At 40.4% G+C, this 57,671-nt stretch carries 59 protein-coding genes (2 of these 59 cut by a window edge); 54 read left to right on the plus strand and 5 right to left on the minus strand.

Going from position 1 to position 57,671, the window contains the following annotated elements:
- The 7 genes from AACZ88_RS18570 to AACZ88_RS18600 all read left to right on the plus strand — a co-directional run.
- Positions 1 to 117 carry the 3' portion of a DUF1800 domain-containing protein gene (locus tag AACZ88_RS18570; protein WP_339713547.1) on the plus strand. Its footprint begins 1,377 nt before the window's first position, so 117 of the gene's 1,494 nt are visible here — the last part of the coding sequence; its start codon lies off the left edge, out of view; its stop codon occupies positions 115 to 117.
- Between the two features lie 12 nt (positions 118 to 129).
- Positions 130 to 1,848 carry a DUF1501 domain-containing protein gene (locus AACZ88_RS18575; protein ID WP_339713550.1) on the plus strand — a complete coding sequence of 573 codons (1,719 nt, stop codon included), beginning with the start codon at positions 130 to 132 and terminating at the stop codon, positions 1,846 to 1,848.
- 129 nt (positions 1,849 to 1,977) lie between these two features.
- Positions 1,978 to 4,071 (plus strand): methionine--tRNA ligase, encoded by a 2,094-nt coding sequence (gene metG / locus AACZ88_RS18580; RefSeq protein WP_339713553.1) that lies wholly within the window; start codon positions 1,978 to 1,980, stop codon positions 4,069 to 4,071.
- A 124-nt stretch (positions 4,072 to 4,195) separates the two neighbouring features.
- Positions 4,196 to 6,319 (plus strand): Tex family protein, encoded by a 2,124-nt coding sequence (locus AACZ88_RS18585; RefSeq protein ID WP_339713557.1) that lies wholly within the window; start codon positions 4,196 to 4,198, stop codon positions 6,317 to 6,319.
- Positions 6,320 to 6,331: 12 nt separating this feature from the next.
- Positions 6,332 to 7,165 (plus strand): phosphatase PAP2 family protein, encoded by an 834-nt coding sequence (locus tag AACZ88_RS18590; protein WP_339713560.1) that lies wholly within the window; start codon positions 6,332 to 6,334, stop codon positions 7,163 to 7,165.
- A 333-nt stretch (positions 7,166 to 7,498) separates the two neighbouring features.
- A complete protein-coding gene (locus AACZ88_RS18595) occupies positions 7,499 to 8,890 on the plus strand; it encodes a serine hydrolase domain-containing protein (protein WP_339713562.1) in 1,392 nt (463 codons plus the stop codon).
- A gap of 130 nt (positions 8,891 to 9,020) precedes the next feature.
- A complete protein-coding gene (locus AACZ88_RS18600; protein WP_339713565.1) occupies positions 9,021 to 9,626 on the plus strand; it encodes a hypothetical protein in 606 nt (201 codons plus the stop codon).
- A gap of 114 nt (positions 9,627 to 9,740) precedes the next feature.
- On the opposite strand, the gene AACZ88_RS18605 is transcribed toward AACZ88_RS18600, so the two are convergent.
- Positions 9,741 to 10,982, minus strand: a complete 1,242-nt coding sequence (locus AACZ88_RS18605; RefSeq protein WP_339713567.1) for an NAD(P)/FAD-dependent oxidoreductase — start codon at positions 10,980 to 10,982, stop codon at positions 9,741 to 9,743.
- A 103-nt stretch (positions 10,983 to 11,085) separates the two neighbouring features.
- On the opposite strand from AACZ88_RS18605, the gene AACZ88_RS18610 reads away from it, so the two are divergent.
- The 32 genes from AACZ88_RS18610 (at position 11,086) to AACZ88_RS18765 (ending at position 42,109) form a co-directional block, all read left to right on the plus strand.
- Entirely contained in the window at positions 11,086 to 12,615 is a 1,530-nt protein-coding gene (locus AACZ88_RS18610) for an aromatic amino acid ammonia-lyase (protein ID WP_339713570.1), read from the plus strand.
- Positions 12,616 to 12,619: 4 nt separating this feature from the next.
- Entirely contained in the window at positions 12,620 to 13,750 is a 1,131-nt protein-coding gene (locus tag AACZ88_RS18615; RefSeq protein ID WP_339713573.1) for a WG repeat-containing protein, read from the plus strand.
- A 30-nt stretch (positions 13,751 to 13,780) separates the two neighbouring features.
- Entirely contained in the window at positions 13,781 to 14,512 is a 732-nt protein-coding gene (gene fabG, locus AACZ88_RS18620; protein WP_339713876.1) for a 3-oxoacyl-ACP reductase FabG, read from the plus strand.
- Between the two features lie 14 nt (positions 14,513 to 14,526).
- Entirely contained in the window at positions 14,527 to 15,759 is a 1,233-nt protein-coding gene (locus AACZ88_RS18625; protein ID WP_339713576.1) for a beta-ketoacyl-[acyl-carrier-protein] synthase family protein, read from the plus strand.
- Positions 15,752 to 15,994: an acyl carrier protein gene (locus tag AACZ88_RS18630; protein WP_089891499.1), complete on the plus strand. Its 243-nt coding sequence runs from the start codon at positions 15,752 to 15,754 to the stop codon at positions 15,992 to 15,994. Before AACZ88_RS18625 ends, AACZ88_RS18630 begins: the two co-directional genes overlap by 8 nt.
- A gap of 18 nt (positions 15,995 to 16,012) precedes the next feature.
- Complete coding sequence (locus AACZ88_RS18635; RefSeq protein ID WP_339713587.1) at positions 16,013 to 16,900, plus strand: lipid A biosynthesis acyltransferase; 888 nt, start codon at positions 16,013 to 16,015, stop codon at positions 16,898 to 16,900.
- The gene (locus AACZ88_RS18640) at positions 16,897 to 17,823 is read left to right on the plus strand and encodes a dialkylrecorsinol condensing enzyme DarA (protein WP_339713590.1); all 927 of its coding nucleotides are present in this window, start codon (positions 16,897 to 16,899) and stop codon (positions 17,821 to 17,823) included. The genes AACZ88_RS18635 and AACZ88_RS18640 overlap by 4 nt, the downstream gene beginning before the upstream one ends.
- The gene (locus AACZ88_RS18645; protein ID WP_339713593.1) at positions 17,823 to 18,956 is read left to right on the plus strand and encodes a beta-ketoacyl-ACP synthase III; all 1,134 of its coding nucleotides are present in this window, start codon (positions 17,823 to 17,825) and stop codon (positions 18,954 to 18,956) included. The genes AACZ88_RS18640 and AACZ88_RS18645 overlap by 1 nt, the downstream gene beginning before the upstream one ends.
- On the plus strand, positions 18,957 to 19,391 hold the full coding sequence (locus AACZ88_RS18650; RefSeq protein ID WP_339713596.1) for a hypothetical protein: 435 nt from the start codon (positions 18,957 to 18,959) through the stop codon (positions 19,389 to 19,391).
- 3 nt (positions 19,392 to 19,394) lie between these two features.
- Complete coding sequence (locus AACZ88_RS18655; protein ID WP_339713599.1) at positions 19,395 to 19,850, plus strand: ABC transporter permease; 456 nt, start codon at positions 19,395 to 19,397, stop codon at positions 19,848 to 19,850.
- A complete protein-coding gene (locus AACZ88_RS18660) occupies positions 19,850 to 20,251 on the plus strand; it encodes a helix-turn-helix domain-containing protein (RefSeq protein ID WP_339713602.1) in 402 nt (133 codons plus the stop codon). The genes AACZ88_RS18655 and AACZ88_RS18660 overlap by 1 nt, the downstream gene beginning before the upstream one ends.
- 3 nt (positions 20,252 to 20,254) lie before the next feature.
- The gene (locus AACZ88_RS18665; RefSeq protein ID WP_339713604.1) at positions 20,255 to 21,250 is read left to right on the plus strand and encodes a BtrH N-terminal domain-containing protein; all 996 of its coding nucleotides are present in this window, start codon (positions 20,255 to 20,257) and stop codon (positions 21,248 to 21,250) included.
- 74 nt (positions 21,251 to 21,324) lie between these two features.
- Positions 21,325 to 22,068 (plus strand): ABC transporter ATP-binding protein, encoded by a 744-nt coding sequence (locus AACZ88_RS18670; protein WP_339713607.1) that lies wholly within the window; start codon positions 21,325 to 21,327, stop codon positions 22,066 to 22,068.
- A complete protein-coding gene (locus tag AACZ88_RS18675; RefSeq protein WP_339713609.1) occupies positions 22,061 to 23,335 on the plus strand; it encodes an ABC-2 transporter permease in 1,275 nt (424 codons plus the stop codon). Before AACZ88_RS18670 ends, AACZ88_RS18675 begins: the two co-directional genes overlap by 8 nt.
- On the plus strand, positions 23,325 to 23,762 hold the full coding sequence (locus tag AACZ88_RS18680; RefSeq protein WP_339713612.1) for a thioesterase family protein: 438 nt from the start codon (positions 23,325 to 23,327) through the stop codon (positions 23,760 to 23,762). Before AACZ88_RS18675 ends, AACZ88_RS18680 begins: the two co-directional genes overlap by 11 nt.
- Positions 23,755 to 24,903, plus strand: a complete 1,149-nt coding sequence (locus tag AACZ88_RS18685) for a beta-ketoacyl synthase N-terminal-like domain-containing protein (RefSeq protein WP_339713614.1) — start codon at positions 23,755 to 23,757, stop codon at positions 24,901 to 24,903. The genes AACZ88_RS18680 and AACZ88_RS18685 overlap by 8 nt, the downstream gene beginning before the upstream one ends.
- Positions 24,900 to 25,511, plus strand: a complete 612-nt coding sequence (locus AACZ88_RS18690) for a 3-oxoacyl-ACP synthase (RefSeq protein WP_339713617.1) — start codon at positions 24,900 to 24,902, stop codon at positions 25,509 to 25,511. Before AACZ88_RS18685 ends, AACZ88_RS18690 begins: the two co-directional genes overlap by 4 nt.
- Before the next feature lie 5 nt (positions 25,512 to 25,516).
- Positions 25,517 to 25,774, plus strand: a complete 258-nt coding sequence (locus tag AACZ88_RS18695) for a phosphopantetheine-binding protein (RefSeq protein ID WP_339713619.1) — start codon at positions 25,517 to 25,519, stop codon at positions 25,772 to 25,774.
- A gap of 183 nt (positions 25,775 to 25,957) precedes the next feature.
- Positions 25,958 to 27,160: a beta-ketoacyl-[acyl-carrier-protein] synthase family protein gene (locus AACZ88_RS18700; protein ID WP_339713622.1), complete on the plus strand. Its 1,203-nt coding sequence runs from the start codon at positions 25,958 to 25,960 to the stop codon at positions 27,158 to 27,160.
- Entirely contained in the window at positions 27,157 to 28,221 is a 1,065-nt protein-coding gene (locus tag AACZ88_RS18705; RefSeq protein WP_339713625.1) for a beta-ketoacyl synthase N-terminal-like domain-containing protein, read from the plus strand. Before AACZ88_RS18700 ends, AACZ88_RS18705 begins: the two co-directional genes overlap by 4 nt.
- Positions 28,215 to 28,991, plus strand: coding sequence for a polysaccharide deacetylase family protein (locus AACZ88_RS18710; protein WP_339713628.1), 777 nt, complete (start codon positions 28,215 to 28,217; stop codon positions 28,989 to 28,991). Before AACZ88_RS18705 ends, AACZ88_RS18710 begins: the two co-directional genes overlap by 7 nt.
- Positions 28,984 to 29,649, plus strand: a complete 666-nt coding sequence (locus AACZ88_RS18715; RefSeq protein ID WP_339713631.1) for an outer membrane lipoprotein carrier protein LolA — start codon at positions 28,984 to 28,986, stop codon at positions 29,647 to 29,649. The genes AACZ88_RS18710 and AACZ88_RS18715 overlap by 8 nt, the downstream gene beginning before the upstream one ends.
- Positions 29,630 to 30,235: a hypothetical protein gene (locus AACZ88_RS18720; protein ID WP_339713633.1), complete on the plus strand. Its 606-nt coding sequence runs from the start codon at positions 29,630 to 29,632 to the stop codon at positions 30,233 to 30,235. Before AACZ88_RS18715 ends, AACZ88_RS18720 begins: the two co-directional genes overlap by 20 nt.
- 1 nt (position 30,236) lies before the next feature.
- The gene (locus AACZ88_RS18725; RefSeq protein WP_339713635.1) at positions 30,237 to 30,824 is read left to right on the plus strand and encodes a porin family protein; all 588 of its coding nucleotides are present in this window, start codon (positions 30,237 to 30,239) and stop codon (positions 30,822 to 30,824) included.
- A gap of 78 nt (positions 30,825 to 30,902) precedes the next feature.
- Entirely contained in the window at positions 30,903 to 31,271 is a 369-nt protein-coding gene (locus AACZ88_RS18730; RefSeq protein WP_339713638.1) for a 3-hydroxyacyl-ACP dehydratase, read from the plus strand.
- Entirely contained in the window at positions 31,272 to 31,760 is a 489-nt protein-coding gene (locus tag AACZ88_RS18735; protein WP_339713640.1) for a hypothetical protein, read from the plus strand.
- 104 nt (positions 31,761 to 31,864) lie between these two features.
- Complete coding sequence (locus AACZ88_RS18740) at positions 31,865 to 33,034, plus strand: DUF2062 domain-containing protein (protein ID WP_339713643.1); 1,170 nt, start codon at positions 31,865 to 31,867, stop codon at positions 33,032 to 33,034.
- Between the two features lie 25 nt (positions 33,035 to 33,059).
- Positions 33,060 to 36,722 carry a 1-acyl-sn-glycerol-3-phosphate acyltransferase gene (locus tag AACZ88_RS18745; protein ID WP_339713645.1) on the plus strand — a complete coding sequence of 1,221 codons (3,663 nt, stop codon included), beginning with the start codon at positions 33,060 to 33,062 and terminating at the stop codon, positions 36,720 to 36,722.
- Complete coding sequence (locus AACZ88_RS18750) at positions 36,719 to 38,266, plus strand: NAD(P)/FAD-dependent oxidoreductase (RefSeq protein ID WP_339713647.1); 1,548 nt, start codon at positions 36,719 to 36,721, stop codon at positions 38,264 to 38,266. The genes AACZ88_RS18745 and AACZ88_RS18750 overlap by 4 nt, the downstream gene beginning before the upstream one ends.
- On the plus strand, positions 38,266 to 39,144 hold the full coding sequence (locus tag AACZ88_RS18755) for a cupin-like domain-containing protein (protein ID WP_339713649.1): 879 nt from the start codon (positions 38,266 to 38,268) through the stop codon (positions 39,142 to 39,144). Before AACZ88_RS18750 ends, AACZ88_RS18755 begins: the two co-directional genes overlap by 1 nt.
- Before the next feature lie 38 nt (positions 39,145 to 39,182).
- Positions 39,183 to 40,826, plus strand: a complete 1,644-nt coding sequence (locus AACZ88_RS18760; RefSeq protein WP_339713652.1) for a C45 family peptidase — start codon at positions 39,183 to 39,185, stop codon at positions 40,824 to 40,826.
- A complete protein-coding gene (locus AACZ88_RS18765; protein WP_339713654.1) occupies positions 40,823 to 42,109 on the plus strand; it encodes an AMP-binding protein in 1,287 nt (428 codons plus the stop codon). The genes AACZ88_RS18760 and AACZ88_RS18765 overlap by 4 nt, the downstream gene beginning before the upstream one ends.
- 195 nt (positions 42,110 to 42,304) lie before the next feature.
- Here the strand turns inward: AACZ88_RS18765 and AACZ88_RS18770 are convergent, their stop codons facing one another.
- Together AACZ88_RS18770 and ssb are read right to left on the minus strand one after the other, a co-directional pair.
- Complete coding sequence (locus AACZ88_RS18770) at positions 42,305 to 42,601, minus strand: GIY-YIG nuclease family protein (RefSeq protein ID WP_339713656.1); 297 nt, start codon at positions 42,599 to 42,601, stop codon at positions 42,305 to 42,307.
- Positions 42,602 to 42,956: 355 nt separating this feature from the next.
- Positions 42,957 to 43,289, minus strand: a complete 333-nt coding sequence (gene ssb / locus AACZ88_RS18775; protein ID WP_339713659.1) for a single-stranded DNA-binding protein — start codon at positions 43,287 to 43,289, stop codon at positions 42,957 to 42,959.
- A gap of 444 nt (positions 43,290 to 43,733) precedes the next feature.
- On the opposite strand from ssb, the gene AACZ88_RS18780 reads away from it, so the two are divergent.
- The 12 genes from AACZ88_RS18780 (at position 43,734) to AACZ88_RS18835 (ending at position 54,647) form a co-directional block, all read left to right on the plus strand.
- Positions 43,734 to 44,231 (plus strand): hypothetical protein, encoded by a 498-nt coding sequence (locus tag AACZ88_RS18780; protein ID WP_339713662.1) that lies wholly within the window; start codon positions 43,734 to 43,736, stop codon positions 44,229 to 44,231.
- Between the two features lie 159 nt (positions 44,232 to 44,390).
- A complete protein-coding gene (locus AACZ88_RS18785; RefSeq protein ID WP_339713665.1) occupies positions 44,391 to 44,858 on the plus strand; it encodes a DinB family protein in 468 nt (155 codons plus the stop codon).
- A 324-nt stretch (positions 44,859 to 45,182) separates the two neighbouring features.
- Complete coding sequence (locus AACZ88_RS18790; protein WP_339713668.1) at positions 45,183 to 48,488, plus strand: amidohydrolase family protein; 3,306 nt, start codon at positions 45,183 to 45,185, stop codon at positions 48,486 to 48,488.
- Positions 48,489 to 48,657: 169 nt separating this feature from the next.
- The gene (locus AACZ88_RS18795) at positions 48,658 to 49,068 is read left to right on the plus strand and encodes an SRPBCC family protein (protein WP_339713671.1); all 411 of its coding nucleotides are present in this window, start codon (positions 48,658 to 48,660) and stop codon (positions 49,066 to 49,068) included.
- 316 nt (positions 49,069 to 49,384) lie between these two features.
- Positions 49,385 to 49,771 carry a DUF1801 domain-containing protein gene (locus AACZ88_RS18800; RefSeq protein ID WP_339713674.1) on the plus strand — a complete coding sequence of 129 codons (387 nt, stop codon included), beginning with the start codon at positions 49,385 to 49,387 and terminating at the stop codon, positions 49,769 to 49,771.
- A 5-nt stretch (positions 49,772 to 49,776) separates the two neighbouring features.
- Positions 49,777 to 50,664 (plus strand): cation diffusion facilitator family transporter, encoded by an 888-nt coding sequence (locus AACZ88_RS18805; protein WP_339713677.1) that lies wholly within the window; start codon positions 49,777 to 49,779, stop codon positions 50,662 to 50,664.
- Positions 50,665 to 50,834: 170 nt separating this feature from the next.
- Positions 50,835 to 51,410, plus strand: a complete 576-nt coding sequence (locus AACZ88_RS18810) for a pentapeptide repeat-containing protein (protein ID WP_339713680.1) — start codon at positions 50,835 to 50,837, stop codon at positions 51,408 to 51,410.
- A gap of 12 nt (positions 51,411 to 51,422) precedes the next feature.
- Positions 51,423 to 52,526: a hypothetical protein gene (locus AACZ88_RS18815; RefSeq protein ID WP_339713683.1), complete on the plus strand. Its 1,104-nt coding sequence runs from the start codon at positions 51,423 to 51,425 to the stop codon at positions 52,524 to 52,526.
- A gap of 70 nt (positions 52,527 to 52,596) precedes the next feature.
- Complete coding sequence (locus AACZ88_RS18820) at positions 52,597 to 53,091, plus strand: DUF6265 family protein (RefSeq protein ID WP_339713685.1); 495 nt, start codon at positions 52,597 to 52,599, stop codon at positions 53,089 to 53,091.
- A gap of 1 nt (position 53,092) precedes the next feature.
- Entirely contained in the window at positions 53,093 to 53,443 is a 351-nt protein-coding gene (locus AACZ88_RS18825) for a hypothetical protein (protein ID WP_339713688.1), read from the plus strand.
- A gap of 51 nt (positions 53,444 to 53,494) precedes the next feature.
- Entirely contained in the window at positions 53,495 to 54,031 is a 537-nt protein-coding gene (locus tag AACZ88_RS18830; protein WP_339713691.1) for a cyclic nucleotide-binding domain-containing protein, read from the plus strand.
- A gap of 52 nt (positions 54,032 to 54,083) precedes the next feature.
- Positions 54,084 to 54,647, plus strand: coding sequence for a DinB family protein (locus AACZ88_RS18835; protein ID WP_339713694.1), 564 nt, complete (start codon positions 54,084 to 54,086; stop codon positions 54,645 to 54,647).
- 120 nt (positions 54,648 to 54,767) lie between these two features.
- On the opposite strand, the gene AACZ88_RS18840 is transcribed toward AACZ88_RS18835, so the two are convergent.
- Positions 54,768 to 55,232: a CBS domain-containing protein gene (locus AACZ88_RS18840; protein WP_339713697.1), complete on the minus strand. Its 465-nt coding sequence runs from the start codon at positions 55,230 to 55,232 to the stop codon at positions 54,768 to 54,770.
- Positions 55,233 to 55,365: 133 nt separating this feature from the next.
- On the opposite strand from AACZ88_RS18840, the gene AACZ88_RS18845 reads away from it, so the two are divergent.
- The 3 genes from AACZ88_RS18845 (at position 55,366) to AACZ88_RS18855 (ending at position 57,512) form a co-directional block, all read left to right on the plus strand.
- On the plus strand, positions 55,366 to 56,175 hold the full coding sequence (locus AACZ88_RS18845) for an SDR family oxidoreductase (RefSeq protein ID WP_339713700.1): 810 nt from the start codon (positions 55,366 to 55,368) through the stop codon (positions 56,173 to 56,175).
- A gap of 111 nt (positions 56,176 to 56,286) precedes the next feature.
- Positions 56,287 to 56,667, plus strand: a complete 381-nt coding sequence (locus AACZ88_RS18850; RefSeq protein ID WP_339713703.1) for a hypothetical protein — start codon at positions 56,287 to 56,289, stop codon at positions 56,665 to 56,667.
- Between the two features lie 134 nt (positions 56,668 to 56,801).
- Complete coding sequence (locus tag AACZ88_RS18855) at positions 56,802 to 57,512, plus strand: hypothetical protein (protein WP_339713705.1); 711 nt, start codon at positions 56,802 to 56,804, stop codon at positions 57,510 to 57,512.
- Between the two features lie 71 nt (positions 57,513 to 57,583).
- Here the strand turns inward: AACZ88_RS18855 and AACZ88_RS18860 are convergent, their stop codons facing one another.
- Positions 57,584 to 57,671: the final stretch of a hypothetical protein gene (locus tag AACZ88_RS18860; protein WP_339713708.1), read on the minus strand. Its footprint extends 407 nt past the window's final position; only the last 88 of its 495 coding nucleotides appear in the window; the start codon falls outside the window, past its right edge; the stop codon is at positions 57,584 to 57,586.

Genomic DNA, 57,671 nt, shown 5'->3' on the forward strand with positions numbered 1-57,671 from the left:
TATTATGAAGGCGGCACTGATGAAACATGGACCTTGGCCATGTGGCAGCAAGCTCCTTTTCAAGTGTATCTCTTATTACAATATTTGGCGAGACAACCCGAGTTTCAACTTAAATAAACCCTACATACTATGTGCGATACCAATCATACTACCCCCCATAAAGGCATAAACCATGATGGTCACGACCTCGAACACAAAATTTGGAGCAGACGTTCGTTTCTTCAAGCCTTGGGAATTGCCGGTTCAGGATCAATGATGATGGGAAGCAATTTTTTGACTGCTTCGGCACCTTCCGCATTGACTTCGGCCATTGCAGCCGCAGAAACAGACAACATTTTGATTTTGATACGCCTATCGGGAGGCAACGATGGTCTAAGTACCGTTATTCCTATCGACCAATATGATTCATATGCTAATGCTCGACCGAATATTTATATTCCGGAAAGCAAGGTATTGCGGCTAACCGATGAATACGGAGTGCCTTCTTATATGAAATCATTACAGCCCATGTGGGAAGACGGCCAGTTTAAAGCTGTGCATGGGGTAGGATACGAAAATCAAAGTCTCTCACATTTCACAGGCTCCGATATTTTTGCCAATACCGATTTGAACACCACCGGGTTTAGCGGCCTGAATACAGGATGGATGGGTCGGCATTTCGAAAATCTGTTTCCTGATTATTTAATGACTCCGCCACCAGCTCCTGCGGCAATTCAAATAGGTCAGTATGGTAGTTTGGTTTTTCAAGGAGAAGAAACAAACTATGCCTTTGTCACCTCGAATGTAGATCAATTGGAAGAAATAGCCGAATCAGGCGTCGTTTATGGAATGGAAGATGCATTGTTCGACAACTGTATGTATGGTGATCAATTACAATTTTTAAGAGGGGTTGCCAATACCACTTATGAGTATTCGGGCATAATAAATGAGGCCTACGAACGTGGACAAAACCAAGTAGAATATCAAGATAACGGTTTCGCCAGACAATTGGCCCTTTTGGCCCGATTGATAAAAGGAAATTTGGGAACAAAAGTGTACATGATATCGATGGGAGGTTTTGACACCCATGGGAATCAAACACAGACCCATGAACGTCTGATGACAAACCTTTCGGTGGCCATTGATAATTTTTACGACGACCTTGCCTTTACACAACAAGATGACAAAGTACTGAGCATGACCTTTTCTGAATTCGGGAGACGTATATTTGAGAACGGCTCTAACGGCACTGATCATGGAAAGGCGGCCCCCACTCTATTTTTTGGTTCAGGCCTAAATGGAAGTGCTTTTGTAGGCGAACATCCTTCTTTAGACAATCCCAATGGACGTGGCAATCTAGAATACACCACTGATTTTAGAGATCTTTACGCTACAGTGATGGCGGAATGGCTTTGCGTAGATATTCCCTTGGTGGAACAACATTTATTAGACCACCCCTATACACCGATAAACCTAGGGTTCAATTGTAGTGGTACCGATTTCCCCGACATTGTTTACAGTGACGGGCAACCGACATTGCCAACGCAGCCAGATCCTGATTCTGAAAATCCCCAAGAACCGACCGAGCAGACACCAGACGCCCTGAACGGCATTGTTCATCGGCCTTTCTACCCCGCAGAGAGCAACCCACACATTTATTTGGAAATGCCTTTTAGTGCCCATGTAGATATTCAATTGTATAATATTCTGGGGCAAAATATGGGCACGGTCTATAATGAAATTATGATGGAAGGCTCTACAGAAATAAACATTCGTGAAAAAATGCCCATGCATTTAGCTGCGGGAAAATACATCTATCGAATTCAAGTACAAGACCATAAAATGAGTAAATCTGTTATGATGGCCTAAATTCGCCCCCGATCTTTTTAAAACCTTAGATATTATCGCAATCGGTATTGTCGAAGGTTTTACTTTTTAGTTTTAGTAAGGTTTGTTCCCTTGCAAAAAAAGCTATTTTTGTGGCTTAATCCATTTTTGATGCCTGAAATCATAAAAAACGCCCTTTCAAAGGCCAGTAGATACACCGTCACCGCTGCATTGCCATACACCAACGGCCCCATTCATATCGGTCATTTGGCCGGAGTTTACGTTCCTGCCGATATTTATGTTCGCTACTTGCGCTTAAAGGGGCAAGACGTTGTTTTCGTAGGCGGAAGCGATGAGCATGGGGTAGCCATTTCGATGAAAGCCAAAAAAGAGGGCGTAACCCCAAAAGATATTATCGACAAATACCACGGTATTATTAAAAAATCATTTGAGGAATTTGGCATCACCTTCGACAACTATTCCCGAACCTCTGCCCCAATACATCACCAAACGGCATCTGATTTCTTTAAAAAATTGTACGACCAAGGCGATTTCATTGAAGAAACGACAGCGCAATTGTACGATGAGGAAGCCAAACAGTTCTTGGCCGATCGTTTTGTTATAGGCACGTGTCCGAAATGTGGTCATGAAGAAGCCTATGGTGATCAGTGCGAAAATTGCGGGTCATCGTTAAATGCCACAGATTTGATAAATCCAAAATCGACCATTACGGGCGGAATTCCTACTTTAAAAGAAACTAAGCACTGGTTTCTACCCTTGGACCGTTATGAGGATTTTTTAAGGAAATGGATTCTTGAAGGACATAAATCGGATTGGAAACCAAATGTATACGGGCAATGTAAGTCATGGATCGATGGCGGATTGGAACCTCGAGCCGTAACGAGAGACCTTGATTGGGGCATTCCTGTTCCGGTTAAGGGTGGAGAGGGCAAAGTACTCTATGTATGGTTCGATGCACCCATCGGTTATATATCATCGACCAAAGAATGGGCCGAAAAAAACGGTAAGGATTGGGAACCCTACTGGAAATCGGAAGATACTAAACTGGTTCATTTCATCGGGAAAGACAATATTGTTTTCCACTGTATCATTTTCCCGGCAATTTTAAAAGCGCATGGCGATTACATTTTACCCGATAATGTTCCCGCCAACGAATTTTTAAATTTAGAGGGCAATAAACTCTCTACTAGCAAAAACTGGGCAGTCTGGCTGCATGAATATTTAGAGGAATTTCCAGATATGCAAGATGTTCTGCGCTATACTTTGACTGCGAACGCCCCCGAAACCAAAGACAATGATTTTACCTGGAAAGATTTTCAAGCCCGAAACAACAATGAATTGGTCGCCATTTTCGGGAACTTCATTAATCGTGTCGTGGTCTTGACCCAAAAATATTATGATGGAATGGTGCCGGAACCTTTACATTTTTCGGAAGTTGACCAGACCACTCTTCAAGAACTTAGAAAATTTCCACAAACGATTTCAGATTCGTTAGAACGCTACCGTTTTCGGGAAGCGGGACAAGAATTGATGAACCTTGCCCGTCTGGGCAATAAATATTTAGCCGACGAAGAACCTTGGAAGGTTATCAAACAAGATGAAGAACGGGTAAAAACAATTATGTTTGTGGCCCTTCAGATTGCTACTGGATTGGCCATCTTAAGTGAACCCTTTTTACCATTCACCTCGACTAAATTAAAAACCATTCTTAATACCACATCGAACAAAGGTGAAGTTTCAAACTGGCAAGACGTTTCCCATAAAGAGACCTTGCTTCCGTCCAATCATAAAATTGGAAAATCAGAACTCCTATTTAGAAAAATAGAGGATGATGAAATTCAAGCCCAGCTTGATAAGTTGGAGGCTACCAAAAAAGCGAACGAAAACGAAAATAAAGCAGTAATGCCACAAAAAGATACAATCAACTTTGACGACTTCACCAAGATAGACATGCGTGTCGGCACGATACTGGAAGCCGAAAAAATGCCCAAAACAAAAAAATTAATGGTATTGAAAGTAGATACAGGCATTGATAAGCGCACCATCGTTTCGGGTATAGCCGAAAGTTTTGAACCCCAAGACATCGTCGGTAAAAAAGTGACCGTACTGGTCAATTTGGCCCCAAGGGCGTTGCGCGGCGTTGAAAGCGAGGGCATGATCTTGATGACCGAAAATACAGATGGCAAGTTGGTGTTTTTGAATCCCGATGAGGAGAATGTCGGAAACGGGGAAAGCATAAACTAATTTAGGAATCTAACTACGCATAGCTGAATATAGTTATAAAACGAGCCAGCTGGAAAAAAGCTATCTGCGAACAGCGGTTCCCATGATGCCTATACCCTTCAAAATACTAATTTAACCAGTACTTATGCAACTCGTCGACTATATATCCCGTCACACCCAACTGTCTGAAAAGAGTATCCAGAATACGGTGCTGCTACTCAATGAAGATTGTACAATTCCGTTTATTTCCCGCTATCGCAAAGAACGCACGGGTAATTTGGATGAAGTGCAAGTAGGGGCCATCCTAAATTTCAAGAGCCAGTTTGAAGCTTTGGAAAAACGAAAGGACTCCATTATTAAATCTGTAGAGGAACAAGGCTTGCTCACGCCCGAACTTCGTCAAAAATTTCAACAATCGATCGATTTAACTTCACTGGAAGATCTATACCTTCCTTTTAAGAAAAAACGAAAGACAAAGGCGGAAACCGCAATTAAAAACGGGTTAGAGCCTCTGGCCAAAATCATTATGGCCCAAAATGCTGCAGACATTGATGCCATCGCTTTAAAATATTTAAATAAAAGCATTACAAATAAAGAAGAAGCCTTGGAAGGCGCACGGCATATTATAGCCGAATGGATTAATGAACGTGGTGATGTCAGGAATCAAATTCGCTATCAACTGGAAAAATCTGCACAGTTGACCAGTAAGGTTATCGGCACCAAAAAAGAGGATGAAAAAGCCCAGAAATTTCGAGATTACTTTGATTGGAGCGAACCCTTAAGTCGCTGTCCTTCCCACCGCCTTTTGGCCATCTTACGGGCTGAGAACGAAAAATTCATCCGTGTCAAAATTGAAATAGACGATGAAAGAGCCATTGAAAAAATACGGCAAAGACTTTTAAAATCAAGGGGAAGAAGTACGGAACACATCGACCAAGCGATTGAAGATGCGTACAAACGTCTTTTGTTTCCTTCTTTATCGAATGAGCTTTTAAAAAAGGCCAAAGAAAAGGCTGATGATGGAGCCATTCAAGTATTCTCAAAAAACCTTAAACAACTCTTGCTTGGTGCCCCATTAGGGGAAAAACGCATTCTGGCCATTGACCCAGGGTTTAGAACTGGTTGCAAAGTAGTTTGCTTAACGGCTGGGGGTGAGCTAGTGCACAATGAAACGATTTATCCGCATGCCCCAAAAAACGATAGTTCGGGTGCAATAAAAAAAATAAGTTCTCTAGCCGATGCGTACAAAATCGAAGCGATTGCTATCGGTAACGGAACGGCATCCCGGGAGACGGAACGATTGATAAAACGGATATCATTTAAGAACCCCATTGAAGTTTTTGTCGTTAGCGAGGCCGGGGCCTCTATTTATTCCGCCTCCAAAATTGCCCGTGACGAATTCCCAAATTACGATGTTACCGTTCGAGGTGCCGTCTCTATTGGTCGTCGACTGGCCGATCCGCTGGCCGAATTGGTCAAAATTGACGCAAAATCGATTGGGGTTGGTCAATACCAACATGATGTAGATCAGACCAAATTAAAGACTTCACTAGATTCGGTAGTAGAAAGCTGTGTCAATGCGGTCGGGGTAAACATTAATACGGCCAGTGTTCCCTTATTGAGCTACGTGTCCGGCATTGGCCCAAAACTGGCCGAGAACATCGTCAATTATCGTAATGAAAATGGAGCCTTTGAAAGTCGTTCCCAAATTAAAAAAGTACCGCGTTTAGGCTCAAAAGCTTTCGAACAAGGTGCTGCGTTTTTACGTATTAAAGAAGCTAAAAATCCGTTGGATGATTCTTCCGTACACCCTGAAAGCTATGCTATTGTAAAAAAAATGGCAGAGGATAAGGGTATCGTCCTCACAGAATTGATCAGTAATAAATCAATATTACAAAATATTGATTTAAATTTATATTGTACCGATAGTATTGGTTTGCCCACCTTGAAAGACATTTTAGAAGAACTGGAAAAACCGGGATTGGATCGGCGTGAAAAGGCAAAAGTATTTGCATTCAATCAAAATATTCGATCAATTACCGATCTTCAAGAAGGACAATTGCTACCTGGAATTGTCAATAACATTACCAACTTTGGTTGTTTCGTCGACATTGGCATTAAAGAAAGCGGACTCATTCACGTTTCCAACCTGTCGAATAGCTTTGTTAAAGATGTAAACGAACATGTACATCTGCACCAGCAGATAATTGTAAAAGTTTTGTCGGTAGATGTAGCTAGAAAGCGAATTCAGTTGGCACTGCATCAATAAAATTCGATTTTTATGAGAACTCTTTTTTCAACATTTATGCTGATCGCATCGGTTTCTTTATTTTCCCAAGATACCATAAAGAATACTGCCGAAACGCGGTGGACCATGTTCAAATACGATTTTGGAAATATTTTTAAGGGTGTAGGTTATTCGTACAGTAGACCCCTTCATTGGAAAGGAAAACAGTGGAAAACTTTTGGCGGCGTGGCCGCTGGTACTGGTTTACTCTATCTGTTAGATGACGACTCATCACGCTTTATAAGCAACCAAAGGGAAAGTATTCCACGATTCATCAGGGATTATGGGGAGTTCTACGGTAACCCAGGAAATAATTATCTAGTTACCTCAGGAGTCTATTTAACCGGCCTTTTTACGAAAAACGAAAAACTTCGTAGAACGGGAGTTCTTCTAGTATCGTCGGCTACGGCGGCGGGACTCCTTCAACAAATTCTGAAATCATCGGTGGGCAGGGCAAGGCCCGTAAGCGGAAAGACCAAAGACACGTTTAAGCCGTTCAGCGACAATAGAAATTTTCATTCCTTCCCCTCAGGGCACACCATTATGGCATTTACAAATGCCTATGCCATTGCCAAACAATTTAAAAGTCCGTGGATAAAATCTGGAATCTATTTAGCCGGTTTGATTCCTGGGGCTTCCCGTGTTTGGGATCGTCAGCATTGGGTCACCGATTTTGCGCTTGGTGTTGCGATCAGCATCTTTACGGTGGAGTCGATCGACCGCTATTTAGACCACAAATATGATGAAAAATACAACAAAGGTTCTAAAAACCTAAGTTGGCATCTCAATTTTGGCCCCGGTCAAATGGGTGTTGCCATACATTTCTAAATACACCTTTATTATGGCAATCAATAATTTGTAACATAAGACAAAATCAATCTTATTGGCAACAACAAAGGCGGGCGATACTTGTTTGACCATGATGTTCAGCAGATTACAGCCGATACACCAAACTAAATTTAACAAATTTATTTTATTTAGATTGATTTAAAATAGTATTTTTGATGCGGTTTGGAAAAATTGCAACATGGGCAAAAAGAAAAAAGCAGCCAAGAAATCGGAAAAGAAAGCTAAAAAGTCTTTGAAGAAAGAACGTAAGGCCATTCTCAAAGAAATGGTGCCCAAAGGCTGTAAAACTAAATGTTGCAAAAAGTATAAAAAATGCGAATCCAAACGTTGTGGGCGATGCCCATGTTTCGACCTACTAAAGAAAGTGGCCTAAACCACTTGATTTCCCTCAGTTCCATCTTCTTAAAACCGAGCATTAGAAATTTTCTTTTTTTTATTGTTTTTTTCGTGTCTTGTTATCAAACAAGCGCACAGACAATTTCAAAACATTCTTCACCAGCATTGTCCGTGGCAACCACCGATGAGGGCATGTCTGCCGAAAGGTTATTGCGTATTGATGCCATGCTGAAAGAAGCAATCTCAGATAAAGAAATACCAGGTGCAGTAGCGCTTATTGCCAGGAACGGTAAAATAGTTTTTCACAATGCCTATGGCATGGCCGACAACAAGTCAAGGAAAACAATGGAGAAAGATGCTATTTTTAGAATAGCATCCCAAACAAAGGCCATTACCTCGACTGCCGTAATGATTTTATGGGAAGAAGGGAAGTTTAGAATGGATGATCCTATTTCCAAATATCTTCCTGAATTCGGAAAAGCCCAAATACTTGACACGTTCAACGAATCTGACTCTACTTATTCCACGAAACCGGCAGAAAACCAAATAACTATCCGTCATTTAATCACACATACCTCAGGTATTGGGTACGGAATGATTGATGGTGATGACCGCTTTAGAAAAATATACCAAAAGGCCAAGGTGGTTGATGCCTTCACTTCAAAGGATATTAGTATTGGGGACAACATCAAAAAACTCGCTCAACTTCCATTACATCATGAACCGGGCGAAAAATTTACCTATAGTGAAGGGTTAGATGTGCTGGGTTATTTTGTAGAGGTCGTTTCGGGAATGCCATTTGATGAATTTCTGCGAACCCGTATCTTCGACCCTTTGGGCATGAACGATACGTGGTTCTATCTTCCAAAAAAGAAACACGATCGTTTAGTCTCTGTACAGTCAAAAAATGATGGTAAATGGAAAAGATTCGAAGATTCCCGATTTGAGATCGATTATCCCATAAGAGGGGCAAAGCGCTTCTTTTCGGGCGGTGCAGGACTTTCAAGCACAGCAAAAGACTATGCCACTTTTTTGCAAATGTATTTAAATGAAGGAGAACTCAATGGCGAAAGAATTCTTAGCCGTACTACTATACAAAGCATTATGGGCAACCAAACAGGCGATAAATTTGGTGATGGACTGGAATATTATGGATTGGCCTTTGGTGTAGTAACGTCCAACGGACAAGATGCCGGAGGCCAAGGTAGCACGGGAACATTTGATTGGGGCGGATACTTCAATACCCAATATTTTGCCGACCCTGTAGAAAACATAATCGGTATCTTAATGAAGCAGACCCAAGGACCTGTAGACGACAACACGGGTTGGAGGTTTAGACAAATGGTATTTTCGGCCATTGACGACTAGAAAAGCGGTAGCGTAGTAAATTTGGTGTAGATTCTAGAATATTTTTTAGAATGTCTCGTTCTTTAGTTTCAATTTGTTAACCTTTTTAAACGGATATCATTAAAACACCAACAAATAAAAAACTATCGTTATGAAGAAACACCTAGTAGTCGTTCTAATCTTGGTCTGTGCCGGAATTAATGCACAAAAATTAAAAATCACAGAAGGAGGGTTTGATTTTCTAAAAGGCCAAAAAGAAGTAAACGTTGAATTCGTTTATGACAATATGACTTTATTGAAAAAGAATCTTACCAATGACCAGTACGTAAAAGAGCATGCTGCCGAATTGGAAGAAAAAACAAAAGGTAAGGGCAAATCTTGGGAAAAAAGCTGGTATGCAAGCAGAGAATTGATATACGCTCCGAAATTTCTTGAATTAATGAATCGCTATTTTCATGAAGATCATGGCATTTATTTTTCAGAAGGTTTAACCGATGCTCCTTATACCCTAATCGTAGAAACGGTATGGGTCTATCCGGGATGGGACGCCGGTGTAATGAAGCAAGCTGCCAAGGTGACTACTTTATTGAAGTTTGTCGAAACGGCAAACAAGAGCAATGTTCTGGCAGAGGTAACCAGCAAAGAAGCTCCAGGAGACCAATGGGGCAGTAGCTTTAGCAATGAAGACCGCATTGGCGAAGGGTATGCCAAAACAGGCAAATCATTCGCAAAATTGATTCTAAAGAAAGCTTTTTAATATTTCCCTAAACTTAGGATTAGGAACAAAGAAAATGGCGAGCACCTTATACGTTCGCCATTTTTCTTAATAAAAAATCGAAGCCAAAAGTATTATCGAACATCTTGGCGTAAATTATATCTTCCCTTCTATTTCCATATCAGTAATATGGGCCACCGTTTTCACCAATCGGGAATGGTTTTTTACAAACGGGTTGGTCTTGTCCCAAACATATCCTGCCAAAACGGCACAAATCTGTGCCTTGATGATCGGGTTTTCTTGTTTATGAAAAAAGATCTTTTGAAGGTTTCCGGTATACCATTCCTTTACATAGGTTGCAAAAACTCCAACCCCCTCTTTTATATGTTCCGCATATTCGATTTCCCAATCGACTTTTTCATTTCGTAGTTCCCTTGTAATTAATTTAGCAGCTAAAAGTGCCGATTCTGTAGCAAATGTTACCCCTGATGAAAAAACCGGATCCAAAAATTCTGCACTGTTTCCCGTAAGCGCATAGCGCTTTCCATATAACTGTTTTACGGATTTTGAAAAATTCTTGATCATTTTTGGCTCAAACTCATATTCAAGATCTTTAAAGCGGTCATAATAATAATCTGACAACTTCATCATAGCGCTAAGCTTTTGGCTATTATCGCCTTCAAAAGACTCTAAATATTCCGTTTTCCCAACATAACCAATACTCGTGTATCCATTTGAAAAAGGAATGACCCACAACCAAGTGTCAGTATCAATTATATCAAAAGTAATCAATGTACCCTCTTTTCCTTTAGGCCTATTCAACTCTTTCACATGGGTAAAAATTGAAGAATGCTCAGGTATCGAAGAAGGTTTTTCAAGATCGAGTAATCGCGGTAATACGCGACCAAAACCACTCGAATCTATAATATATTTTGATGAGACTTGAACCTCTTGCCCTTCTTTATCCCTAATCGTAGTAATGGCATCTTCATCGGTAAAAGCCACATCCACTACCTCCTGCTCAAAGGCAATTTCGACTCCTCGGTCTATAAGCGTATCGGTCAAGGTCATATCGAAATCTGCACGAGGAACCTGCCAAGTCCAATCCCAACCTGGGGTGTGTTTCTTTGAAAAATCAAAATTGCAAATTTGGCCATTCTTCATAAACCGGGCACCTGCCTTAATTTCGAATTGTTGTTTTTCGAGGCACGACAATAAACCGACCTCCTCAAAATGATGCATACATCTTGGCAAAAGACTTTCCCCAATTACAAACCGAGGAAATTTATTCTTCTCGACAACCTTAATCTTAACTCCCTGACCGAATAAATAGGCAGCAGCCACACAGCCTGAAGGCCCTGCTCCGATAATTAATACCTCTACCTTTTCGATATTCATTCCGACAATAAAATATAGATTCGTTAATTATTATAAATTTGCAAACCAAATTAACTAATTTTATTTATAAATTGATGCTTATTTAAGCTTGATCCAACCATAAATGCCAAAAATAAAAGGAAAGTTAGAGATAGAGGATTTTTACAAAGTTATTTTCAAGGATCAACCTATCTCAGTTGACAAAAAGGTCTTTGAAACTGTGCAGAAGAGTTTTGATTTTCTAAAGGAATTTTCAAAGAATAAGGTCATATATGGTGTAAACACGGGGTTCGGCCCCATGGCACAATACAAGATAAAGGATTCGGAAAGAATTCAATTACAGTATAACCTGATTCGAAGCCATGCATCTGGTTCCGGCAACCCGATACCCCCGAAATATGTCAAGGCGGCAATGTTGGCTCGCTTAAACACATTAAGCTTAGGTAATTCTGGGGTACATACATCAGTAATTACCTTAATGACCGAACTGATCAATAGAGATATCATTCCCTTGATATATGAACATGGTGGGGTTGGTGCCAGTGGAGATTTGGTGCAATTGGCCCATTTGGCACTAGTACTTATCGGTGAAGGAGAGGTGTTTTACAAAGGTGAACGAAAAGCTACCCAAGAAGTCTTCGAGGCAGAAAACCTAGAAGCTATTACCGTTGAGATTCGAGAAGGCCTAGGCTTGATCAATGGCACTTCGGTAATGACCGGAATAGGTGTTGTCAACACGATTTACTCAAGAAGGCTGCTAGAATGGATGATTGCCTGCTCTTCGGCGATCAATGAAATCGTTCAGGCATATGACGACCATTTGTCTAAAGATCTGAATCAGACCAAAAGACATTTTGGTCAGCGAGAAATTGCCCGTGCGATGCGTAGCCACCTAAAAGACAGTACGCTGACCCGAAAACGGGAACACCATTTATACACCGACAACAACGGTATTACCGTATTCGAGGAAAAGGTTCAAGAATATTATTCGCTACGTTGTGTACCTCAAATACTAGGGCCCATTTTAGATACACTGAACAACGTAGAGGCAATAATGATCGAAGAGGTAAACTCGGCAAACGACAACCCCATTGTCAATGTCGAAAACCAAAACGTATACCACGGTGGTAATTTTCATGGTGACTATGTCTCACTTGAAATGGACAAACTGAAAATCGTGGTCACAAAAATGACCATGTTGGCCGAAAGGCAGTTGAACTATTTGATGAACTCAAAATTGAACGACATTCTTCCACCCTTTGTAAACTTGGGTAAACTAGGGTTGAATTTCGGCATGCAAGGCGTTCAGTTCACGGCGACTTCGACCACTGCCGAGAACCAAATGCTTTCAAACCCTATGTATGTGCATAGCATTCCGAACAATAACGACAATCAAGACATTGTCAGCATGGGCACCAATGCCGCATTGATAACAAAAAAGGTAATCGAAAACGGTTTTGAGGTCATGGCCATTCATCTTATTACAATTGTGCAGGCCATTGAGTTCTTGAAGGTTCAAGACAAAGTATCTTCCAAAACCAAAAGCATGTATGATGCGATTAGAATGATAGTTCCCCCCTTTGACAAGGATGTAGTCATGTATCCTTATGTCAATAAAGTCAAGAACTATATTATTAATCATCAAAACAATTAAAACAATGAAAGCGCTACGAATTTTATTTACTGCTCTGTTTCTTAGCTCCTTTTTAGTACAGTCTCAAAAATTGGCCATGGTCAAAGAAAAAGACCTTGTAGGCTATATCAATAAATCGGGAGAATATGTCATCCAACCAAAATTCGAAAAGGCCCTAAGCTTTTCCGGTAAATTTGCCGGTGCAGAGAAAGACGGAAAATGGGGGTATATCAACACCTCTGGCGAATGGGCCATTCAACCTGAATATGACCGGGTAAAAGATTTTAATTCTGGTATTGCCTTAGTTTTAAAAAACGACCAATGGAATTATATTGATGCTTCGGGAAAGATTTTGGAAACCCCCGTACCGGATAAATACTATGATTTCAATGATGGTGTCGCTATTTTCAAAAAAGCCGAAAAAATCGGTCTTTTAGGAACTGATGGAAAGTTTATCTTAGAACCAAAATTCGACGAGATTAAGAATTTCTGGGATGGTCGTGCCAAGGTAAGAAACGGGGAACTCTGGGGCATGATTGATAAAAAAGGACAATTGACTATCCCTGCCGAATACGACGAACTTGGTAGCTATAATAAAAATGGTCTCTGGGGGAAAAAAGGAGAAGATTTTGGCATTTTTGTAGATGGCAATCTTAAGGTAATTTCTGGGATAGACAAAATTTGGGATTTCAGGAATGGCTCTACGCTTACTTACGCCAGAAGTAATAAAAAAATGGGGTTTCTTAACAACAAGGGTGAATGGATCATTGAACCGCAATTTGACAAGGCAAGGGCCTTTAAGAACGGATTAGCACCTGTTGCGAACGGTAAGAGTTGGGGTTACATTAATGAAAAAGGTGAAGAAATCATCAGTTTTGAGTATAAGGATGCCGAAATATTTGCCGATAACGGTTTAGCTCCGGTAAAGGTAAAAGATTGGGGATTCATAGATAAATCAGGAACAATGGTCATACCTGCCGAATATGACATATCGGTCGGTTTTGCATTCTTCCAAAGTGGTGAAGACAAAGGCTTTCTTGATGGACTTGCTCGGGTAAAAACTAAAAAAGGGTGGGGGTTTCTAGATGAAAATGGAAAAGTCATAGGTGGCCAATGGTATAAGAACGCTGAAAATTTTGTCGATACCTCGCAATAGATTCTTGCAAAACATTACATGGAAAATAAAATAAAATACGCGCTGGTTACCGGTGGGTCAAGGGGAATAGGCCGAGCAATTTGTGTTCAATTGGCCAAAGATTTCGACTACAAAATTCTTATTAACTACAACAACAATGTGGAAGCCGCCGAGCAGAGTTTAAAACAGGTAGCGGAAGCAGGGGGTTCTGGCGAACTTTTACAATTCGATGTTGCCGATGCAAAAGCGGTCAAAAAAGCGCTCGACCAATGGCAAGACAACCACAAAGAGGCTGTGGTCGAAGTTATTATTAACAATGCCGGAATAACCAAAGACGGGCTTTTCATGTGGATGAGCCAAGAAGATTGGTCAAATGTTATCGATACAAGTTTGAACGGCTTTTTTAATGTCACCAATCATTTAATCCAGAAACTATTGGTAAACCGTTACGGAAGGATTGTCAATTTGGTTTCGGTTTCCGGATTGAAGGGCACCCCCGGACAAACGAATTATTCAGCAGCAAAAGGAGCTATTATTGCAGCGACCAAGGCCCTTGCACAAGAAGTAGCCAAAAGAAACGTTACTGTAAATGCAGTTGCACCAGGGTTTATCAAAACCGATATGACAGGCGAACTTGATGAAAAGGAGCTCAAGAAGATGATTCCGGGCAATAGATTCGGGAAGCCCGAAGAAGTGGCTCACTTGGTTTCATTTTTAGTTTCCAAAAATGCATCTTATATTACCGGTGAAGTGGTGAACATTAATGGGGGCATCTACTCCTAAAATGATTTTGACAGATGAAGCGAGTGGTGATTACAGGGATGGGAATTTATTCATGTATCGGAAAAAACTTGAAAGAGGTAAAAAATTCCCTATATGAAGGAAAATCAGGAATTGTCTTTGATAAAGAAAGGGAAGCCTTTGGCTATCGGTCTCCGCTGACCGGGATGGTTGAAGCCCCCGACTTGAAGGCACTACTTACAAGACGACAAAGAATCAGTATGGGCGAAGAAGCGGCTTTTGCCTATGTCGCCACTTTAGAAGCCCTTGAAAATGCCAAATTGACACAATCATTTTTTGATACGAATGAAGTTGGTATTATTTATGGCAACGACAGCACTGCTAAATCCGTTATTGAATCTATCGACATTGTTAGGGAGAAAAAAGACACGACATTGGTAGGTTCGGGTGCTATCTTCAAAGGTATGAACTCATCGATTACGATGAATCTTTCGACCATTTTTAAATTAAGAGGCATCAATCTTACCATTAGTGCAGCCTGCGCTAGTGGCTCTCATGCTATTGGAATGGCCTACCATTTGGTAAAAAGCGGAATGCAAGATTGCATCATTTGTGGTGGCGCCCAAGAAATCAACTCCTTTGCTATGGCCAGTTTTGATGGTTTGGGTGTATTTGCCACAGATACCGATAACCCAGAAAAAGCATCGCGGCCATTTGATCGCAAAAGAAACGGCTTAGTGCCCAGTGGTGGCGGTGCCACGGTAATTGTCGAGAGCCTTGAGTCGGCCCTTGAACGTGGAGCGCCCATTCTTGGGGAAATCGTCGGTTACGGCTTTTCCAGCAATGGAGAACACATCTCAACGCCAAATGTTGAAGGTCCGGCCAGAGCAATGACCAATGCATTAAAAGATGCGGGTATAAAAGCAAGCAGCATTGATTATATAAATGCCCATGCCACCTCTACTCCTGTTGGAGATGCCAATGAAGCAAAAGCACTATATCAAGTTTTCGGCGAAAGTGCACCCTACATAAGTTCGACCAAATCAATGACCGGGCATGAATGTTGGATGGCAGGAGCGAGTGAAATCATCTATTCGATGATTATGATGCAAGATTCTTTTATCGCCCCGAACCTAAATTTAGACGAACCCGATGAAGCTGCGGCCAAATTAAACTTAGTTAAGAAAACCTTAAATAAAAAAATTGATGTATTTTTGTCCAATTCATTCGGATTTGGCGGTACCAATTCCGCATTGATTATAAAAAAAATGCTTGCTGCAGATGAATAAAGAGGTTATCATTGAAAAAATAGACGACTTTCTCATTGATGAATTTGAGGTTGAGGAAGATGAAATTGCTCCAGAAGCCAATCTAAAGGAGACTTTAGAACTTGACAGTCTAGACTTTGTCGACCTTGTCGTTGCTGTTGAAAGCAATTTCGGGGTGAAATTATCAGGTGAAGATTTCGTCAACGTGGTCACTCTTCAAGATTTTTATGACCTAATCGAAAGAAAATTAGGTTGATTACCGTAAAAACCGGCAATGGCAACGGAATGGAAAGGAAAATCCCGAGGTACGGTATTAGGTTATAGAATTTTTATTTTCTTCATCAAGAATCTCGGACTTCCAGCTTCCTATTTTCTACTTTATTTTGTCGCCCTTTACTATTGTTTTTTTTCTGGGGATAGCGCTCGCTCTATCTATTATTACTTTCGAAAGAGAAGAAAATACACATCCCTTAAAAGCATATACTCCGTTTACAAAAGCTATTTTGTTTTCGGTCAGACCATTATTGACAAAGTTGCTATATCTTCCGGTCTTCGTAATCGGTTCACCTATGAATTTGATGGTATTGAGCGTATAGAAAACCTTCTTAAAAAAAAACAGGGCGGTATTATGATCAGTGCTCATGTAGGCAATTTTGAGACGGCAGCACACTTCTTTGATGACCTCGATTCAGAATCATTGATCAGCTTGGTCACCACCGATGCCGAACATGCCAATATCAAATCATATTTAGAAAGTGTTACGGCTAAGTCAAAAATCAAATTTATATTGGTCAAGGAAGATATGTCACATATATTTGATATCAAAAGTGCTTTAGACAAAGGTGAATTGGTATGTTTTACGGGTGACCGATATTTTGATGGTCAAAAAACTTTGACCGCCAATTTTTTGGGAGAAGACACACATTTTCCAGCAGGGCCATTTTTATTGGGCTCCCGCCTTAATGTTCCGGTACTCTTCGTATATGTAATGAAAGAGACCCCTAAACACTACCATTTATATGCAAGAACTGCCGAAGTAAAAAATCGAGATGCCCCGGCATTACTCGAAAGTTATTTAAATAGTGTAGATTGGATACTTAAAAAGTATCCATTACAATGGTTCAATTATTATAATTTTTGGAACACAAAAGAAAACGAATGAAGCAAGTACTGGTTATTTATTATTCCCAAACAGGACAACTGTACGACATTCTTAATAATATTACCAAGACCGTTGTAGGAGACCAAGTCAACATCTCCTACTTGAAGATAACACCAAAAAAGTCTTTTGATTTCCCATGGGAATCGAAAAAATTCTATGATGTTTTCCCCGAATCTTTTCTTCAAATCCCTTCGGAATTACAACCTATCCCTCCGGAAATTCTCAATAAAAAATATGACCTAGTTATCCTGGGGTATCAAGTTTGGTATTTGACCCCCTCCATTCCCATAAATTCCTTTTTGAAATCGGAAGCTGCCAAAAAGCTGTTAAAGGATACTCCCGTAATTACCGTCGTTGCTTGTCGCAATATGTGGATCCAAGCACAAGAAAAAACAAAAAAACTATTGGCAGCGGTCAATGCAAATTTGGTCGGCCATATCGCTTTGGTCGATCGGCACATCAACCATATCAGTGTCATTACCATTGAATACTGGATGGTTTCAGGAAAAAAAGACCGGTACAAAGGTGTTTTTCCAAAACCAGGGGTTTCTGACAAAGATATTCGAACAGCCGAAAAATTCGGCGGGCCAATACAAGAGGCACTATTGAATAATGATTTTAAAAATTTACAACAAAAATTGCTCGAATTAGATGCCGTTCGGGTGAATCCATTTTTGGTCATGACCGATGAAAGAGGTAATATCGTATTTTCAAAATGGGCGAATCACCTTATAAAAAAAGGAAGCCCCGGGAATCCCGAAAGAACGAAGTGGATCGGAATATTCAAATATTATTTGTTATTTGCAGTCTGGGTTATAACCCCTATAGTTTTTATTGTATTTTTGCTCACTTATTTGCCCATGTACCAAAAGAGAAACAAGGAAAAACGCTATTATTCCTCTGTTTTACTAAAGGATAATTGATGAAGGACGTTTACATTACTAGAATATCCAAGTTTTTACCCAATAGGCCTGTTGACAACGATCTTATGGAGAAAATACTGGGAATAATTAACGGGAAAGCCTCCAAGGCCAGACGTATAGTATTGCGCAACAATCAAATCAAGACCCGATATTATGCGGTTGATGATGATGGTCAGGTTACCCACAACAATGCCCAATTAACCAAAGAAGTCATAGAGCTCCTGTGCGATGAAAAGTTTACCGCGAAAGACATAGAACTATTATCGTGCGGCACTTCAAGTCCGGATCAAGTATTGCCTTCCCACGCTTCTATGGTCCATGGTTTTCTAAAAAACAGAAACATGGAAATCAACTCTGTCTCCGGTGCATGTTGCTCAGGCATGAATGCCCTAAAATACGGATATCTCTCCGTGATGACAGCGCAAGTAACAAATGCTGTTTGTACTGGGTCGGAAAGAACTTCGTCTTGGATGAAGGCCGATGTTTTTGAAAATGAAGTGGAATACCTGAAAGAGTTGGAAGAGAGCCCTATTTTGGCTTTTAACAAAGAATTTTTGCGTTGGATGCTTTCCGATGGATCTGGTGCGGTTTTGTTGCAGCCTGAGCCTATAGGAGAAACTCCGCTGAAAATAGAATGGATGGAGGGCTATTCTTATGCCCATGAAATGGAGACCTGTATGTATGCAGGTGGTGACAAATTGCCCGACGGCCATCTAAAACCATGGAGTGAATACCCAGCCGAAGTATGGGGTAAAAAATCATTGTTTGCCATGAAACAAGACACCCGGTTATTGGGTGACAATATATTGGTCAAAGGCGTCGATAGTTTAAAATTGGCCTATAAAAAAAATAATATTACCCCTGACGATGTCGATTATTACCTTCCACATATTTCCTCTTATTATTTTAAGCAAGGCCTATATGATGAAATGAAAAATCAAGGCATAGAGATGCCTTGGGATAAATGGTTCTTAAACCTACAAAAGGTTGGCAATGTAGGGGCGGCATCTATTTACGTAATGCTGGAAGAACTGGTAAATTCAGGTAAATTAAAAAAAGGAGATCGAATATTGCTTCACGTTCCTGAAAGTGCAAGATTTTCATACACATACGCTTACTTAACCGTATGTTAAATGAATTTACTCCCGCACACCATAACTGATGAAAGTGTTCTTCTTGACTTAATTCCTCAAAAAAAACCTTTCGTGATGGTAGACAAATTACTCTATTTTTCACAAGAACGGGTAGTTTCGGGGCTTTCTATAACGGCAGAAAACCTATTTACCGATAACGCTATCTTCAATGCCCCTGGCTTAATTGAAAATATGGCACAAACGGTAGCCCTGCATACGGGATATGAGTATTATTTAAAAAAGGAGCCTGCTCCCACAGGGTACATAGGAGCAATTAAGAAGGTAGAAATCATAGCATTGCCAAAAATTGGTCAAGAACTAATAACAAGTGTTACTATTTTACACAGTATAATGGGAATAACTTTGGTACGGGCCGAAGTATCGTGTAATGAAACCATAATTGCCCTTAGTGAAATGAAAACTGCATTGGCGTAATAGGTGAAACAAGTTCGCAACAATATAGATATCAAAAAATTTCTTCCACATAGGCAGCCTATGCTTATGGTCAACAATATTGCCTATATCGATGCCGATTCGGTAACGGCTGAATTCGATATTTCTCCGGACTGTGTTTTCGTTAAAAATAATGTACTCTCAGAAACTGGTCTAATCGAAAATGCGGCCCAAGCTTGTTCGGCAATTGTGGGACAAAGCTATTTTGACGCCGATGACCTCGAGGGCAACGGCAATACTATTATCGGATACATCAGTGCCATCAAAAAAGTAGAGATAACCGACTTGCCGAAAGTTAATGAAACCTTGATAACCAAGGCCAAACTCATCTCTCGATATGATACCGGTACCATGAGTATCTGTACAATACAAGGCAGTACTTTTAGAAATGATGATTTAATCGTAGATTGTACTTTGAATTTTTTAATTCATGAGCTCTAATGAAGAAGGATGAAGTACCTCAAGACAAAAGCAATCTAGAGTCGGCAAACATCAAAGATATGTATTATGCCGTTGACGAGAATGGTGAGTACACCACCGAACTAAGCACTGGCTGGGCCCCAAAAACCATCGCTCTAGACAATGCCATACAAGATATCGAAGAGCGGGCCGCAATGGCAAAAACCCGCGTATTAAACAACGAACTAAGCCCTATTGCCTATTATATGGAACTTCACAAAATGGATCTCGGTATTTTAGCGAGCTATGTCGGGTTCTGGAAATGGCGGGTAAAAAGACACTTCAAGCCCACTGTGTTTAAAAAGCTTACATTAAAAACATTACAAAAATATGCCGATGCCTTCGATATAACCATTGAAGAATTGAAGAAAGTAGATCCCTGAAGCATGAAGATAGATTTCACTCACAAACAAGCTGCCCATTGCGAGAATGGTGTAGTATCGAACCTTATGCGCCACAATGGTTTTGAGGTCAGCGAACCCATGGTATTTGGTATTGGCGCAGGACTACTGTTCAGCTACCTTCCTTTCATAAAAGTAAACCATGCCCCGGTTTTCACTTATAGAGCCATGCCTGGCTTAATTTTCAATCGATTTGCCAAACGAACCGGTATCAAGGTTAGGCGGGAAAAATTCAAAAGTCCGACAGCGGCCAAAGCTAAATTAGACGAAAATTTAAAAAAGAATAACCCGGTTGGGCTTCAAGTCGGGGTGTACAACCTCCCCTATTTCCCTGACGAATATCGCTTTCATTTCAATGCGCACAACATGGTCGTATATGGTAAAGATGAAGACACTTATCTTATTAGTGATCCGGTTATGGAGTCGGTGACTACGCTTACCGAAAAAGAACTCGAAAAAGTGCGATTTGCCAAAGGGGCTTTTGCTCCAAAAGGCCACATGTATTACCCTATCGAATTCCCCGAAGCGCTTGAGTTGGAAAAGGCCATCGTGAAAGGTATAAAACAAACTTGTCGCGATATGACTGCCCCTGTGCCCATCGTCGGTGTAAAGGCGATGCGATGGGTCGCCAAAAGCATCAGAAAATGGCCTAACAAATTAGGTACTAAAAAGGCCAACCACTATTTAGGACAGATTGTCCGCATGCAAGAAGAAATCGGAACTGGGGGTGGTGGTTTTCGGTATATCTATGCCGCCTTTCTACAAGAATCAGGTAAACTCTTGAAAAACGATGCGCTATTAAAGCATTCTAAGGAAATGACTATCATCGGAGATCAATGGCGTGATTTTGCGGTAGATGCTTCCCGCATTTACAAAAATCGCAGCAGTCAGACCGATGCCTATAATAAAGTAGCTGCCCAATTAGAAGCCATAGCCAAAAAAGAGGAAGCTTTTTTTAAGGCCTTGCGAAATGCGGTTTGAATAGTATATAGCACAGGTGAAATTTCAGTTACAACAATTTCTGTTTTCCCCAACTCCATGAAGATTTATATCTTATGATTCAAATCAACCAACTATCAAAAAAATATAAAGGTGCCGACTACTTTTCGGTATCCGATTTGGATTTGATTATTTATGAGAAGGAAATCTTCGGACTCTTAGGCCCAAATGGGGCAGGAAAAACAACGTTGATTTCAATGCTTTGCTCTTTGTTAAAACCAACCTCGGGTTCATTTTCCATAAACGAACTCACCTATCACACTAATAAAAACGAGCTTAAGCAACTTATTGGCATTGTTCCGCAAGAATATGCACTATACCCATCCTTAACTGCCTATGAAAATCTTTGCTATTTCGGAAGTATGTACGGCTTGAGGGGGGAAGCACTGAAAGATAAAATCCATGTGCATTTAAAAACTTTGGGGTTGGATCAATTTGCCCATAAAAGAATCAAGGCATTTTCCGGCGGCATGAAACGACGCATTAATTTAATAGCGAGTATACTGCACCAACCAAAGGTGTTGTTTTTAGACGAACCAACGGTAGGTGTTGACGTACAATCCAAAAATGCAATCATAGACCACTTGAAGGCCCTAAATGAGCGTGACACCACAATTGTGTATACCTCACATCATTTGAACGAGGCAGAAAATTTTTGCACCCGCGTTGCGATTATCGACCATGGAAAAATTGTTTGCAAAGGAGTCCCCAAAGCCCTTATTGACGCACAGAAAAACGCTTATAATTTAGAGGAAGTTTTCTTGGCACAAACCGGTAAAGCCCTTCGCGACCATGCATAAATTATGGGCATCGACATACAAGGAAATACTGTTGCTGGTTCGCGACATTGGCGGACTTGCCATTCTATTTCTCATGCCGTTGCTTTTGCTTATTGTCATTACACTGGTTCAAGACAGCACTTTTAAAACGATTACCGATACCAAGCTTCCAATTTTAATGGTAGATTATGACAAGGGTACCGTTTCGGAAAACATACATGAAAACCTAGCGGAATCGAATTCCTTTCAAATCATTTCCAAAACTTCTGAGGAGGAAGCTAAACAACTGGTTTTAAGGGGCGATTATCAATTGGCCATCGTCATACCTGAGAATCTTTCTACAGACCTGGACCAGAAGGTCACTGAAAATGTGGATGGTATCCTGGCCAAATTCGGATTGGAAGAAGGGGAAGACAGTATTCCCGTGGTAAAATCAAAATTGGAGCCTAAGGAGGTAAAACTCTATTTTGATCCCGCGACGCAACAATCGTTCAAAAGTTCGGTAAAGAATGGCATAGACCGCATGATATCAAAAATTGAAACCCAAACGATCTACAAAGCCTTTCAAGAACAACTGACCGACGATGCTTCGGAAGTTATTTTTGATACCGAAAATTTTATCACGTTTACCGAAATTGTACCGGGAAAAAATAGTGGGAATATTATTCCGAACTCGAGCCAACACAATGTTCCGGCATGGACACTTTTCGCCATCTTTTTCATCATTTTGCCCCTATCGATAAATATGGTCAAAGAAAAAAACCAGGGTACCTTTGTTCGCCTGCGTACCAACCCCGTTTCCTATGCCACGGTTTTGGGAGGCAAAACATTGGTCTATACCAGTGTTTGTTTGGTGCAATTTGCGTTGATGTTGTTGATCGGGGTGTTTCTGTTCCCGATGATGGGGCTACCCGAATTGGATGTTTCAGGGAGACTTCCGCTACTTTTTGTAGTAGCTTTATTTGCGGGCCTGGCAGCAGTAGGACTGGGACTACTATTGGGCACCATTGCCAGAACACAAGAACAATCGGCACCTTTTGGAGCCACCTTGGTCGTAATTTTGGCCGCCTTGGGCGGGGTCTGGGTTCCCATATTCGTTATGCCCAAGTTTATGCAGTTGCTTTCGAATATATCTCCCATGAATTGGGGGTTAAATGCCTTCTATGACGTATTTTTACGGCATAGTGAATTTTCTGAAATCATACCCGAAATAGCGTTGCTATTCGGCTTTTTTGCAGTCACTACGCTAATTGCCATTGGCTATAACGAACGAAAAAATGCGGTCTAAAACCAATAAAGAAATCACATATATCAGTGAAATACGGGTACGCTTCGTAGAGACCGACCCGCTAGGCATCGTCTGGCACGGCAACTATATTCAGTACTTCGAAGACGGCCGAGAGGCCTTTGGGCGCCATCATGGAATATCGTACCTAGACCAAAAAGACCACAACTTCTCTACCCCGATCGTAAAAAGTAGCAGCGAACACAAATTGCCATTGCGCTACGGTGATGTTGCAACGGTCAAAACTACCTATGTAGATTCCAAAGCCGCTAAAATGGTTTTTCGATATGAAATTTTCAATCCTGAAGATCAATTGGTCTGTACCGGTGAAACAATCCAAGTTTTCGTAGAGCTTGGCGGCGAAATGTCTTTGACCATTCCTGATTTCTTTTTAGATTGGAAGCGAAAAGTCGGACTTTTAGATGAATAGCACCTATCTATCACATAACAACATTGTGTCATCCTTTGGTTTTGATTCGCAGGAAGCAGTAATCAATATCAAAAACGAATTGTCAGGACTACAACTGGTCGATAATCCTAAAATGCTTCCCGAACCATTTTATTCTTCCCTTGTTCCCGCTGATAAAACCAGAGCCGTTTTCGAAACTTTAAATCCGAAGCAAGAATACACCCGTTTAGAGCAAATGTTATTGGTTTCTTTGGAAAAAGTAATCGCAAAATCGGATTTGGAATTGAACGATAGGGTCGGACTCATTATTTCGACTACCAAAGGAAATATCGATGCACTCTCAGAAGATAGCCCCTTCAATAAAGACCGGGCATATTTGGGGGAGCTGGGCAAAATTGTACAATCTTTTTTCGGATTTAAAACAGATCCAATCGTAGTTTCAAATGCTTGTGTATCGGGAATTCTAGCCGTTGCCATTGCCAAACGATTTATTCAACAGGGCCGATTTGACCATGTTTTTATAGTCAGTGGAGACCTAGTAACCCCTTTCACCCTATCGGGTTTTCAATCTTTTCAAGCATTAAGCCCTACTCGCTGCCGTCCCTATTGCAAAACACGCTCCGGTATTAATATTGGTGAAGTGGCCGCCAGTGCTTTGGTTACGAAAAGCGCTGACCATTTATCGGAGGAAGCCGTCAAAATTTTAGGCGATGCATCCTGTAACGATGCCAACCATATTTCAGGTCCTTCACGTACAGGAGAGGGTCTTTACAGGGCTGTAAGATCCGCCCTCGATGAAGCCACTATAGATTCCGAAGAAATCGATTATATATCGGCCCACGGTACGGCAACCCCTTTCAACGATGAAATGGAAGCCATCGCTTTTGATCGATTGGGCCTACATGGAACGCCGCTCAATAGCCTAAAAGGATATTTTGGGCATACCCTGGGAGCCTCTGGCCTTTTGGAAGCTATTGTAGGCATGTATTCGCTTCACCAAAATACCCTATTCGCATCCAAAGGATTTCAAGAACTCGGCGTATCGAGACCTATAAACGTCATCACGAAAACCGTTCAAAAAGAACTTAAAACATTTCTAAAGACAGCTTCAGGGTTCGGAGGGTGTAATGCGGCCATAATCTTTCAAAAATTGAAAAAATGACGAAAGACAACCACCGAATAACATCCTATTGCCATATCAAGAACAATGAAGTATCTCTGAACGGAGCGCTTCTCTTTAAAGGGGAAAACCCCTTCAAATCATTTATAAAATCGGCTTATCAATATTTCGACACCGATTATCCCAAATTTTTTAAAATGGATAATTTGAGTAAGCTGGCATTTATGGCGGGCGATGTGCTTCTAAAGCACGAAAACATATCTCCAGAAAGGAAAGAAAATATTGCCGTCGTTTTTTCCAACCGGGCATCAAGCTTGGACACGGATCGAAAACATCAAGAATCTATTCAGGATATCACGGCATATTACCCCAGCCCTGCAGTATTTGTATATACCTTGCCCAATATTTGCATCGGTGAAATTAGCATCAAATACAAACTGTATTCCGAGAATAGTTTTTTTATCTTTGATGCCTTTAACCCCGATTATTTATTCGAATATAGCACGAGCATTCTAGCTGGCGACAAGGCCGAAAAAGTACTCTGCGGATGGATTGATTTTGACAAGGGAAACTACGAGGCCTTTCTATATTTGGTTTCACAGGAAGGGCGTTTCATACATAGTACAGAAGAAATAAAAAGATTATATTAGTCACCATGGGAGATATAAAACAAGAATTAAAATCAAAAATTATAGAGCAATTGAACCTCGAGGATGTTACCGTGGATGAAATTGCCGACACAGATTCGTTATTTGGAGATGGATTGGGGCTGGATTCGATCGATGCCCTTGAACTTATCGTAATGTTGGATAAGGATTATGGTATTAAATTATCAGATCCCAAGGAAGGGAAGAAGATATTCGAATCCATTGAGACCATGGCCAATTATATTGAGGCCAACAAAACAAAATAATCGGCATTTTGTTACTCCCTTGTCCTTTTCTCGGGAAGTACGAGGTTAGAACGGTTCTCGACCAAATTTAGATTTTTCCAATTCCCCTTATCGGGTTGGGTCATTCTTCTCCTGTACCAACGGAATAAACCCTTAAATAGTCGATAAATGTACTTTCACAATAGCATACTTTAGTTTCTCAAAATGAACAAAGGCGTCGCCATAACAGGAATGGGTATCATTTCCGCTATTGGAAACAATGTGGAGGAAAATTATAATGCGCTGATTTCGGGTAAAACCGGGGTTTCCAAAATTTCCAAGATTACCACTATCCATAAAGATGCCATTAAAGTAGGTGAAATTGATTTGACAAATGCGCAGTTGGAAGAACAGCTGGGGTTAACACCAGAAAACAACTACTCAAGAACGGCGTTATTGGGTGCTATAGCAGCCAAACAAGCCGTGGCCAACGCCCAGATTACCGATATCAAAGATTACCGCACGGGTTTGGTTTCCTCGACAAGTGTAGGCGGTATGGACATGACCGAAAAATATTTTTATCAGTATTTGGAAGACGAAGCTGTTCAAAAATATATCGAAGGACACCATGCGGGTGATTCGACCCAAAAAATTGCCCAACAATTGGGAATCGAACAAAGTCTTGTCACCACGATCAGTACGGCCTGTTCTTCAGCGGCCAATGCCATTATGTTTGGGGCCAGATTGATAAAATCAGGTAAATTGGATCGTGTTATCGTGGGCGGATCCGATTGCTTGTCTAAATTCACCATCAACGGTTTTAAGACCTTGATGATCTTATCCGATACCGATAACACTCCTTTTGACGAAAATAGAAAAGGACTGAACTTAGGTGAAGCCGCTGCATTTTTGGTACTTGAATCAGAAGAAGTCGTGCGCGCAGGAAACAAAAAAGTATTGGCCTACGTAAAGGGATACGGAAATGCCAATGATGCTCACCATCAAACTGCCTCTTCGGAAAATGGTGACGGGGCGACCCTTGCCATGGAAAAGGCCTTGAAGGTTGCCGAAATGCGCCCCGAAGACATCGACTATATCAACGCCCATGGAACAGCAACTTCAAACAACGATCTTTCCGAAGGCCGCGCCTTTTTACGCATTTTTGGAAATAAGATACCTGATTTCAGTTCGACCAAGCCTTATACCGGGCACACACTAGCGGCTGCCGGCGGTATTGAAGCCGTATATGCCGTACTCGCAATTCAAAACAACACCATCTATCCCAATCTCAATTTTGAGACGCCGATGAAAGAGTTTAATCTGGTGCCCCAAACCCAAACCAAAGAAAAGGAATTGAACACGGTATTATCCAATTCGTTGGGTTTCGGAGGCAATTGTTCTACAGTCATTTTTTCCAAAAAGTCATGAGCAAAGTTTATATCAACAGTGTAGCTTCCATCTCAGCTCAAAGAACTTTTGATAATTCAGAGTTTCTAGAGGCATTTATTGACCATGACGATACCGTAATGTCGGTTATCGACCCTAATTACAAAGAATATATTCCCCCGGCCGCAGCTCGAAGAATGGCTAAAGGAATAAAAATGGGAGTGGTGGCCTCGAAAATCGCACTCCAGGAAGCGAAATTGGAAAATGTAGATGCTATTATTACAGGAACAGGATTTGGTTGCACCGTAGATTCTGAAAAATTTGTCAGCGCCCTTATCGATAATGACGAACAATATTTAACACCCACATCGTTTATTCAGTCGACCCACAACACTGTTGGCGGACAAATAGCATTGGGGCTTGGCTGCAAGGGCTATAATTTCACATACGTACACGCCAGCATTTCGTTTGAATCGGCGCTTTTAGATGCTCAATTACAACTGGAAAACGACGAAGCTTCTTCTATTTTGGTAGGCGGGGTCGATGAATCGGGAGACCATACGGTTAAAATACATCGACTCATAAACCACATTAAAAAGGAAAAAATAAAGTCTTCAGAACTTCTAAAATCGAAAACGGAAGGAGCCATATTTAGTGAAGGAGCCAATTTTTTTGTGCTGTCGAATTCCAAACAAAACGACACCTATGCGACATTGGGGGCAATTGTGACCTATAATACTTTGGCCAAAGAAAATCTGAACCAAGTGCTCGAAGATTTTTTAAAAGAAAACAATTTAGATGTCGGCAATATCGATGTTGTGGTCATGGGCAACAATGGGGATGTCACTTTTGATAGTTGGTACCATGAATTGAGCAAGGGTCTTTTCAAAAACACCGCTCAAGTAGCCTTCAAACACCTTTGCGGGGAATTTTATACCGCATCGGGCTTTGGCACTTGGCTAGCAGCAAAAATGATAAAGACGCAAAAGATTCCGGAAATCGTAAAACTAAATAAGGAAACCACCACACAAATCAACACTGTATTGCTGTACAACCAATATCGCGGAGAAAACCATAGTTTCACCTTATTATACCGATGTTAAGGTTCCATACCATAAATAGGCTTGCAGTTGCCATCATTTTTATTCTTTTAATAGGAAGTATATTTTACAATATGCCATGGTGGGCCTATCTGATTTTGGCCTTGGTTTGGTTTACACTGACCGTTATCGGTTCATTCCATGTTCGATGGAACTACCATATCGACGCTTTACATTCAAATAAAAACTGCACAAAAAACCATATCGCCCTCACCTTTGATGACGGCCCCCATCCAAAGTTTACCCCTAAAATATTACACCTTTTAGCGCAGTATAATGCCAAGGCTACTTTTTTTTGTATCGGTGAAAATATCGAAACCAACGAAGCAATATTTAAAGACATCGATGCTGCAGGGCACACCATCGGCAACCACACCTATTCCCATCCCAATAATTTTGGTTTTTTTAGTTCTGAAAAAGTAATTGCCGAATTACAAAAAACCAACTCCCTTGTTAAAAAAACCATAGGCAAAGAAATGAAACTGTATCGCCCTGCCTTCGGGGTAACAAATCCGAATATCAGAAAAGCTTTAAAAACAATACGATTATTGGCAATTGGTTGGAGCATTCGCTCGTTGGACACGACTGGACGCTCCGAAGCACAGGTATTAAACAAAATCACCAAGAATATCACTAAAGGAGATGTCGTACTGCTCCATGACACGAACGAAAAGACCGTAGCAGTTCTGGAACAGTTATTGTTATTTTTACAAGAGCAGAATTTGCAGTCGGTAACGATTGACCAATTGTTTAACATAAAGCCCTATGCATAACGTACCCTCCCTATCCGAAATCACTATGACTGCAATACGACCCGGATTTGGTTTTTTACTACTTTTTTTGTTTACGGGAAGCCTACTTGCACAAACTAAAATGGATCCTTCCAAGGCCAAAGCCCTAGAAGCCAAAGTGAAAGAATTGGCAATTACCACTGAAACTATTACCAGTGACTTCATTCAATACAAGCATCTTGATTTTTTATCCAATGACATAAAATCAACCGGAAAATTAAGTTATAAGTCTCCCAATCTGGTGAAATGGGAATACCGGACTCCCTTTGAATATGCCCTAATATTTAAAGATGAAACCCTTTATATCAATAACGAGGGAAAAAAAAGCAATATGGATTTGGGTTCCAACAAGTTATTCGAACAACTCAACAAATTGATCACAAATAGCATAAAGGGCGACATGTTCAATACGGAGGAATTTAATATTTCCTACTACGAAAATGGTGTCGAAAGCGAAGTTCACTTTGCGCCGAAGGAACAAGCGTTTTCAGATTTCATTAAAGTCTTTCATCTCATTTTTAATGAAAAAGGAGAAGTGACAACGGTAAAAATGGTTGAACCCTCAGATGATTATACACAAATTATTTTTTCAAATAGAATAGTAAACATCCCTTTGCCAGATGCGGTATTTACTCATTAGTCTTTCCGTATTCATTCTTTCATGTAGCTCGTATCCGAAACGGCAACAATTTGAACAGACGGAAATAACGAAATCCTCCCACATCAATCCGTATTTTTCAGACCCCGCCGAGGACTATGTGTATAAGGCCGATATCGGCGTTTTTAAGAAAAATTTTAGTGGCATACTTATTGTAAAAAAACTTGGCCAAAACAAGCATAGGGTCGTTTTCACTACAGAAATGGGCAATACGATTTTTGATTTTTTGTTCTTGACAGATGATTTTAACGTCAACTATATAGTACCCGATATGGACAAAAAAATATTGATTCGTATCTTAGAGAAAGACTTTAAAACCTTGATTACCGAAAACCCCTTCTTAAAAAATAGTTTTAAGAAAAATCAAGAAACCATTTCAGAATGTCTATTGCACAATTCAAAGCATTACTATTATTCAGAAGAACAACGATTATACAAAATCATAAGAACTGCAAATGGAAAGGAGAAAGTGGCATTTCTATTTTCAGGAATAGATCGAAAGAAGGCGACCAACATCAAAATATCGCATAAAAAACTTGATTTGAACATCCTATTAAAAGCTATTTGACATGAAAAGAATAATTATCATAGCGATACTGTTTTCATCAGGCTTCGTCTTCGCTCAGGGAAAAACGAAAATGGCACTGCGAATGGGGCTGAACAACGCCAAAGTTTTGAATTCGACCTTGCATACTAAACCAGGGTTATATGCCGGGGTGGCCTTGGCTGTACAGTTTACCGAAAACTATGCACTTCAACCCGAGATTACCTATTCAAAACAGGGTGGTGAATCAAAATCCCAAGGGTTCGAAGATATTGACATTAATTACGTGTCCCTCGGTGTTGCGAATAAGGTTTTTACCCAAGGACAACATTTCCATTTTATCCTAGGGCCGAGTCTAGACTTTAATTTTGACGACAATTTTATTAGTTTGGTAAATTCCAACGGAGATAATTTTGAAGTCACACCGATCGATTTTTCACTTTTTGGGGGTATTGGCTATGAATTTGATTTCGGGTTGGCGCTCGAACTACGCTACAAACAAGGGTTATTAGACCTAGATTTCAACGATGACGGTGATTATGGAGATTCCAACGAAAAAAACCAGTTGAACCGGGTAATACAAATAGGTGCTTTGTATAAATTAAACTTTTAGCCGTAGTCGGCTTTTAACATTATGTTCGACTCAAAACTTTACCTTTGGGTGCAAAATAAACACGAACAATTTTAAAATATGTTGATAAAGGACCTATATACGGTACAGACTTTTGAGCAAAGCGACGAAAGTGTTACTGCCACGGTAAAACTCCATAAAGAGCATGACATCTTCAAGGGTCATTTCCCTGGAAACCCTGTTATGCCAGGAGTCTGTATGATTCAAATTATTAAAGAACTTACCGAAAAAGCGGTAGACAGAGAGTTGTTCCTCTCTACGTCTTCCAATATAAAGTTTATGGCCATCATCAATCCTGAAAAAAATGACATTTTGGTACTAAAGTTGGACATTACGACGGACGACAAACAAATAAAAGTTAAAAACACTTCCTTTTTTGAGGATACATTGGCACTAAAATTGAACGCTACTTTTAAAATCTTGAACTAGATGAAAGTCGCAGGCCTACTTATTGTTTTTCTTATTTCTACGCTGACAACTCCCGACCTTTCGGAATTACGAAAAAACTATCCAAAGGCATCCAATAGCGAAGCGATTACGAATGCATTGCAAAACCAGCTTGTCGATGTTACAAAAGAAGATGAAAAAATACTTGTCGCCTACAAAGGGGCAGTATCAACATTAATGGCCAAATATGCGAAAGGAATTAAAAATAAAAAAGATTTTTTTAAGACCGGAGCAGAACTGATTGAATATGCGGTTGAAAAAGAACCTGAGAATCTAGAGATTCGGTGCATTCGATTAAGTGTTCAAGAAAATTCACCCAAAATTGTCGGTTACAAAGATAACATACCAGAGGATAAACAGTTTTTAATAAATAACTATAAAAGTGCTTCTTCGACACCAGTGACTACATTTATTAAAAATTATGTAATGGGATCCGCCCTTTTCGATACGGCTGAAAAGCAATTGTTTTAGGAAATCCATTACGTATCTTTGCTGAAACTTAAGCCATCTTCCCCAGAAGTAGGTCTTAGAATCGATGTACCTTGCCGACTACCACCCCATCCAACTCTGAAATTATGACGCAACTTGAATGTTGTGTTATCATTCCCACCTACAACAATTCTAAAACCTTAAAAAAGGTGCTCGATGGCGTATTGTTCTACACATCGAATATTTTAGTAATCAACGATGGTTCGACCGATTCAACTCCAAAGATTCTTGCCGACTATCCTTTATTGGAACAAATTCATTTGGAAGAAAATAAAGGCAAAGGCCATGCGCTTAAAATCGGATTTAAAAAAGCAGTTCAGCTAGGATATCAATTCGCAATTACCATTGATTCTGATGGGCAACATTTTCCCGAAGACATTCCTATTTTTATAAATGCTCTAAAAGAGGAACCTTCAAAGCAGGTGCTGTTCATCGGCGCACGGAATATGGGACACTCTTCAGTGCCGAAAAAAAGTAGTTTCGGTAATAAATTTTCCAACTTTTGGTTTTGGTTCGAAACGGGAAAGTGGTTAAAGGATACGCAATGCGGCTACCGCTTATACCCGTTATTTGCATTAAAAGACCTTAAGTTTTATACACCGAAGTTTGAGTTTGAAATAGAAGTTATCGTACGTGCCGCATGGCATGGCATCGATGTGAAAAATATTCCCGTTCAGGTGAGTTATGACGAATCAGAACGTGTGTCACATTTTAGGCCCTTGGTCGATTTTACGCGCATCAGTATTTTAAATACCTGGTTGGTCATTCTAGCTATCTTTTATATTAAACCACGGGACCTTCTACGAAAACTCAGAAAAAAAGGATTCAAACGATTCTTATATGAAGATTTCCTGCACAACCAAGATTCTGCCAGAAAAAAAGCAATGTCGATTGCCCTAGGAGTTTTTATTGGACTTTCCCCCTTATGGGGATTTCATACACTTATCGTGATTTTTTTGGCCATCCTTTTTAAACTAAACAAAGTCATCGCCTTTGCTTTTTCAAACATTAGTCTTCCACCGTTTATTCCTTTTGTGCTATACGCAAGTTCTAAGGTGGGGCAGTTTGTTTTAGGGCAGCAGTACTCTTATACAATGGAAGAGATTACTACAGATTTCGAAGTGTTTAAACACCTAAAGGCTTATATTGTCGGAAGCCTTGTATTGTCAACGACTTCAGCGCTCGTTATTGGTCTTTTAGGATATGTCTTTTTATCCATTTTTGAACGAAAAAGAATAGCCGTTAATAATGGGTAGGTTTTTCTATGCAACATATCGCTTCATGGCAGCACATCGGTGGTGGAGTGCACTTGGGTTGTTGTTCATTCTTTTAGGTCTTGTATCCGTAGGCTCCAAAATTCAATTTGAAGAGGACATTTCGAAATTGATACCGATAAACTCCGAAAATGCCGACTACCAAAAGGTATTAAAGACCGCCAATTTTGCTGACAAGATCATTGTAAACATTCAACGCGATGAAACAGGTTCTGTCGATGACCTTGCCCAATACGCCACTGCATTTATAGACAGCCTCAACACTCATAGCGGCAATTATCTAAAAAACATACAGGGTCAAGTTACGGACCGTGATATTTCAGGCACCTTAGACTTTGTTTATAAAAACTTGCCCCTCTTCCTCGATGCAGCTGATTACAGAAAGATTGCTCAAAAAATTACCGAGGATAGCATAGCCGCGATTACCAAAGAAAATTACAAGACCCTCATTTCACCGTCGGGTATCGTCGTCAAAAAAACGATTCTTAAAGACCCTTTGGGACTCTCTCTTATTGCCCTTGGAAAGTTGCAGCAATTAGGAGTCAGCGATGGTTTTATACTGAAAAACGGATTTTTGATGAGTGAAGACGAACAGCATATTTTGCTTTTCATAACGCCAGTTCATGCTTCGAATGAAACCGCTGAAAATGAAAAGTTCGTAGAAAACCTCTACCGACTTCAAGACCAACTGAACGACGCCTACATCGGTAAGGTTAAAGGGGACTATTTCGGGGCTGTTTTGATCGCTGCCGCCAATGCCCAACAAATAAAAAAAGACATTCAGTTTACGGTCGGTATTGCCCTAACCTTACTGCTTCTTATTCTTGTTTTCTTTTACAAAAAATTGACCCTCCCCGTTATTCTGTTTACACCTACAATTTTTGGCGGACTCTTATCCATTGCGCTGCTATACCTGCTACGCGGTAAAATATCAGCTATATCACTGGGTATTGGAGCTGTACTTCTCGGGGTAACCCTCGATTACTCACTGCATATTCTCACCCATATTCGAAATGGCGACTCCATCAAAAAACTCTACCAAGAAGTTACCTCTTCTGTTTTAATGAGCAGTTTGACTACAGCTACTGCCTTCCTGTGTTTATTGTTCTTGCAGTCACAGGCGCTCCAAGATTTGGGAATTTTTGCAGCTGTCAGTGTCATAAGCGCTTCAGTTTTTGCCCTTCTTTTTATACCACAGGTTTATAATGTATCTAAAAAGCAATCCATTTCAAAAACTTTGTTAGATCGTATTGCCGCGCATAATTTTCATAAAAATAAGTGGGGGCTAGCTCTACTTGGTATCTTATTGCTGATAAGTATTTTCACGTATAACCACGTAGCCTTTAACAAAGACATTTCTAAATTAAACTATGAACCCCAACCTTTAATCGATGCAAGACTTCAGCTAGAATCTCTTACCGATATGGGTTCAAAATCAATTTACATAGCAGCCTACGGGAATGACAGGGAAAAAGTGCTACAAACAAACGACACGCTTTTTACCGTGCTTCAACAATTAAAAAACGAGGGTAGTATTATCAACTTCAGTTCAGTCGGCGCTCTAGTACATTCCCAAAAAGTACAGCAGGATAAAATCAGTAAATGGAAGACATTTTGGAACACAGAAACAACTGCTTCCGTTAAAAATAACCTAGTAGCAAGTGGGGAAAGTCTTGGTTTTAAACCGAATACATTTTCACCCTTTTTCGCCTTGCTCAACACCCATTTTCAACCACTACAAATCGACGATTATAAGAGTATAAAGGCTTTTTCCATCGATGATTACGTAACTACAGCAAACGGTTTCGCCACGGTCACCTCTTTGATAAAAACAGATTCCACCGGAATATCCGCAATACACAATGCGCTGGATAAAGCACCCCAAACCTTGGTCATTGACCGTCAAGGTATGAATGAAACGTTCTTAGGTACGCTAAAAAATGATTTCAACCACCTAATAGGTTATTCCATTCTTGCGATTCTAATTCTTTTATTGCTGTTCTATCGTAGTTTTTCTTTGACTTTGGTTACGAGTGTCCCCATCTTTTTAACCTGGTTTTTAACGCTTGGGGTTATGGGGCTCATGGGCTTGCAATTCAATATTTTCAATATCATTATTTCTACCTTTATCTTCGGTTTGGGCATCGATTACAGTATATTCATAACCAATGGCCTACTCATGGAACTTCGTACCGGGGAAAAAACATTGTCCACGCACAAAACTTCAATAGTGCTTTCGGTCATTACGACAATTTTAGGTGTGGGCGTGCTCATTTTCGCAAAACATCCAGCGCTATACTCTATTTCTTTGGTCTCCTTGATCGGCATTCTATCGGCAGCTTTTGTCGCCTTTACCGTACAACCCCAATTGTTTCGACTATTTGTGGGCAGCCGTTATAAAAGGCCCATTAGCTTCCGGTTATTTGTGCATTCCGTACTTTCCTTTACATATTATGGTTTGGGGGGGGTAGTACTTTCCGTATTCGGTGTGCTGCTTCGAATCATTCCCATAAGCAAAAAAATAAAAATGGCATGGTTTCATAAATCCATTTCTAAATTAATGGGGTCGGTACTATACACCAACCCTTTTGTTAAGAAAAAAATAATCAACACACACAACGAAACCTTTGACAAGCCTGTGATGATTATTGCCAACCATACTTCATTTTTAGACATTTTGGCCATAGGAATGTTGCACCCCAAAATCATATTCTTGGTAAACGATTGGGTCTACAACTCCCCAATTTTCGGCAAAGCCGTTCAGGCAGCGGGGTTCTATCCCGTATCAAGCGGTTTGGAAGAAGGCGTTGAACACCTTCGAAAGAAGGTGGCCCAAGGCTATTCGCTCATCACCTTTCCTGAAGGTACTCGCTCCAAAACAAACAAAATAAAACGCTTTCATAAAGGGGCTTTTTTTCTTGCCGAGCAATTTCAGCTCGACATTTTACCTGTACTTATCCACGGAAATTCGGAAGTACTTCCTAAGGGAACCTTTATCATTAAAGACGGTAGCATTACCTTAAAACTATTAAAGAAAATTTCTGCGAATGACAGTACATTCGGAGTTGGATACCGTGAGCGCACCAAAAAAATTGGGGCGCATTTCAAAGATGAATTTCAACAGCTAAGAAATGAAATCGAACACGAGACCTATTTTTATCCATTGGTTTTGGAAGATTATCGGTATAAGGGAGATCTATTACACACCACCGTTAAAAAAGACCTGTATCAGCACAAATCGGTATACAAAGAATTATTGGACTATATCCCCAAAAAGGCGCATATTGCGCACCTTTCAAACACACAAGGCCAATTTGATTTTTTATTAGTATTAGATTCCAATGACCGCAGAATAACTACTTATATTGAAGATATATATAACAGAAACATCGTCAAAAACAGCTATATCACTAGCAACTATAGTAACCTTCATATTGTCGACACTATAGAAAAAGCTCTAGCCACAAAGGCTGAAATTCTTATTGTTGAACTCGATTTCAGCCAGAGTAGTATGTTGACTTCCGAAATAAGCAATGAAATTCTTATATTAATCGTATTGAAAACGATTAAGACCAGAAGACCAGAAAATATAGCCCCAATAGGTTTCGCTATAGTGAACCAAAATGATAATTTTACTATTCTAAAGCGAGATAAGGAAGCACAGACATGAAAGAGATGTACGACGTAGTAGTGGTTGGTAGTGGCTTAGGGGGGCTAGTTGCAGCCAACATTCTTGCAAAAGAAGGGCTCAGTGTCTGTGTATTGGAAAAAAACAATCAGTACGGCGGAAACCTACAGACCTTTGTACGCGAAAAATCTATTTTTGACACTGGAGTGCATTATATCGGGGGACTCTCGGAAGGTCAAAATTTGTATCGTTATTTCCGCTATTTAGAAATTTACGATGATCTCATCCTTAAGAAGATGGATGAGAATGGATACGATATCATCACTTTCGACGGTGACCAAAATGAATACAAACATGCTCAGGGCTATAAAAACTTTGCAGCCTCACTTATCACCCAATTTCCAGAAGAAGCCAAAAGCATTCAAAAGTATTGTGAGGCCATGCAAAAAACCTGTGATAAATTTCCCTTATACAACCTTAAATTAGGAAAACCCTATTACGACGAGGAGGAACTTTTTCAGCTATCGGCCCGCGAGCATATCAACTCTTTTACGAGCAACACGAAATTACAGGCCGTTTTAGCGGGTTCCAACCTATTATACGCAGGGGAAGCCGATAAAACGCCCTTTTACGTGCACGCGTTATCGGTCAATTCATATATTGAAAGTTCGTATCGTTGTGTAAACGGTGGAAGTCAAATTTCAAAATTGCTCGTTCGCAAGCTGAAAGAGAACGGCGGTGAGGCCTATAAACATCAAGAAGTAGTAAAATTCGGTTATGAAGATAAAAAGATTACTTCGGTAACTACCAAAAAAGAAAAACAAATAAATGGAAAGCTTTTTATCAGCAATATTGAACCTAAGCTCACCCTAAAATTAGTAGGCGAAGAAAAATTTCGTAAATCGTATGCAAAAAGGGTAGACCAAATCGAAAGTACCATTTCGGCTTTTAGCCTGCACATCGTATTAAAACCTAAAACTTTTCCTTACCTCAACAAAAACTATTACCACTTTAAAGACCACACCAAGGTATGGGACAGCCACAGTTATACCCAACAAAGTTGGCCTGAAAGCTATATGGTATCTATGGGGGTCAAAAAAAATACAAATAACTGGGCAGATCAATTGACCGCAATAACTTATATGCGTTATGAAGAGGTAGCACCATGGGCAAACACCTTTAATACGGTCGCCCATAAAAATGACCGGGGACAGACCTACGATGAGTTCAAAAAAGCCAAAATCGAACAGTTTTTGACCGAGCTCGAAAAAAAATTTCCGAATATCCGCGATTGTATACAATCGATTTATACCTCTACTCCCCTATCGTATCGTGATTATATCGGCTGCAACAATGGTTCTATGTATGGGTACTCCAAAGACGTAAAAAGCCCCCTAAAATCATTTATTTCACCAAAAACCCGGATTAGCAATCTATATTTTACCGGTCAAAGTTTGAACATGCACGGTATTTTGGGAGTTACTATCAGCGGAGTGGTTACTTCATCTGAAATTTTGGGTAGGGAATATTTATTGAATAAAATACTGGAAGGGAATGCCTCCCCACAAAAAAAACCAATCGTTTAATGGAAAAATTCAAGACTACACCAATATCACGAGTTCAGAACATTTCCAAAGAAGCGTTCATTTCGGAGTTTTACAAACCGCAACGCCCCGTTTTAATACAAGGGCTCACAAAAGATTGGCCTGCTTATAAAAAATGGAACCTCGATTATATTCAACAGTTATCGGGAGAGCAAATAGTTCCGCTATACAACAACGAACCTACTAAAGGTAAACAGAATTCCGCAGCGCCGGCAACCGAAATGAAATTGTACGATTACATATCACTGCTTAAAACCAAGCCGACGGACCTTCGTATCTTTTTCTACAACATCCTCGAACACATGCCCGAACTTGCCAAAGATTTCGAGTATCCTGATATCGGTTTGAAATTCTTTAAAAAACTACCAGTTATGTTCTTTGGTGGTGGTGGATCAAAGGTATTGGCGCATTATGATATGGATCTTGCCGATTTGATGCATTTCCATTTTCATGGAACTAAAAGCGTAACGCTTTTTAATCCTGAACAATCAAAATACCTTTATAAGGTTCCTTTTTCGGTTCATAATTTGGAAACCATAGATATGGATAATCCTGATTTCGAAAAATATCCAGCGTTAAAACATGTAACGGGTATACAAGTCGAAATGAACCATGGCGATGCACTTTACATGCCAAGCGGATACTGGCACTTTATAAAATACCTAAACGGTGGATTTTCGATTACATTAAGGGCGCTTCCAACAAAACCGGGACGCTTGTTAAAAACAGCCGGCAATGTATTCTTTATGCGTCATTTTGAGAATATTATGCGAAAAACTATGGGGCAAAAATGGGTCGATTTCAAAGAAAGTGGAATGATACGCCGTACCAATAAAAAATTCGGGAATCTAAAGGGATAATGTTTATAACTGCTAAAACACCACGTATCTTAAATTTTTTGCCATTACTTCTGTTATTGGTCTCTTGTGGTGTCGCCAAGTCATTGAAAACTATCCCCGATATTGACCAATATAGTGCGAAAACACCTCAACGAATCAAAATTTCAGATTCGATATATGTTTCCGAACACGGTCGGCTCACCCAAAACAAGCAGGGTCTTTGGGAATTATATGTCGAAGGAAACCCTTTACAAATTGGTCTCACCACTGGAAGCCTAACACAAGAGCTTTTTCATAAACAGGAAGACGCCTTACTTACCAAAGTAGATGAAATGGTTCCTTCGAAAACCAAGCAATACCTGCTATGCAAATTTTTGGCCTGGTTTAACCGAAAAATGTACTTGAATATCGACAATGAATATAAAACGGAAATTTACGGGATTTCTCAATATGCTTCCGATTCTTATGACCATATTGCCGATGCTTACCCCAGAATACTTTATTTGCACAGTGCTCATGATATTGGCCATGCCCTTCAAGATTTAGCTTTGGTAGGTTGTACTTCTTTCGCGGTATGGGGCAATAAAACACCGGACGGCCAACTTATCGTTGGCCGGAATTTTGATTTTTATGCCGGAGATGAATTTGCCAAAGAAAAAATCATCGCCTTTATCAATCCAGAAGAAGGGCATAAATTTATGTCGGTTACTTGGGGCGGTATGATTGGCGTGGTTTCAGGAATGAACGACCAAGGCTTGACCGTTACGATCAATGCCGGAAAATCAAAATTCCCGACGGCCGCCAAAACACCGATTTCCATTGTAACCCGTGAAATATTGCAATATGCCTCGACCATAGAAGAGGCCGTTGCCATAGCAAAAAAACGGAAGGTCTTTGTTTCCGAATCTATTTTTGTGGGTAGCGCCAAGGATAAAAAAGCAGCCATCATTGAGGTATCACCCGAAAATTTCGGGGTATACGATATTGCAAATTCCAGTCAATTGATATGCTCCAACCATTTTCAGAGTACTGCCTATGCACAGGATAAAAAAAACAAAGACCATATTTTAGAAAGCCATAGTCAATATCGCTATGATCGTATGGCCGAACTTTTGACCGAAAACACCAAAGTAACCCCGCAAACCGCCGTTGATATTCTGCGCAATAAAGAAGGATTAAATGACAAAGCCATCGGTTATGGTAACGAAAAAGCTTTGAACCAATTGCTCGCGCATCACGGTATTGTTTTTAAACCCGAGGAACTTAAGGTCTGGGTTTCGGCCAACCCTTATCAACTAGGTGAATTCGTGGCCTACGACCTGAATACGGTTTTTCAAGATGCGGAGAAGAAAACGTCCAAAGTAACTTTGGCAAACGCAGCAATGAACATTGCCGCAGACCCTTTTCAATATAGTGCAGCGTTCGATGATTATCAGACTTACCGCAAGCTAAAAGAAAAAATAAGTATCGCCATTGCCTCCGGCGAACGTATATTACCAGAAACCTTGGATGCTTTGGTAAAAAGTAACTCCGAGTACTGGGAGGCGTACTACCTCATAGGAAGGTATTATTATGAAAAAGGGTATTACACTGCCGCTCTGAACGCCTTTGAACGAGCAAATACCAAAGAAATTACTACGTTGCCCGACCAGAAAAGGGTCGAAAAATATATCAAAAAATTAAAACATCGTTTACATCCATGATTCCTGAAATAGAAAAAGCATCATCAGAACGCATAAAAGCCTTTCAAGAAGCCAAATTGAAGGAACTCATGGTATACTTACAGGAGAAATCGCCCTACTACCAACGCCTATTCAAGGAGCATAAAATCAATTTACGGCAAATTAACACTTTGGAAGATTTGGCCAAGATTCCAACAACTTCCAAAGAACAATTACAGCAATACAATGACGATTTCTTATGTGTTCCGAAATCAAAAATAGTCGATTTTGTAACCACTTCGGGCACGTTGGGCGAACCCGTAACCATTGGTCAAACCGATGCCGATTTAGATCGCCTAGCCTATAACGAAGCCATTTCTTTTGCATGTGCAGGAGTAGGACCGGACGACATTCTGCAGCTCACCACCACCTTGGATCGGCGTTTTATGGCGGGACTAGCCTATTTTCTAGGCGCACGAAAACTGGGTGCGGGCATTATCCGTGTTGGGGCCGGTATACCCGAGCTGCAATGGGATACCATTCTCAAATTCAAACCTACATACCTAATCGTGGTTCCCTCCTTTTTGTTAAAACTCATCCAATATGCCGAACAACATGGAATTGATGTAAACACTTCTGGAATAAAAGGAGCTATTTGTATCGGGGAATCGTTACGCAATCAAGATTTCTCACTCAATATTTTAGCAAATAAAATAAAATCGGCTTGGGATATCAAACTGTATTCCACCTACGCGTCTACCGAAATGAGCACGGCCTTTACCGAGTGTAGCGCCCAACAAGGCGGACACCAGCATCCGGAACTGATAATCGTTGAAGTGTTGGATGACAATGAGAATGCAGTGGCTATCGGTTCGGTTGGAGAGTTGACGATTACCACACTCGGTGTGGAGGCTATGCCCTTGCTGCGATTTAAAACCGGAGATATGGTGGTGGCCCATACTTCAACCTGTAGCTGTGGTCGCAACACGACACGCTTGGGCCCATTGGTGGGACGAAAAAAACAAATGATCAAATACAAGGGCACCACCTTGTACCCACCGGCAATGGACAATCTCTTGAATGATTTTAGTGAAGTGGAAAGTCATGTTATCGAAATATACCACAACAGCATAGGTACCGATGAAATCGGAATAAAAATCGCGACCGATACCCCGACAGACCGATTGTTACAGGCCATCAAAGACCACTTTCGATCCAAATTACGGGTATCGCCAAAAATTGAATTCTGCGAAAGTAAAACCGTTCAAAAACTACGGATGTCAAAACTGGGCCGTAAACCCGTGACCGTTATTGACCGTAGGTGAATGGGGACACTCCATTGCGAGGCTCCTTTTGAGCCGAAGCAATCCGTTCAATTTGTGCTGGGTATTCGACAGTTTGCTTCGTCGCCAAATATTGCAGTTCCCATAACACAATTCGTACGGCTTCTCGCAAAAACGACATTGCGAGCGCAGCGCGGCAATCCCTTGAATTCACTCTTCAACTGAAGGAGATGCCGACTAAGTAACAAACACCCAACCCTCGGATAAATCGTTCCAGTGCGGGTTTATAGACTGAATCAAAAGTTCCTTTCGTTTTCTATTACCTGCCTTCAATTGTTTCTCTCTTGCTATCGCCTGGATCATGCTATTAAACTCCTCAAAATACACGAGTTTGTCACAATTATACCTCGAAGTAAAACCCTTGTAATATTTTGTCTTATGTTGATAAACCCGTTTAATCAAATTACTGGTTACCCCACAATAGATTACGGTATTGTTCTTATTGGTTAGTAGATAAACGAATGACCTTTTCATCTTTGGTGTTTTATAATACGGGAGCAACGAAGTAAATTCATGACGACATTGCGAGCGTAGCGAAGCAATCCGTTGAAATTACCTGCGACTTCGACGGTTTGCTTCGTCGCGGTAAATTGCAGTTCCCATAACACAATGCGTACGGCTCCTCGCAAAAACAACATTGCGAACGCAGCGCAGCAATCCGTTGAAATTATCTGCGACTTCGACAGTTTGCTTCGTCGCCAAATATTGCAGTTCCCCATTTAACAATTCGTACGGCTCCTCGCAAAAACGACATTGCGAACGCAGTGAAGCGACCTGTTGAATTTGCTTTTCCAATTCAACAGGTCGCTTCATCAAGTTCATGGGAATATTACTTCCCCAACATCAAAAGTTCGTTACAACGTACTTCCGTGATATAACGTTTTTCGCCTTCTTTGGTTTCATACGAACGGTGTGTCAATTTTCCCTCTACGGCTACCTGTTTCCCTTTGACCAAAAAGTTTTCTATAATATCGGCCGTTTTGCCCCAGGCAACCACATTATGCCATTGGGTATCTTCTACTTTTTCACCTTTCGCATTCTTATAACTTTCGCTGGTAGCGATGGAAAATTTGGCGAGCTTGTTACCACCATCCAAGTTTACGATTTCCGGGTCGTTGCCCAAGTGTCCAATCAACTGTACTTTGTTTCTAAGTGCATTCATAATAAAGAGTTTTAATGTTAAACAGTTAATACTATCGAACCTCCTTGATTCGACACTGCAAACATAAAACGGACTTCAAAAAAGATTCGGTTAGGAAATAATTACTTTCGTTTGTAAACGTTTGTAGTCGTTTAAAAACGCCTTTGCCGCCCTTAATTAGGCATCTATATACATTATGGGACAAAAAGGGAAAGTAATTTTAGGATAGACGGGAGAGGTCTTTTTTTTAGGGAATCACGAATCTTGGTTAGTCCCCCGCTAATTCAGGCAACCAGAGCGTAAAACGCTATCCTCTTATCAATGAGCGTTGCGGAAAGGCTTGTATCAGTTCTAGTACCGAATTAAAATCTTGGTTCATAGTCGTTGCATCATTTTGATACATCAGATACGGTGCTTAATTATACCAAATATTTAGTGTAATTTAATTCTAAATAATTTAACCAAATGAAAGACATTGACCAAGTGGCGGCAGAAATTTTTGATATAGTCAAATCAAGAAAAAATGTGCCGTTTAGCGACCTGTACAACATTAAAAATGCAAATAAAGAAGTAGTTCGGAAAGCGTGGAATAAATTAGCCACACCCTATGGATTAATAATATTCATAGGTGGTGATTGCCATCTAACTGCGGAAGGCGAAAAATACAAAAATCTAGATTCTTATTTAAAATCATTAAAGCCTCGTCGTTTCACTACTTACCAGATCGTATATTTGGTTTTATTCTATCTTTTTGGATTATTTGGAGTGTATCAATATTTTTCAAACAACAATCTAAAGTCGGACAATCTGATTTTAAAATCTCAACTTGACTCTTTAGAACTTGAACACTCTTCTTTAAAACTTCTGTACGCTTCTCGTACCAAAAAGATTGATTCCTTGTTAAATATAATTGCCTTAAGTAAAGAACAAAAGTCAAATGACACATCACAAACCAAAAATTAAGTTTTTTAATCTTATTCATGGCTTAGTGTAGAGTGATATATAGTTTCCCTTAATTAGGGCATCTATATACATTAAAATAGAAATTGTATTTTTAAATAGAGTATTATTTTTATTCCTTAGTTGGCCATAATGTGAAACGACATTCTCGAAACAAAGAAAATGACCCAATCAGAATTCATAGTTATATATTTTATTGAAATAAGAAGAAAAAGTATAGAACTTTGGAAGGGACTTCCAAAAAACTGTTTTGATTGGAAGCCTGACGAAAAAGCAATGACCGCGGTGGAAATGATCAGACACGTATTGGAAGCCGATTATGGATGGAATATTATTATCAACCAAGGAGATATGACAAATTACAAAACGCCTTGGAAAAACCGACCATTTATTAGCGTAACTGATGAACTTGAATTTGCCGAACCTTATAGAAAAAAATTTTTGGAAAGCGTTCGACAATTTTCAGATACGGAATTACATGAAACCGAAATCGTTCACCCAGGAAATGGAGAAAAGAAAAACCTCGGAAAATATTTATTGCGAATAGGATATCATGAATCTGTTCACGCAGGTCAATTCCTATCATATTTAAGAGCAATGAAAATTAATCGGCCAGAAATATGGAATTAAAAACATTACAGCCAATCAAGTGCAGCATCATGAACCATAAAGCCCACGGTACACCTCTCACGCCACTCTCGAACTGCCGAAATGCGGGTCTCGTAGTAGGCAGACCATAAAATTTTCGTTTGTAATACGCTGTCAAACGAACATAACCCGGCCTAAAGAACAGGGGATGCTCTCATCTCAACGGTTTGCTTCGCCGTCGCATAACTTCAAGTTCCCATAAATAATACATCAGGCTTCGTGAGAAGCCGTCTTTACATGCACATCGCCAACGCATCACACTCCCAAGATTTCAGTATCTTTGACCCTTTCAAAACAAGACCACCAATGAAAAGAACTTTAGTTTTTGTAGCGCTACTTTTAATAGCCTTACAACTTTCGGCACAAGACGACAAAAAAGACTCAAAAGATACAACGGGGGGTAAATGGGATGTCGCTAATCCCCAAGGTGATTTTAACTATAAAGACCATACGTTCACGACCGATGAAGGCACTTGGATGAATCTTGATGTGAGTCCGGATGGAAAAACCATCGTTTTCGATTTGCTGGGCGACATTTATAGCCTTCCTATTTCAGGTGGCAAAGCTACGCCATTACGTACGGGAATTCCTTTTGAGGTACAACCTCGTTTTAGTCCCGATGGAAAGCACATTTCTTTTACCAGTGATGCCGGTGGAGGCGATAATATTTGGATGATGAACATCAACGGTAGCGATGCCAAGCAACTTACCAAAGAAGACTTTCGATTATTGAACAATGCCACTTGGATGCCCGACGGCAATTACCTTGTGGCGCGCAAACACTTTACTTCAGGCCGTTCCCTGGGTGCCGGTGAAATGTGGCAATACCATATCAGTGGCGGTACGGGACTACAATTGACCAAAAGAAAAAACGACCAACAAGATGTCAATGAACCCAACGTTTCCCCCGATGGCAAGTACTTGTATTACAGTGAAGATGTATATCCCGGAGGTTCGTTTCAATACAACAAAGACCCCAACAAACAAATCTATGCTATCAAAAGATACGATTTCGAAACAGGTGAAACCAGGAAGATTACCGGTGGCCCTGGAGGCGCTGCCAGGCCACAAGTATCTCCCGATGGCAAAAAACTGGCTTTTGTCAAACGGCTACGCACCAAATCGGTGCTTTACCTACATGATCTTGAAACGGGGGAAGAATGGCCCGTTTATGACCAATTGAACAAAGACCAGCAAGAAGCTTGGGCTATTTTTGGGGTGTATGCCAATTTCAATTGGATGCCCAATAATAAAGAACTGGTTTTTTGGTCTGGAGGAAAAATACAGAAAATAGATATTGAGAACCTCAAGGTGACGCCCATACCCTTTACCGTCGATGCCAACATCAAGATAGCGGAAACCCTTCATATTGAAAGTCCGGTTGCCCCGGAAGCTTTCACGTCTAAAGTGATTCGGCATGCGGTCACTTCCCCTGATGGAAAAACTCTTGTTTTTAGTGCACTAGGGCATCTCTGGAGCAAAAAACTGCCCAATGGCACACCTAAGCGCTTGACACAGTCTACCAATTTTGAATTCGAACCCAATTTCGCTCCCGACGGAAAACAAATTGTTTATGTTAGTTGGAACGACGAAAATTTAGGAAGCATTTCTACGGTATCGGCTTCCGGAGGAACACCCAAAAAGCTCACCGCTGAAAAAGGAATCTACAGAACACCCGCCTATAATCCTTCACAAACCCAAATAATATTTCGAAAGGAAGACGGCAACAACGACCAAGGAACAACTTTTACCAAAAACCCTGGTATTTATACGATGTCATCAACGGGGACCAATGTAAAATTGATTTCTGAAAAGGGGGAATACCCAACTTTCAGCAAAGATGGCAATCGCATTTTCTACCAGACCGGAGGCACCTATTTTGGCGATTTGACCAAAACCTTGGTTTCCGTCGATGGTAACGGAAAGGATAAAAGGACCCATATCAAATCAAAATATGCCAACCGTCTTGTTCCCAGCCCTAATAACCAATGGATTGCCTTTACGCATTTGCATAAGGCCTATATCGCGCCCTTGGTCTTGAACGGAACCGAAATCGACCTCGATGACAAATCGAAATCTGTACCCGTCTCGCAAATTGCAAAAGACGCGGGCATCAACATCCATTGGTCGAAAGACAGTAACAAAGTACATTGGACATTGGGCGACGAATACTTTACCAACGATATCAAAGATCGTTTTACCTTCTTGCCCGGCTCCCCCGAAAAGGTAGCCAAACCCGATAGCACAGGCATCAAAATAAATTTGAAGATTACTACTGACACACCTCAAGGAATTATCGCCTTTACCAATGCCCGTATAATTACCATGGAGGGCGACGAAGTCATTGAAGAAGGTACGCTGATCGTCAAGGGCAATCGGATCGAAAAAATCGGTGCTACTGCATCGGTTACCGTTCCAAAAAATGCCAAAGTCTATGACCTCAAAGGCAAGACTATTATGCCCGGCATTGTCGACGCCCATGCCCATTTAGGTGCCTTTCGATACGGATTGACCACTCAAAAGCATTGGCCTTTGTACACCAATTTGGCTTTTGGGGTAACCACGGCACACGACCCCTCTGCCAATACCGAAACGGTGTTTACAATGTCAGAATTGGTCAAGAGTGGTGACATGGTCGGACCGCGGATTTATTCCACGGGGTTTATCCTCTATGGTGCCGATGGGGATTTCAAGGCGGTGGTCAATAATTTGGATGACGCCCGTTCTTCCATCAAAAGAACAAAAGCTTTCGGTGCCAAATCGGTAAAAAGCTATAATCAACCCCGTCGCGAACAACGCCAGCAGATTTTACAGGCCGCCCGGGAAATGGAAATGAACGTAGTTCCCGAAGGAGGTTCTACCTTCTTCACCAACATGAGTATGATTATGGACGGGCATACCGGTATTGAACATAATATTCCTGTAGCACCGGTCTATAAAGATGTCAAAGAACTTTGGAAAACCAGTAAAACGGGCTATACCCCTACCCTTATCGTCAACTATGGCGGTATGAACGGCGAGTACTATTTCTACCAAAAAGATCAGGTTTGGGAAAACGAAAAACTCTTAAAATATACGCCTCGTGCTATAGTTGACGCACGTTCAAGGCATCGCACCATGGTGCCTGACGAAGAATACGAAAATGGCCATATTTTAGTCAGTAAGACAACAAAAGCTTTGGCAGATGAAGGGGTAAAAGTAAACCTTGGTGGTCACGGACAGTTGCAAGGCCTCGGCGCCCATTGGGAACTATGGATGCTACAACAAGGAGGAATGAGCAATATGGAGGCCTTACGTGCCGCCACCCTTAACGGCGCGCAATATATTGGAGCGGGCAATGACATCGGATCATTAAAGGAAGGCAAACTGGCCGATCTGATTGTGCTCGACAAAAATCCCTTGGAGGATATTAGAAATACCGAAACCGTGAAATACACCATGGTCAACGGCCGTCTTTTTGATACCGACTCAATGAACGAAATTGGGAATACCGACAAGGAACGCACTAAATTCTGGTGGGAAAACAATCGATATAATGCAGCTTTTAAATGGCATGAGTCATCACAAAGTTTTACACTTCCCAAATGCAGTTGTGATCTAGGCCATAACTAGTTGATCAAAGAATGAAAGCAGCTTTTGCCCCCCTCTTTAGGGAAAGAGGGGGTTCCGCCGTTGCGGAAATGGATCGACGGCATTATTTACCATGCATTATAATCCTAGCTTAACCATTTGCCATATTATTTTTTTGCCTTAATTTAGAGAAGCCCAGAATTTTAAGAAAATGGACCAGGTTACAATAAAGGCATCAATTATCGCTCCCATACATAAAGTTTGGGACTATTGGACAGGCCCCTCGCATATTGTCAAATGGAATACAGCTTCTGAAGATTGGCACACAATAACCGCAGATAACGACCTTCGGGTCGGAGGTAAATTTACCTCACGAATGGAAGCCAAAGACGGTAGTTTTGGTTTTGACTTCGAGGGCACTTATGACGAGGTAGTACCTCATAAGCGTATTGCCTATACCCTTGGTGATAACCGAAAGGTTGTCGTTACCTTTTCTGAAAAAGAAGGTATAACGGAAGTTGTCGAAGCCTTTGAACCCGAAACCGAGAATCCGGTAGCTATGCAACGCTCTGGATGGCAGGCTATCTTGGATAATTTCAAGGCCTATACGGAAAACCCTTGACCTCTTTATTCCAATGTATGTGGAGCGAAAAATAATTTTCCAACGGGCGAAAAAACCACGAGTTATTGAATAATAACTTCACTTACTTTTTCGAAAATGGGTATTTAAAAGCCAGATGTCCTTTTAAAATGAACAAATGAATGGGGAATGGAAATTCTATCGTAAAACGGACCAGCTTTGGCAAGTGGGGAATTTTAAGAATAACATAAAAGGCCCATGGATACAACACGATAAAAACGAAATTACCGCATATAACAAGGACTTTGAAGCTGGTAAAATTATAAGAAAGTCAAAATAGTGCTATTACTTGACTCCTATGAAAAACGTAAAAAATGGTGTGGATGAATATATACAAGGTTTCCCCAAAGAAATACAGGAAATTTTGCAACTAGTGCGCCACACCATCAAAAAAGCGGCACCGGAGGCCGAGGAAACCATCAGCTATGCTGTACCTACCTTCAAACTTCATGGTATTTTGGTGCATTTCGCCGCATTTAAAAACCATATCGGTTTCTATGCACTTCCTTCGGGAAACAATGCTTTTACTAAAGAGCTTTCGGGCTACACAACGGGAAAAGGGTCGGTTCAGTTCCCGATAGATAAACCCATGCCATTGGAATTAATTGCCAAAATCGTCAAATTCAGGGTGAGCGAGAACATTGATAAAGCAACTGCCAAGAAACAATCTAAAAAGAAATCTTAAGCTAGTTGACAAAGAAAACAAAGACCAATGCGCAGATTGCTATTCGCACCACCTATTTCAGTATTATAGGTAATATGGGGTTGGCCCTGGTCAAGGGCCTAGCTGGCTTTTTCGGAAATTCATACGCACTTATTGCCGACGCCATTGAATCTACCACCGATATTTTCGCTTCCCTATTGGTACTCTTCGGATTAAAATACGCCAAGCGGCCCGCAGATGAAAACCACCCGTATGGGCATGGAAAAATAGAACCGCTCATCACTTTCCTAGTGGTCGCTTTTCTGGTCACCTCGGCGACAATTATTGCCTATGAAAGTATTCAACATATACGAATTCCCCATAAAACACCTAAACCTTGGACCTTACTAGTGCTTGGTGCAATCATTATTTGGAAGGAAATATCATATCGCATCGTAGTTCAAAAAGGGGCAGAAACGAACAGTACATCACTAAAAGCAGATGCCTGGCACCATCGCAGCGATGCCATTACTTCGGTTACAGCCTTCATTGGAATCTCTATTGCCGTAATTTTTGGCAAAGGCTACGAAACGGCAGACGACTGGGCGGCACTTTTGGCATCTGGCTTTATATTATACAACAGTTATTTAATATTCAGGCCTGCTTTGGGTGAGATTATGGACGAGCATGTCTATGACGACCTCATTGAAGAAATCAGGGCCGTCGCTATACAAGTCGATGGAATCTTGGGCACCGAAAAGTGTTATATACGTAAAGCAGGTATGTATTACCATGTGGACCTACACGCCATGGTCGACGGACAAATATCGGTAACCCAAGGACATGATTTAGCTCACAAACTTCAGAACACCCTTAAAAAGGAAATACCTAACTTAGGTCATGTCTTGATTCATATCGAACCCGACGATTTATAATTCAGTAAAACAATGTAAAATGCTAGATTAGGGAAAATTCAGGAGGATTCCCGTACTTGGAATTCAAAGAACCTGTTCTTAAAGCCAATAAAATTCTACTCCGAATTCCTCCAGATATACCTACCGTATTTCAAAAAGAGAAATAACAGAGACTTGAAAAAAGAAAGAAAATGCAGCACCCTTTTATTACCGACAAAACTTATAAAGATTTTAATTACCTCAAGCATCGGCTTCCCAAGGCTGAATACGAGAACTGTATTTTCGAACGTTGCAATTTTGCCGAAGGGGATCTTGCCAACCAACATTTTATGGAATGTACATTTATAGCGTGCAACCTGAGTAATACCAATACCACCAATACCATTTTCAAAGATTGCCACTTCAAAGAATCTAAGCTGGTAGGCGTCAAATTTTCAGATTGCAATTCTTTTTTCATGTCATTCACTTTCGAAAATTGTATACTTAACTTTGCCTCTTTCTATCATTTAAAAATTAAAGACACCCGTTTTATAGCCTCTAAACTTGAAAGTGTTGATTTTACCGAAACTGATTTAAGCGGGTGCCAGTTTGATCAATGTAATCTTAAAGGCGCTATTTTTCAGAACAGTCTTTTGGAAAGGGCCGATTTTAGAACGGCTTATAATTATGCCTTAGACCCTGAAAGTAATCGAGTGAAAAAAGCCTTATTCGCCACCCCGGGAGTTGTAGGTCTGCTTCAGAAATACGATATTATCATAGAACAATAATCAGTAGTAAAAATGGAACGCATCGCCTTAGTTTTAGTTCTTCTCTTTTTCGGTATTGGTCCGTCAACACAGCTCTTCTCGCAAGAAGTAGAAAAAACAATTGAAATCAGGGGAGTTTACGGCAACCCAAAACCGTTATGGGAAAAAGGCCATAATTTGAAATCGCTTGGTGTCAATTCTATTTTTGTACATAGTGGCGCTTTGACCCGTGAAATGATCAATCGTGCCAAAGCTGAAGGTGCCTTGGTATTTGCTGAATTTGCGACCTTAAACGGAAAAAACTATGTGGACGAACACCCCGAAGCTTGGGCTATAAATGAAAAAGGAGAAAAGGTGAAGGCCGCTACTTGGTTTATGGGCGTATGCCCGACCGATGTCGGTTTTCGAAACTACCGTATGAACCAATTGCGTCAATTGTTGATAGCATTTGACCTCGATGGTGTTTGGATGGACTACGTACATTGGCACGCCCAATTTGAAGACCCCGAACCTATACTTCCCGAAACCTGTTTTTCAGATAGTTGCTTAATAACCTTCTCAGAAGATTTCGGCATTCAACTTCCAGAGGGTACCGCTGCGAAAAAAGCCCAATGGATTCTTGAGAATAAGGAAAAAGAATGGCGCGAATGGCGATGTCAAGTGATTGCTTCGTGGGCAAAAGAAATTAAAGGTATTCTCGCAGAAATGAGACCCAATGCCCTTTTGGGGCTATACCATTGTCCATGGACCGATGCAGAGTTCAATCAAGCCCGACGCCGTATTCTCGGGTTAGATTATGACCTTCTAAAGCAGACGGTCGACGTATTTTCCCCAATGGTCTATCATGGAAGAATGGAACGGAAACCAACCTGGGTAGCCGAAAATGTCGCTTGGTTGTGCGACAGGTTAACTATCGAAAATGATACCTCGCCGAAGGTCTGGCCGATTGTTCAGGCACATAATGATCCACATATCATATCGGCCAAAGAATTCTCGACGGTTTTGAAGGGCGGTCTCACTTATCCATCGAGTGGAGTAATGATGTTCACCACCAACGCCGTCGCCGAAGACAGTCAAAAAATCAAAGTCATGCGAAATTTGTACCGTTCAATCGATTCCGTGCAATCATCAAATTGAATTTACAGTCGAAAATCCTAGTCGTTTGTAATCGGATAATTTGTAACTTGTTGTGTATAAATTCGTTGCAATGAATCATTATTTATCCCTTTGTTTACTAGTTTGTATCGGTACTCATGCACAAAATACAGTTGTTTACGAAGAAGGAAGCATCGTCCCTAAAATGAATTTATCTGAAATTGCGTGGATGGAAGGCCATTGGATAGGTGAAGCTTTTGGTGGCATTACAGAAGAAATTTGGGGTCCGCCTTTAGGTAATTCAATGCTATTTTCTTTTAAACTCGTTGTCGACAATGCAGTAGCATTCTATGAACTGGGACATATACGGCAAGTTGGTGAAACCTTGGTTTTTGAGCTTAAACATTTTGGAAGCGACTTAAAAGGATGGGAAGAAAAAGAGGAGGTGCAACGTTTCAAATTCGTCAAAAGAGAAGACAACCGGATTTATTTCGATGGTTTTACCTTTGAAAAAATTAGCAATACCGAAATCAATATTTATGCATTGATCGAACAGGCAGATGAAATAAAAGAGGAAGTAAAATTTAACTATAAAAGACAGCTCTAATTTGGAAAAAGAATGTTTGGAATGTGGGGAGAAAATCAAGGGTCGGGTCGACAAAAAGTACTGTTCCGACTACTGTCGCAATGCCTACAATAATAAAGTCAACAAAGACAGTAAGAATCTCATCCGCAATATCAACAACCGCTTGAGAAAAAACTACCGCGTGCTTGATAGTTTTCAGCTGAAAGAGGGTAAAACACGAACAACGCGTACTCGCTTGCTCGACAAAGGCTTCGATTTTGATTTTATCACCAATCTTTACACTACAAAAAAAGGAACGACCTATTATTTTGTTTACGATTTAGGTTATCTCCCCTTAGAAAACGACTATTACATGATTGTTAAACGCGAATAAACTACCCCATTCCGACCATTTTAAAAATATCAATCACCCCTTTAGAAAAAAATGAACGCTGCCCAAATACTTATAGAAAAAATGGAAAACCTGGGAATATGGGAACGTACGTTATCAGTAAACAGAAATGAATATGTAAAGGAAGGGAATAGTATAGATAGCAACATTTATTTTATAGTGAATGGTAGCTTGCGCATTTTTGTTATCGATGAGACAGAAGAACATACCATTCGGTTGGGTTATCGAAACAATATAATTGCGGCACTCGATTCGTTTATTACCAACAGACCATCTGACCTCTACATTCAAGCACTAAAAAAAACGAAGCTAAAGGTAGTTGGCAAAGAGGCATTTCTTCATTTCATAGAAAATTCACCTGAAAACAGTAGTCTTTGGCGCACTGTACTGGGAGAACTTATATACCAGCAAATGGAAAGAGAACGTGATATACTCACTTCATCCCCTGATGAACGATACAGAAGAGTCTTAGAAAGAAGTCCTCAGCTTTTTCAAGAAATACCACATAAATATATTGCCTCTTATTTGAGAATGGCTCCAGAAACCTTGTCACGTATTATAAAATCTTGATTTCAATCAATATTTAAACCCATCAAAGTGGGCATCTTTGTAAAAAAAAATAATGAAAGTAGCATCAAAAGAACTTTTAGCCGACCTGATTGAACGTACCGAAAATTGTATGACGGAAGCCGAAAACCTATATACAAAATCAAAAGAGGAACTTAATTATAAAAGCAGCCCCCATACTTGGAGTATTTTAGAGTGTATCGAACATTTAAACCGCTACGGAGATTTTTATCTTCCCGAAATAGCCAACAGGATGGCAAAAAGTAGTGCTCTGCCTGCAGTCAATTTTTATGCCGGTCTATTAGGAGATTATTTTGCGAAAAGCATGCTTCCAAAAGAGAAGCCCAATAAAATGAAAACTTTTAAAGACAAGAATCCCAATGGCCTCTCTTTGAACAAAACAAGCATTGAACGGTTTTTGTCACAGCAAAAAACATTATTGGAACTTTTACATAGGGCGAAAGGGGTTAACCTGAACAAAACAAAGACGGCAATTAGTATTTCAAAGTTTATCAAATTGAGATTGGGCGATACATTTAGGGTCGTTGTGTATCACAATCAGAGACATCTGGTTCAAGTGAACAATGTGCTGAAGCAACTTCCTTTGAGCGGCCTGTAACAATGGCCGTTTTTATATTTAGACTAGGCCCCAAGTATCATTCAAGGCTTTCCAAACTAAAAAATGCTCCCTAAGTGGGAGCATCACTAATTCTATAATCTGTAATTAAGTAAACAATGTTTACTTATAATTCTGCCCACTTAATTTTAAAGCGGCGACAACGATATCTTTTCTGCTTATTTGACCCACCAGAAGACCATCTTTCATCACAGGTAATCTTCTTCTATTGTGCTTGTCAAAAATACCCGCAGCATCGAAAATAGTGATATCATGGGGTATGGTCTCTACTTCGCTCGTCATGTAGCGTTCCACACTTTTATCCAAGATGGGCTGATTAAAGTAACGGCTTTCAGAAATTTGCTTCATGCAATCGGCTTCAGAAATAATACCCACCAAAAACCCGTTATCATCCATCACGGGACCACCCGAAATTTTAAACTTTGCAAAGGCTTCCATTACCTCTAAAATAGATTGGTCAGGGGTAAAGGTCACCAACTTTGTAGTCATATAATCTTCTACTAAAATAGGTGCATCAAATTCCTTCTTCGTCGACCTGCGTATTCCTTGAAAACTCTTGATTCCCATATGATTTGGTTTTAGGATAATCTTAAATATAGTGATTTATTTTGAATAATCTAAATAAACCGGACAAAACGCTTTAGGCCATTTGAATTTCATAATTTTAGGGGTTAATTGGTAGCGATGAAAAATAGGACTTTTGAAAACTAGGATCGGAATACTTGGCTGTGGATGGTTAGGGTTGCCTTTGGCAGCTTCTTTTGTAAAGGATGGATATGATGTTTATGGAACGACGACCTCCAAAGAAAAATGCGCCGAACTCGCAAACAAAGCTATCAATCCTTTCTTGATTCGCCTTTCCGAAGACGGAATTGACGGTTCTATTGCTAATTTTCTTTCAAAAACAACCATCTTGATCGTCAATGTTCCTCCAAAGCTTAGAGGCAACAATGCAGAAAATTACTTGCAGAAAATAAAGCTGTTGCATCAAGCGGTAAAAAATTCGGATGTTAAAAAAATAATATTTGTTAGCAGCACTTCGGTCTATGGCGACAATCGTGGAGAGGTAACCGAAACTACTATTCCGAGACCTGTAACTGATTCGGGAAAACAACTGTTAGCATGTGAAGATTTATTTCGCAGTGACCAAGAAGTACAAACAACAATTATACGCTTTGGCGGCCTCATTGGTGATGACCGCCATCCTGTGAACTTCCTATCAGGTAAAAAAGGGCTTTCAAATGGTTCGGCGCCTATCAATCTTATTCATCAAGTCGATTGTATTCGAATCATCAAGTCGATTGTAAAAGAGGCCTGGTGGAACGAACTCTTTAATGCCGTTTACCCGTATCATCCATCAAAAAAGGATTACTACACCCAAGCTTGTTTGAAAAGGAATCTCCCCATTCCCGACTATATGAACGATACTTCACAGTTTGAAAAATGCGTTAGGTCGTATCGCCTAATTACTGTTAAAGGATTTCGATTCAATACATCAATAACTGATTGATTCACCACAGAAAATTACACTTTCACAACAAAAACCACCCAATCATGTTAATGCAACAGGCATTTCATCGATTAAAAAGTACCTTTATTTCATAATTTTAAAACTATTTGCATGGAAAATTCTAATTTAAAAAGGCGCATTCTTTCAGAAATCGAAAGTTTAATTGTCGTAAGTTATCCGAAGCAAAAGGTTCCCCAAAAATACAAAAACTTGCATGTTGCAATTTTAAAAAACCATTACAACGCTGCAGACGTCGTAATCGATTATCATCGTGGAAGAGTAGCAATGGATATCATTTTAGACGACAAAGATTATGACCCAAAAAATGTAAACATAGGTATGCCGACCCTGCATGTGAACTTGTTATTTCAAAATCTAATTGATTTTTTAAAAACGTGCCTTGACAACGACAGTAAAAGCTTGGTCTTTTATGCCGGGCTCTTACATTCCTATTCGAACGAGCATAAAAACACAACACTTAGAATAGTTTAAGCGGAAATTCTATTCTACTTATGTAAAAGGATGCCATTCGGCGTCCTTTTTTGTTGACTTGTACGGGTTTAACGGTTTCATTAACGAATAGCAAAAAATATTTTATTAGTTTAGCGCACCAAAATTCAACAGTGATGAAGAGAACATTATCCGTACTATTATTAATGGCAGGTTTTATAGGCGTTGGCCAGAGCACAAGTGAATTGCAAAAACACTACGAAGCTTTTTATAAAGAAATGCGTTTACAAGGCGATATGAACGGCGTAATCAGTGCCCTTACCCATCTTAACGTGCTTTCTCCATCAAAAGAACGAAAGGATACTTTGGCCTATATTTATGCCAACAACAATAAACATATGCAGGCCCTGAACACCATCGGGGTAGAAAAAGACGAATCAGACTCCGATTTGGCCGTACAGGTGAAGGCCATTTCGTTAAAGGCCATCAATCAACCCAAACGGGCATTGGAGCAGTTCGAAATCCTTAATAAAAGAACCCCTAACCCATATCTAGCCTATGAATTGGCAGATTTAAAGATACAAACAGGCGATATTACCGGTGCTTCTACAAATATTGAATATGGTATCGCCAATGCCAAAGATGACATGAAGTATGCTTTTTACGAGCGACAACAACCCTACGAAGTATCTTTAAAAGCTGCTTTCCTACATCTTAAAGGCCTCGTTGCTTTTAATACAGACAAGGAAAATGTCGATGCCGCCATTACATTTATTGATGAGGCCTTGAAAATTGACCCCAACTTTAATCTTGCCAGCCTCAGCAAGCAAGCACTTGAGGCTAGGAAAAATCCGCCACCGGCTCCAGAAGGCGAGAAAAAAGAGTAGCGTAAACCAAAGGTTAATAAGATTCTCTTATCTTTTCTGTGAAGGCAGAAAGGAATGTCTTGGATTTATCCCTATTCCTCGAGTATCAACTTGGTGTCGAGCGTATTATTTACGATAACATTAAACTGGTGGCACAAGGCATTGTAGGCAGTAATCATT

Origin of the sequence: uncultured Kriegella sp. (assembly GCF_963975415.1) — a bacterium.
Lineage (GTDB): Bacteria > Bacteroidota > Bacteroidia > Flavobacteriales > Flavobacteriaceae > Kriegella.

Bases quoted from the DNA above. Each gene is read 5' to 3' on its own strand.
- AACZ88_RS18575 (WP_339713550.1), top strand. From the start codon at position 130: ATGTGCGATACCAATCATACTACCCCCCATAAAGGCATAAACCATGAT.
- metG (WP_339713553.1), top strand. From the start codon at position 1,978: ATGCCTGAAATCATAAAAAACGCCCTTTCAAAGGCCAGTAGATACACC.
- AACZ88_RS18585 (WP_339713557.1), top strand. From the start codon at position 4,196: ATGCAACTCGTCGACTATATATCCCGTCACACCCAACTGTCTGAAAAG.
- AACZ88_RS18590 (WP_339713560.1), top strand. From the start codon at position 6,332: ATGAGAACTCTTTTTTCAACATTTATGCTGATCGCATCGGTTTCTTTA.
- AACZ88_RS18595 (WP_339713562.1), top strand. From the start codon at position 7,499: ATGCGAATCCAAACGTTGTGGGCGATGCCCATGTTTCGACCTACTAAA.
- AACZ88_RS18600 (WP_339713565.1), top strand. From the start codon at position 9,021: ATGAAGAAACACCTAGTAGTCGTTCTAATCTTGGTCTGTGCCGGAATT.
- AACZ88_RS18605 (WP_339713567.1), bottom strand. From the start codon at position 10,982: ATGAATATCGAAAAGGTAGAGGTATTAATTATCGGAGCAGGGCCTTCA.
- AACZ88_RS18610 (WP_339713570.1), top strand. From the start codon at position 11,086: ATGCCAAAAATAAAAGGAAAGTTAGAGATAGAGGATTTTTACAAAGTT.
- AACZ88_RS18615 (WP_339713573.1), top strand. From the start codon at position 12,620: ATGAAAGCGCTACGAATTTTATTTACTGCTCTGTTTCTTAGCTCCTTT.
- AACZ88_RS18625 (WP_339713576.1), top strand. From the start codon at position 14,527: ATGAAGCGAGTGGTGATTACAGGGATGGGAATTTATTCATGTATCGGA.
- AACZ88_RS18630 (WP_089891499.1), top strand. From the start codon at position 15,752: ATGAATAAAGAGGTTATCATTGAAAAAATAGACGACTTTCTCATTGAT.
- AACZ88_RS18635 (WP_339713587.1), top strand. From the start codon at position 16,013: ATGGCAACGGAATGGAAAGGAAAATCCCGAGGTACGGTATTAGGTTAT.
- AACZ88_RS18640 (WP_339713590.1), top strand. From the start codon at position 16,897: ATGAAGCAAGTACTGGTTATTTATTATTCCCAAACAGGACAACTGTAC.
- AACZ88_RS18645 (WP_339713593.1), top strand. From the start codon at position 17,823: ATGAAGGACGTTTACATTACTAGAATATCCAAGTTTTTACCCAATAGG.
- AACZ88_RS18650 (WP_339713596.1), top strand. From the start codon at position 18,957: ATGAATTTACTCCCGCACACCATAACTGATGAAAGTGTTCTTCTTGAC.
- AACZ88_RS18660 (WP_339713602.1), top strand. From the start codon at position 19,850: ATGAAGAAGGATGAAGTACCTCAAGACAAAAGCAATCTAGAGTCGGCA.
- AACZ88_RS18665 (WP_339713604.1), top strand. From the start codon at position 20,255: ATGAAGATAGATTTCACTCACAAACAAGCTGCCCATTGCGAGAATGGT.
- AACZ88_RS18670 (WP_339713607.1), top strand. From the start codon at position 21,325: ATGATTCAAATCAACCAACTATCAAAAAAATATAAAGGTGCCGACTAC.
- AACZ88_RS18675 (WP_339713609.1), top strand. From the start codon at position 22,061: ATGCATAAATTATGGGCATCGACATACAAGGAAATACTGTTGCTGGTT.
- AACZ88_RS18680 (WP_339713612.1), top strand. From the start codon at position 23,325: ATGCGGTCTAAAACCAATAAAGAAATCACATATATCAGTGAAATACGG.
- AACZ88_RS18685 (WP_339713614.1), top strand. From the start codon at position 23,755: ATGAATAGCACCTATCTATCACATAACAACATTGTGTCATCCTTTGGT.
- AACZ88_RS18690 (WP_339713617.1), top strand. From the start codon at position 24,900: ATGACGAAAGACAACCACCGAATAACATCCTATTGCCATATCAAGAAC.
- AACZ88_RS18695 (WP_339713619.1), top strand. From the start codon at position 25,517: ATGGGAGATATAAAACAAGAATTAAAATCAAAAATTATAGAGCAATTG.
- AACZ88_RS18700 (WP_339713622.1), top strand. From the start codon at position 25,958: ATGAACAAAGGCGTCGCCATAACAGGAATGGGTATCATTTCCGCTATT.
- AACZ88_RS18705 (WP_339713625.1), top strand. From the start codon at position 27,157: ATGAGCAAAGTTTATATCAACAGTGTAGCTTCCATCTCAGCTCAAAGA.
- AACZ88_RS18710 (WP_339713628.1), top strand. From the start codon at position 28,215: ATGTTAAGGTTCCATACCATAAATAGGCTTGCAGTTGCCATCATTTTT.
- AACZ88_RS18715 (WP_339713631.1), top strand. From the start codon at position 28,984: ATGCATAACGTACCCTCCCTATCCGAAATCACTATGACTGCAATACGA.
- AACZ88_RS18720 (WP_339713633.1), top strand. From the start codon at position 29,630: ATGCGGTATTTACTCATTAGTCTTTCCGTATTCATTCTTTCATGTAGC.
- AACZ88_RS18725 (WP_339713635.1), top strand. From the start codon at position 30,237: ATGAAAAGAATAATTATCATAGCGATACTGTTTTCATCAGGCTTCGTC.
- AACZ88_RS18730 (WP_339713638.1), top strand. From the start codon at position 30,903: ATGTTGATAAAGGACCTATATACGGTACAGACTTTTGAGCAAAGCGAC.
- AACZ88_RS18735 (WP_339713640.1), top strand. From the start codon at position 31,272: ATGAAAGTCGCAGGCCTACTTATTGTTTTTCTTATTTCTACGCTGACA.
- AACZ88_RS18740 (WP_339713643.1), top strand. From the start codon at position 31,865: ATGACGCAACTTGAATGTTGTGTTATCATTCCCACCTACAACAATTCT.
- AACZ88_RS18745 (WP_339713645.1), top strand. From the start codon at position 33,060: ATGGCAGCACATCGGTGGTGGAGTGCACTTGGGTTGTTGTTCATTCTT.
- AACZ88_RS18750 (WP_339713647.1), top strand. From the start codon at position 36,719: ATGAAAGAGATGTACGACGTAGTAGTGGTTGGTAGTGGCTTAGGGGGG.
- AACZ88_RS18755 (WP_339713649.1), top strand. From the start codon at position 38,266: ATGGAAAAATTCAAGACTACACCAATATCACGAGTTCAGAACATTTCC.
- AACZ88_RS18765 (WP_339713654.1), top strand. From the start codon at position 40,823: ATGATTCCTGAAATAGAAAAAGCATCATCAGAACGCATAAAAGCCTTT.
- AACZ88_RS18770 (WP_339713656.1), bottom strand. From the start codon at position 42,601: ATGAAAAGGTCATTCGTTTATCTACTAACCAATAAGAACAATACCGTA.
- ssb (WP_339713659.1), bottom strand. From the start codon at position 43,289: ATGAATGCACTTAGAAACAAAGTACAGTTGATTGGACACTTGGGCAAC.
- AACZ88_RS18780 (WP_339713662.1), top strand. From the start codon at position 43,734: ATGAAAGACATTGACCAAGTGGCGGCAGAAATTTTTGATATAGTCAAA.
- AACZ88_RS18785 (WP_339713665.1), top strand. From the start codon at position 44,391: ATGACCCAATCAGAATTCATAGTTATATATTTTATTGAAATAAGAAGA.
- AACZ88_RS18790 (WP_339713668.1), top strand. From the start codon at position 45,183: ATGAAAAGAACTTTAGTTTTTGTAGCGCTACTTTTAATAGCCTTACAA.
- AACZ88_RS18795 (WP_339713671.1), top strand. From the start codon at position 48,658: ATGGACCAGGTTACAATAAAGGCATCAATTATCGCTCCCATACATAAA.
- AACZ88_RS18800 (WP_339713674.1), top strand. From the start codon at position 49,385: ATGAAAAACGTAAAAAATGGTGTGGATGAATATATACAAGGTTTCCCC.
- AACZ88_RS18810 (WP_339713680.1), top strand. From the start codon at position 50,835: ATGCAGCACCCTTTTATTACCGACAAAACTTATAAAGATTTTAATTAC.
- AACZ88_RS18815 (WP_339713683.1), top strand. From the start codon at position 51,423: ATGGAACGCATCGCCTTAGTTTTAGTTCTTCTCTTTTTCGGTATTGGT.
- AACZ88_RS18820 (WP_339713685.1), top strand. From the start codon at position 52,597: ATGAATCATTATTTATCCCTTTGTTTACTAGTTTGTATCGGTACTCAT.
- AACZ88_RS18830 (WP_339713691.1), top strand. From the start codon at position 53,495: ATGAACGCTGCCCAAATACTTATAGAAAAAATGGAAAACCTGGGAATA.
- AACZ88_RS18835 (WP_339713694.1), top strand. From the start codon at position 54,084: ATGAAAGTAGCATCAAAAGAACTTTTAGCCGACCTGATTGAACGTACC.
- AACZ88_RS18840 (WP_339713697.1), bottom strand. From the start codon at position 55,232: ATGGGAATCAAGAGTTTTCAAGGAATACGCAGGTCGACGAAGAAGGAA.
- AACZ88_RS18850 (WP_339713703.1), top strand. From the start codon at position 56,287: ATGGAAAATTCTAATTTAAAAAGGCGCATTCTTTCAGAAATCGAAAGT.
- AACZ88_RS18855 (WP_339713705.1), top strand. From the start codon at position 56,802: ATGAAGAGAACATTATCCGTACTATTATTAATGGCAGGTTTTATAGGC.